This window comes from Eubacterium sp. CAG:161, assembly GCF_000432355.1.
Lineage (GTDB): Bacteria > Bacillota > Clostridia > Lachnospirales > Lachnospiraceae > Eubacterium_G > Eubacterium_G segne.
Map to the genome: position 1 here is coordinate 25,272 of NZ_HF991871.1, position 57,671 is coordinate 82,942.

Below are 57,671 nucleotides of genomic sequence, written 5' to 3' on the forward strand. Positions count from 1 at the left end.
CCTTAGTTCAGACGAAATAAGGGAATACAGAGGAACTCTTAAAGAACCGGGAAAAAACAGCCCATACAGAGACAGAAGTGTTGAAGAGAACCTTGAGCTTTTTGAAAACATGAAAAATGGTGTATATAAAGATGGTGAAAAAGTTTTAAGAGCCAAAATTGACATGGCAAGTCCTAATATTAATATGAGAGATCCTATTATTTACAGAGTTGCACATATGACACATCATAATACAGGAGATAAGTGGTGCATTTATCCTATGTACGATTTTGCGCATCCTATTGAGGATGCCATAGAAGGAGTAACACATTCTATATGTACATTGGAATTTGAAGATCACAGACCTTTATATGACTGGGTTGTAAATGAACTTGAGTATCCTAACCCCCCAAGACAGATTGAATTTGCAAAACTTTATCTTACAAACGTGGTTACAGGAAAGAGATATATTAAGAAATTAGTTGAAGACGGAATTGTTGACGGTTGGGATGATCCGAGACTGGTTTCCATTGCAGCTCTTAGAAGAAGAGGTTTTACTCCTGAATCAATTAAGATGTTTGTTGAATTGTGCGGTATTTCAAAGAGCCAGAGCTCTGTGGATTACGCTATGCTTGAATATTGTATCAGAGAAGATCTTAAGGCTAAAAAACCACGTATTATGGCTGTTTTAGATCCTGTAAAGGTTATTATTGATAATTATCCTGAAGGACAGGTTGAATGGCTTGACGTGGATAACAACGTTGAATGTCCTGAACTTGGTAGCAGAAAAGTACCTTTTAGCAGGGAATTATATATTGAAAGAGAAGATTTTATGGAGGAACCTCCTAAGAAATATTTCAGATTATTCCCAGGCAATGAAGTAAGACTTATGAATGCCTACTTTGTTAAATGTGTGGACTATAAAAAAGACGAAAATGGAAATATAACTGAAATTCATTGCACATATGATCCTGAAACTAAAAGCGGAAGCGGTTTTACAGGAAGAAAGGTTAAAGGAACCATTCACTGGGTTTCTGCACCACATGCTGTGAAGGCAGAAGTAAGACTTTATGAGAATATTGTAGATGAAGAGAAAGGAAAGTTAAATGAGGATGGAACCCTTAACTTAAATCCTAATTCTCTTACAGTTCTTAAGGAATGTTACATTGAGCCAAACATTTCAGATGTTAAGCCAGAGGATAAATTCCAGTTTGTGAGACAGGGTTATTTCTGTGCAGACATTAAGGATTATACAAAAGAACATCCGGTATTTAACAGAATTGTTTCATTAAAGAGTTCTTTTAAACTTCCAAAATAATAAATACGGTAAACAAAAAGGTTGCATCAATTGTGATACAACCTTTTTGTTTACTATAAATTATTAATCATAATTCTTACAAATCCTTTAACTCATCTGTAAGAAATTCATCGTCATCGCCCTCATCATCAATAGTAACATCATCTTCAGTTTCAGCATTTTCTGCCTCATCTGTAGTAACATCCAAGTCCGGTGTATTGTCAGAAGAAGTATTTATATCTTCATCCTCAAAAATATCTTCATCTTCGTCTTCACCGTTAAATATTTTACCAACAGTTTCATTCACCTTATCCTTAGCATTAGATGCAACAGTTGAAACCTTATCCTTCATCATATTGATATTGTCTTCACCAACTTTTTCAACAATTATGTCTTTAGCATCATTAGCTTTTTCTTTGGCGAAATCCGTTGCATTGTTAATTTTATCCTTTATATTATCAATGTTTTCCTCGCCGATTTTATCAGTAACTGTATTTTTTAATTTATCAGCAGCATCAATAACCATGTCAGCAGTATCATCTGCTACCTTCTTAACTTTCTTTTTATTAATGGTTATTGTAACTTTTGTGTTTCCGTCGGAATCATCATTTTTGTTAAATTCAAAGGCTTTTGTATCATCGAAATCGTCGAAATCATCTGCCTTTGTTTCACGTGTGTCTTTGCGTTTCTTTACATAAAGTGCACTTCCTGCTGCGGCTCCAACAACTGCTGCGGTTCCGAATAGCTTTTTTAAAAATCCCATATATAAAATCCTCCGATACATTTATTTTTATGCAATAGCATAATTATTATCATTTATTATAATACTATTTTAGCCGAAATAAAAGCAGTAATACATTAAAAAACATTACTTGAATAAAAAAAACAAAAATGTTAGTCTATAAAAAGTGATTTTAAAAAGAATGATAAAGAGGATTAATATGAATAATAGAAAAATAGTTTTTTTCGATATTGACGGAACAATATATAGATTTGATACAGGGATGCCAAAGGATACTTATGAGGCAATTAAACTTTTAAAGGCCAAGGGACATATTCCGGTTATATGTACCGGACGAACAAGGTGTATGATTTATAAAGAACATATGGCTCCGGGATTTCGGGATATTGTAGCCGGTGCCGGAACATATGTGGAAATTGGTGGTAAGGAGCTATATTGCAATACCATTAATAATAATGAGGCAAGAAGAGTAATAGATGGCTTTGTAAGAAATGGCTTTGTTCCGGTGGCTGAAGGAAGAGACAACATTTATATTGGAAGGGATATCAGTGATTTAACTGAAACCACAAAGCATGTATATAATGTTTACAGAGAAAGTATGGGGGATTTTATATTAAGTACAGATGAAAGTGAAATAAATGTATCTAAGGTAAGTGCATTATTTACTAATCACAGTAATCCTGAGGGAATGATAAAGGAATTTGAAAATGATTACACCATTATATCTCATCAGCATAGTTTATTGGAGTTAGTTCCAAAGGGATATAATAAAGCTGTGGGAATTGAAAAATTAATTAAAGCATTAAACATTCCATGGGAAAACACATATGCTTTCGGTGACAGTTTAAATGACATTGACATGCTAAAATATGTTAAGTATGGCTGTGCCATGGGAAATAGTGATGATGCCATAAAGGAAGCTACAAAGTATCATACTTCTGACTTTGATAAGGGTGGAATATATGAGGCATTAAAAAAATTTGAATTAATATAAAGGATGTAATATGAGAATACTGAAGGATAAAAATAATATAATAATAAAGGAAATTAGTGATTTTGATTTACAGCAGACCTTAGAATGTGGACAATGCTTCAGATTTTATAAACAGGATGAACAGGATTATGTTGTAGTAGCCTATGGCAGGCTTTTACATATAATGGAAAAGGATAACAACCTTGTTTTTCTTAATAAAACAATTAAGGAAGTTGAAAATATATGGATACCATACTTTGATTTAAACAGAGATTATGAAAAAATTAAGGAGTTTCTTCTGAAAAGTGATGAAACCTTAGAGCCTGCGATAAAAGAAAAAAACGGCGTAAGGATTCTTAATCAGGAGTTTGTGGAAACATTAATATCCTTTATAATTTCCCAAAATAAGCAGATTCCCCATATAAAACATATTGTGAAAACAATCAGTGAGAATTTTGGTGACTATTTAGGGGAGGTAAATGGAGAAAAATACTATTCCTTTCCTAATATGAAACAGTTAAGCAATATTACCGAGGCAGATTTCAGGGAAATGAAAACAGGTTTTAGGGCACCTTATTTGTCAGACGCAGTTAAGAAGCTTTCTACAGGCATCATAAACGAAAAAGAAATTAGAATGTTAAAGGAGGAAGATGCCAGAAAGAAACTAATGGAAATAAAGGGAGTTGGTGAAAAAGTTGCTAACTGCGTAATGCTTTTTTCGTTGGGATACAGGCAGGCATTTCCTATTGATGTGTGGATAAAAAGAATTATGGAGACTTTATATTTTAACGGAAAAGATACCTCAAAGGAGATAATAGGAAAATGTGCTAAGGAATTATATGGAGAATATGGTGGCTACGCACAACAATATCTGTTTTGTTTTGGAAGAGATAATAAAGTTGGAAAAAACAAAAATGAATAGAATATTTATTTTGTTAATAAATTGTAAAAATATAACATTAGGTATTGCATTAATCAAAAAAAGTGTTACTATTATTGTTAGTTGATTAGCACTCATATATGTGGAGTGCTAACAAGAAATGTTATTATGGAGGTTAAAAAATGAAATTAATACCATTAGCAGATAGAGTAGTTTTAAAGCAGTCTACTCCGGAAGAAAAAACAAAATCAGGAATTATATTGACAAGTACATCTCAGGAGAAGCCACAGCAGGCAGAAGTTATTGCTGTAGGTCCCGGTGGAGTTGTAGACGGTAAAGAAGTTGTTATGAATGTTAAGCCTGGAGATATGGTTATCTTTTCAAAGTATGCAGGCAATGAAGTTAAATTAGATGATGAAGAATATATAATTGTAAAACAGTCAGATATTCTTGCAATCGTTGAATAATTTTGGAGGTAATTAATATGGCAAAGGAAATAAAATATGGCGCTGAAGCCAGAACTGCTCTTGAAGCAGGTGTAAACCAGTTAGCAAATACAGTAAAGGTTACATTAGGACCAAAAGGAAGAAACGTTGTTCTTGATAAATCTTTTGGCGCACCACTTATTACAAATGATGGCGTAACAATTGCAAAGGAAATAGAACTTGACGATTCATTTGAAAACATGGGAGCACAGCTTGTAAAGGAAGTTGCTACTAAAACAAACGATGTAGCAGGTGACGGTACAACAACAGCTACAGTTTTAGCTCAGGCAATGATTAATGCCGGAATGAAGAACTTAGCTGCCGGTGCTAATCCTATTATTTTAAGAAAAGGAATGAAGAAAGCAACAGATGTAGCAGTTGATGCTATTGCTGATATGAGCAGTGTTGTAACAGGAAAGGAACAGATTGCAAAGGTTGCAGCTATTTCTGCCGGTGATGAGGAAGTTGGTAACATGGTAGCAGATGCCATGGAAAAGGTTTCTAACGATGGCGTTATTACAATAGAAGAGTCAAAAACAATGAAAACTGAATTAGACCTTGTTGAAGGTATGCAGTTTGACAGAGGATATATTTCAGCATATATGGCTACAGATATGGATAAGATGGAAGCTACACTGGATGATCCATATATCCTTATTACAGATAAGAAAATCTCTAACATTCAGGAAATCCTTCCTGTCTTAGAGCAGATTGTTCAGTCAGGAGCTAAACTTCTTATTATTGCAGAAGATGTTGAAGGTGAAGCCCTTACAACACTTATTGTAAATAAGCTTCGTGGAACATTTAACGTAGTTGCAGTTAAGGCACCTGGATATGGTGACAGAAGAAAAGAAATGCTTAAGGATATAGCAATTCTTACCGGTGGTCAGGTTATTTCAGAAGAATTAGGTTTATCTCTTGCAGATACAAAGATTGAAGATTTAGGTAGAGCAAAATCTGTTAAGGTTGCAAAAGAAAATACCATAATCGTTGATGGCCTTGGTAATTCAGATGAAATTGCAGCAAGAGTTGCCCAGATTAAAACCCAGATAGAAGAAACCACATCAGAATTTGATAAAGAGAAACTGCAGGAAAGACTTGCTAAGCTAGCAGGTGGTGTTGCAGTTATCAGAGTTGGTGCTGCTACAGAACCTGAAATGCAGGAAAACAAACTTAGAATGGAAGATGCATTAAATGCTACAAGAGCTGCCGTAGAAGAAGGTATTATAGCAGGTGGTGGTTCAGCATACATTCACGCATCAAAGAAGGTTGCTGAGTTAGTTAATACATTAGAAGGTGATGAGAAGACAGGTGCTTCTATTATTCTTAAGGCATTAGAGGCTCCACTTTTCACTATTGCCCAGAATGCAGGACTTGAAGGCTCAGTTATTGTTAATAAGGTAAGAGAATCAGAACCTGGAACAGGATTTGATGCATTAAATGGCGAGTATGTTCAGATGGTAGACAGAGGAATTCTTGATCCGGCTAAGGTTACAAGAAGTGCTCTTCAGAATGCAACAAGTGTGGCAAGTACATTACTTACAACAGAATCAGTTGTTGCAAATATTAAAGAAGATACACCGGCTATGCCTGCCGGAAACCCTGGAATGGGAATGATGTAATTAATAATTGCTACTTATGTAGCAGATAAAAAAAGCCTATGGGATAACATGATATGTTTCCCGTAGGCCTTTTTTGATGTAAAAATGATAAAAATACACCATTTTTTACTTAGGTATTAATTTTTTAAAAAGTGCCTAAAATAGGACATAAAAACAATTTTATTATTGGAATGACAAAGCATATATGATACAATTTATTTATATTAAATTAAAGGAGCGAAAATATAATGAAAGGTATTAAAAGAAGTATTTTATCATTAATGCTGGTACTTGCGTTAGTAGTATCAGGTGTGTCGGTTATGCCTGTAAAGGCTTTAGAGCTTAATGCTAATCCGATTACAAATTTAAAATTTGTGGAAAACAGCAATGGTTCATGTACAATAACATGGGACAAACTAAGTGGAGGTTCTTATAATATTTATAAGGCAAAAAGCCGATATGCAAAGTACAGTAAAGTTGCCACTGTTTCAGATTCTGCATATACAGACACTGATTACAATGGCGAATATTATAAAGTATCATATGTTTCAGATAAGGAATATGAACTTTCAACCCCTATTTCATATGAAATACAGACTTTTGGTTTAAACACTAATATTTTTGAACCTACAGACAGTACATCAGAAATACAGTCATGCATTAATAATATTTATAAGAAAACAGAAGCAGGACAATTTATTTCAGACAGAAATGCATTAATGTTTGCACCGGGAAATTACAGTAAAGATATTAATGTGGAAGTTGGATTTTACACGCAGGTTGCAGGACTTGGCATTTCACCGGAAAACACTGTAATTGGTAATATAAACTGTAAGGCTGAATGGATGAAAGGTAAAAAATATGACGGTTCAGTAAATTATAATGCCCTTTGCAATTTCTGGCGTTCAGTAGAAAATCTTACTACAACAGCGAACAGCACCATGTGGGCTGTTTCTCAGGCTACTTCTATGAGAAGAATGAATATTAAAGGTAATCTTGATTTGCATCATCAGGGTGGTTATGCCAGTGGTGGTTTTCTTGCAGACACAAAAGTTGCAGGAAGAAAATACACATATAAAGACCAGAAAACAGGTAAGCAGATTGATACGGAAGCAGGAATATCAGCAGGTTCACAGCAACAGTGGATTTCTAGAAATACCGAAATGAACAGATGGGATGGAAGCGTTTGGAATTACGTTTTTGTAGGATGTAGCGTTGCATCATTATACGATAAAACAAACATCAGCAATGGCCCAAACGGTGAGTGGCCGTATTTATCTTACACCAAGGTTTCAGAAACTCCTGAGTGTCAGGAAAAGCCGTTTTTAATGAAAAATGATGATGGAAAATATGGTGTATATGTACCGGCAGTTAGAAAAAACTCTACAGGTGTTTCATGGGCAAATGAAAACGAAGGCGAATTCATAGACCTTGACCGTTTTTATGTTGCTAAGCCATCAGATAGTGCAACAAAAATTAACGACGAATTAAAAACAGGCAAAAACCTTATACTTACTCCCGGAATATATAATCTTTCCCAGGCAATTAATATAACTAATGAAAACACTATTGTTCTAGGATTGGGATATGCAACATTGGAACCTGTAAATGGAAATCAGTGTATGACTGTTTCAAATGTAGGAGGAGTAAAAATAGCCGGCGTATTATTTGATGCAGGAGTAAAGAAATCATCTGCACTTTTAACAGTTGGAACATCTGGAGATAAAACATCTCATAAGGATAACCCTATTTTGTTAAGTGATACCTTTTACAGAGTAGGTGGAGCAGATTCAAATCCGGGAAAGGTTACAACATGTGTTATAATTAACAGCAGCGACGTAATAGGCGACAATTTCTGGGTTTGGAGAGCAGATCATGGAGCAGGTGTAGGCTGGAATAAAAACACAGCTGATACCGGTGTAATAATAAATGGTGACAATGTTACAACTTACGGACTTATGGTAGAACACTTCCAAAAATATCAGACAATATGGAATGGTAACGGTGGTAAGTGTTATATGTATCAAAGTGAGTTGCCTTATGACATAACATCCCAGAATGTATGGAATGCAAAGGGCTCATATGGATATACTGATTATAAGGTTTCTTCAAATGTAAAAACTCATGAAGCCTATGGAATTGGCATTTATTCATGTTATCAGGCGGCTACATGTTTCTTGAAGTCTGCCGTGGAATGCCCTGATACACCGGGTGTTAAATTTACTAATGTATGTACATATAGTTTAAGTGGAAACGGTGGTATAGATTATGCCATAAATAAAAGCGGATATGGAGTATATACTTCAAGCGAAATGTGTAAGATTATGTCATATTCTAACGGCAAGGCCGTATGTGATAAGACAGGTACAAAAGCTAAAAAGAGTATATGGTCAACATCAATTAATGTAGCCACAAATTCTCTGACATACAGCGGAAAAGCCATAAAACGTAAGGTAACGGTTAAGTATAAAGGAATCACATTACGTAAAGGAACAGATTATACTGTTACATACAAAAACAATAAAGATATTGGAACATCAAAAATAATTATAAATGGTATCGGAAACTTTAGGGAAAGCGACTACGTTACATTTAAAATAGTTCCTGGAAAAACAAAAATTACAAAGAAAAAAGCAACAAAGAAGAAAGTAAATATTCAGTTTGCAAAGGTAAAAGGAGCTAAAGGATATCAGGTTGTATATTCTACAAATAAAAAGTTTAAAGGCAAAACTGTAAAAAACATTAAGAAAACAAAACTTACATTTAAGAGAAAGAATAACAGCACCTATTATGTTAAAGTAAGAGCTTTGAAAAAAGTTGGTAGAAAAACATATTATGGAAGTTACTGTAAAACAGTAAAAATTAAATAAGATTATTAAAGAGGCACATGATATTGATTATTGTGTGCTTCTTTTTATTTTACAGGAAATTGAAAGAGAAAGGGAGCATATATGTGTACAAAATAAAGTTTAAGGAGCAAGTTTTATGAAAAGATGTCCATGTTGTGGTTACTTAACTCTTGATGATACCGATGAAGTAATTACAGATATTTGTGATGTTTGCTTTTGGCAATATGATGAAGTGGTTCAAAATATGCCCGATGAAATTATTGGAGCAAATCAGGTGTCATTGAATACTGCTAAGAAGAATTACAAGCTATTTGGAGCTATTAAAGAACGTTTTATAAATATAGTTCGTCAACCATATGAGGATGAGGTATAAACTATAAAAATTATAAATTGAGCCTGACAAAAAAAGAACCAATGAATGGTTGTCAGCACTCAGGCTCCAATTGCCATCATCTACAACCAAATATGGCTCCGAAAATAAGATAACAAATGAATATCAAAATGTCAAACCAAAGCTTCAAAATCCATTTCGATTTTCTGGCATTCTTTTTTCATATGTGGTAAAATAGGCTGAAATGTTTTGAGGATATTAATATGTTGCTTAATGAATTAAAAGGAATAGGTCAGAAAACTGAAAATTTGTTTGAAAAAGTAGGTGTATCCAGTGTTGAAGACTTACTGGAGTATTATCCCAGATATTACGATGTTTATGAAGAACCTGTAATTGTCCGTAAATTAGATTGTGACAGGACTCAGGCGGTTAAAGCAACAGTTGTAAGGGATGTTGCAGTGAAAAAAGTCCGTAATTTGCAAATTGTTACAGCTTATCTTAGAGATAGTGAAGGCTACGGAATTAAAGCTATCTGGTTTAATTCACCATATTTAAGAAGTAAATTAAAAAATGGTGACGTGTATATTTTTAGGGGATTTGTAAGAGAATCTAAAGGTAGTTTTGAAATAGAGCAGCCAAAAATCTTTACAATAAAAGAATACACTTCAAAAATGGGAAAAATGCAGCCGGTTTATCCTCTTACTCACGGTCTGACAAATACTTTAGTTCAAAAATCTGTTACACAGGCACTTAATATTATTGACATAAATGAAAATCTTCCTGTGTCGGTTAAAGAGAAATATTCTTTAGAAGATAGAAGGGTGGCTATTAAAAATATTCATTTTCCAAAAAACATGAAAGAACTTTCTACAGCAAGAAAAAGACTGGTATTTGACGAATTTTTTGAATTTATTAATACTCTTAGAAATTTAAAAGATAACAATAAAAATGAAAAAAATGAATATATTTTAGAAGAACCTGATGAGGTTGAAAATTTAATAAAAAATCTTCCCTATAATCTTACATCTGCACAACTTCGCACATGGGAGGAAATAAAAAAAGATATCTCATCTCCTAAAGTTATGAACAGGTTAATTCAGGGAGATGTTGGATCCGGTAAAACGATAGTTGCTTTTTTAGCATTAATAACTGCTGCATTGAACGGATATCAGGGGGCACTTATGGCACCTACGGAAGTTCTTGCAAGACAGCATTTTGAACAGCTAAAAGAAACATTAGAAAAAAATAATATTGATTTGTGTCCTGTTATACTTGTAGGCTCCATGACGGTTAAAGAAAAAAGGATGGTTTATCAGGATATTGAAAGTGGCACGGCAGACGTTATAATAGGAACCCATGCTCTTATCCAAGATAAAGTTAAATATAAAAACCTAGCCCTTGTAGTTACTGATGAGCAGCATAGATTTGGAGTAAGACAACGTGAAGCAATTTCCGGGAAAGGAAGCAGACCTCATACAATAGTTATGAGTGCAACACCTATTCCAAGAACCCTTGCCATTATAATGTATGGCGACCTTGATATTTCAATAATTGATGAATTGCCTGCTGGAAGGCGACCTATAGCCAACTGTGTTGTCGGCAAAGATTACAGATATAACGCCTATAATTTTATTGAAAAGCAAGTTGCACAGGGACGTCAGGTTTACATTATATGTCCTACGGTAGAATACAGCGAAGCTGTAGAAGGTGAAAATGTTATTGAATATGCCGATAAGCTTAAGCAGATATTTCCACCGGCAATTAATGTATCTTTTTTGCATGGAAGAATGAAACCTGCTGAAAAAAATGATATAATGGAGAAGTTCTCAAAAAATGAAATACAGGTTTTAGTTTCAACCACTGTTGTGGAGGTTGGTGTTAATGTTCCTAATGCCACGGTTATGATGGTTGAAAATGCAGAACGTTTTGGATTAGCCCAGCTGCATCAGCTTAGGGGCCGTGTAGGAAGAGGAAAGTTTCAATCCTACTGTATTTTTATAAATGGCAGCGAAAAGAAGGAAGCAAAAGACCGCCTTGAAATATTAAATAAATCTAACGACGGATTTTTTATTGCAAATGAAGATTTGAAGTTAAGGGGGCCGGGTGATTTTTTCGGTGTCAGACAAAGTGGTGATTTTGAATTTAAAATCGGCGATATTATGAATGATGCTGATACTTTAAAAAAAGCTGCTGATGCAATTAATTTAATTGAATCCGGCGAATTGTATGTATCAGATGAGGAAATGGAAATGATGAATACATCAAAAATTTCATCAATTAATATATAAATTTGAGAGGAGTATAGTACATTAGTTATGGATATAGTAGTTTTATGTGGAGGAAACAGTACAGAAAGAGAAGTTTCAATAAGCTCAGGATATAATGTTTGTCAGGCACTTCGTGAAAAAAATCACAATGCTATTTTGATGGATGTTTTCTTTGGAATGGATAATTGTGATATTTTTGAAACCTCAAAAAACACATATGATGTTACAAAAGAAAAAGATTACATAAAAAGCCTTTCTACAAAAGTTAAAGAAACTGAAGGAAAAAGAAAAAGCTTCTTTGGAAATAATGTAATTGAAATATGTAAAAAAGCTGACATTGTATTTCTTGCCTTACATGGAAAAAACGGTGAAGACGGAAAATGTCAGGCAGCCTTTGATTTATATGGAATTAAATACACCGGTTCAGGACATTTAGCCAGTGCCATGGGAATGGATAAAGCAGTTACAAAACAGATTTTTATGTCAAAAGGTGTTCCAACAGCTAAAAGTGTCTGGGTGAAAAAAGGTGAAGATACAGACCTCAACCGCTTAAATATGTCACTTCCTCTTGTAGTTAAAGCATGCAACGGTGGCTCAAGTGTTGGTGTGGTTTTAGTAAAAGACGAAAAAGATTACCAAAATGCCGTGGAAGAATGTTTCAAATATGATAACGAAATATTAATTGAAGATTTTATAGAAGGACGGGAATTTTCCATTGGAGTTTTAAATGGAAAGGCATTACCTATTGTGGAAATTATACCAAGAGAAGGATGGTATGACTATGAAAACAAATATAAAGATGGTGCCACAACTCATGTTTGTCCTGCTAATTTAAGCGATGAACTTACAGAGAAAATGCAGCAGGTAGCTGTTGATGCCTGTGATGCAATTGGTTGTTCGCTATGTTCAAGAGCAGACGTTATGATGGATAAAGCCGGAAATATGTTTTGCTTAGAAGTAAATACATTACCGGGTATGACTTCCACAAGTCTTATTCCTGATGAGGCAAGGGCAATAGGTGTGGATTATCCGTCTCTTTGTAATAAAATAGTAGAATTGTCGTTAAACAAATATAAATAATGTTGATTGGAGCAAATAAATGAGTTTAAAAAATATGACACTGGAAAACATTGCTAAAGCCTGCAATGGAATATACATAGGAGATGAAAGTTTTAAACAAACTGAAATTACAGGTGTTGAAAAAGACAGCCGTTTAATAGAAGAAGGATATTTGTATCTTCCTTTTGTGGGGGCAAAGGTTGACGGACATGACTTTATTCCACAGGTATTTGAAAAAGGTGCATTATGCACTTTATCTGAAAAAAAATTGGATATCAACAAGCCATACATACTGGTTAAATCTGTTGCTGATGCCCTAAAGGCAATTGCTGAATTTTACAGAGAACAGCTTTCATGTAAAATCATAGGAATTACAGGTAGTGTAGGAAAAACCAGCACTAAAGAAATCATTGCTTCCGTTTTAAGTGAAAAATATCAGGTTTTAAAAACTGAGGGCAACTATAACAATGAAATCGGAATGCCACTTACCATGTTAAAAATACGTGATAATCATCAGATAGCCGTTATAGAAATGGGAATCAGTGACTTTGGTGAAATGCACCGTCTTGCTAATATTTCAAAGCCGGATGTATGCGTAATTACTAATATTGGAACATGCCATTTGGAAAATTTAGGAGACAGAGATGGTGTATTCAGAGCTAAAACAGAAATGTTTGAACACGCACAAAAAGATTGTTTTGTAGTTTTAAATGGTGATGATGACAAATTAATTAATGTAAAAGAAGTAAACGGACATGAACCAATGTTTTTCGGCATAAATACAAAGCAGAATGTGGGAATTGTTTCTCACACATCAAAAGGCGTTATGGGAACAGAAGTAGAAATCAGATACTTTGATAAAACCTTTACAACACTGATTCCAATTCCGGGATTTCACATGATTTATAATGCCTTAGCAGCTACCTGCATAGGTGTTCATTTTGGAATGAGTTTTTCAGAAATAGATTCCGGCATTAGAAAGCTTAAGGCAATAAACGGCCGAAATAACATCTTTAACGTAAACAATATAACAGTAATAGATGACTGTTACAATGCCAATCCCATGTCAATGAAAGCATCTCTTAATGTTTTATCAGAAGCAGATGGCAGAAAGGTAGCTATCTTAGGTAATATGTATGAGTTAGGAGACAATGAAGCAGAACTTCATAGACAGGTAGGAGAAGAAGCTGCCCGATTAAAAATAGATGAAGTTATATGTATTGGTGATTTGGCACAAAACATAGCTGATGCTGCAAAAAGCGGATGCAACATGGTTTATCATTTTAATAATAAACAGGACTTTGAGTCAAATATCAGTGAGTATATCAAACCCGGAGATACAGTTTTAATTAAAGCTTCAAACGGAATGAAATTTACTACAATAGTTAATCTTATAAAAGAGACTTTTTAAATTATTATATTTTGAAAAAAATGTCAGATTAACAACAACTTACCAGTTTATTAATCTCTTTTCTTCACATAATACTAGTGTAACAAAAATTCAATTGAAGGTTGGTTACAATTTTTAAATATCTGATTGTGAAAATGGAGGTAATTGAAATGAGTAATTCAAACAATGTAAATGTTCCAGAAGCAAAGAGTGCAATGAACAGATTTAAAATGGAATGTGCATCAGAAGTAGGTGTACAGCTTACAGACGGTTACAACGGAAACTTAACATCTGCACAGGCAGGTTCTGTTGGTGGACAGATGGTTAAGAAGATGATTGAAGCTCAGGAAAAACAGATGAGTGGTAAATAATCATTTTCTATCGTTTAAAAACAGCAGGGAGGTTCACTAAATGTGAACCTCCTTACTTAGTTATAACTATTTATTTTTCATGAATTTAATAATATCTAAAACATATGAATAAATGTTTTCATCCTTTAAAACTGAAGGTTTGATGACTCCTGTTTTAGATTTGTAATCCTCTCTTAAAACCTGTGGAAAACAATCATTATCTAAAGAATACACCGGTAAAAACTCCCCTGAAAATTTCTCGTAACATGTAGAAGCTGACGCCTGTTTTCTGTAGTTTTTATCCACAAAAGAAGCAATACTTTTATGAATTGCTTTATCCTCTAAAGGCAGATAAAAGTAATCCTTCGGATTGGAGAAAAAATACTTAAAGGTTCCATTTATGATTTTAACGGTTATATATCCTCTATCATCTATGGCAGAAAAATGAAGATAATCTTTGTTATATATCATTTTTAGTGGAATCCTGTTTTCAAATGAAATATTAATTCTTAATTCTTTTTCTATGTCCCCTTCAACATTTGTATATTCGTTAATGTAATATTCCTGAATATGAAATTTCCCATCAAACACATCTTTTACAGATAAAAGGGATATTAATTTTCCCATATTAATAACATCTTCACGATTATGTAGCAGAAGGGGGAAAATAAGCCTCTCATCTTTTGATTCTACATAATGCTTAAAGACCTCTACTAAATCCCCACCTGAAAAAGGATCAGTACGTTTTATGTTTAATGCTTTTTCAAAGGTTTTCTGCTTTTGGTTTTCCAGATTTAATATATGATTTAATTTCGACAGAGGTTTATAAATATCTATGCTGTTAAATCTGTCAAAATCAAAGTCTAAGTTGTATTTCTCACCTCTTTCTTTAACAAAAGGAATATCAAAAGCATTTCCATTAAAATGAATAATGGTGTTAAATCCCTTTAAAAATTTGTGGAACGCCATAAGAACATTTGCCTCATCATTAAAATTCTCAGCCAGCCACTGGGCATACATTAATTCATTATTAGAAAAATACATACAGCCTATTAAATAAACATTACAGTATTTTCTTGAAAATCCCGTTGTTTCAATATCAAAAAATATTGTTTTATCAGGATTTGCAATCGTTGAAACCGGGTAGTCAATTTTTATATTTGCTTTATCTCTTATTACTAGCATAAGTATATTTTAGCATATTTTTACGTTAGTTGACAATCTAATTACACAATGCTAAAATTACCCGTGATGTTAAAAAATATCATATGGACTTTATGTTCTGATGTAAAAATCAGCTAAGAGGGAAGCAGGTGGAAATCCTGCACGGTCCCGCCACTGTAAGCACGGAATTTTTATTCGCATATTTATGCGGCATGTTATTCATGTATGATTTTTAATCGCCACTGGGCAACCGGGAAGGTAAATAAAAGTGATGATGTGTAAGCCAGGAGACCTGCATAGAGTTTGGAGTTATATCACGGGGAATTGATAAAGGGCTTCTATTGCAAAAAGGCTTTATTTTGATGCCTTTATTTTGCATATATAAGATTTATCGCACCCCTAGAGCATACGCTTTAGGGCTTTTTTCGTGTTACTCTTACTATTTTACTAATTGAAGGAGAACGAAAATGAGACGAAACAACACAACCAAAAAGGTTATTTCAATTGCTCTTACCATGGCACTGGCATTTTCAAATGTAAGTATAACTTACACCAAAGCTGATGATACATCAAATGTAATTGAAATATCAGACGCCACTCAGTGGGCCAAAATCGGCAAGGATGCTGAATATCCATTAGATGGAAATTACATTCTTACTAGCGACATTGAAAATGTTACTGAAACAATAGGTCAAGGTGATAATACTTTACCTGATGCTTTTACGGGAACAATTGATGGTGACGGACATAGCGTAACATTAGATATTAACGCTCAGAAAACTTATCAGGGATTAATCGGTCAGACTAATGGTGCCACAATTAAAAACCTTGTAGTTAAGGGAAATGTTACATCAACTCTTGGATTTGATGCAGGTATTGTGGCTAAAGCAGTTAATACAACCATTACAAATTGTGGTAACGAAGCAACTATAAATGTTACAAACAAAAATGCGAAAAACATTGCCGGAATCACAGGATATTCTGAAAATACAACCATTACAAACAGTTATAATGTAGGTGACATTACCGGTGGAGCGAGAGTTGCAGGTATAACAGGTGAAATTAAAACATACACATCAATTGAAAACTGCTATAACACAGGAAGTGTTACTACAACAGCAACCAGAACAATATATTCAGGTGGATTAGTCGGTTATGGATATGGTACCACAAACAATGTATCAACAGTAAAAAACAGTTATACAACCGGTGCGGTTACGGAAAAAACTCAAAATGGTGCAGCTATAGGATATATTAATGCCTATGTTTCTTTTGAAAAATGCTATTATCTTGAAGGGATAAATTCAAATGTTTATGGCTTTAAAATTTCTGATGCAGATGAACCTGATGTTACAAAATTATCATCAGATGAATTAAAAGGTATTGCATCTGATTTAGGAGAAGCATTTGCAACAGACAGCAGCATAAATAATGGTTATCCTGTTTTAAAATGGCAGATTAAGGCTACAAACACTGATGTGGAAGATAAGGCAACCCTTGATGCACTTGTAAATGAACTTCCATCAGGAGTTATTTCTCCGAAATTTGATACAGACAAAAATATTAACACATATTTATCAAATCTCATTGAATCCAAAGAAGCTTACGCCAATAAAGGCATAAAAGTATCAATAAAGAATGTTGAAAACAGATTTTCTGATGGTGCAACATACATTGATGAAGATGGAACAATACATTATTTTTACATTAATTTATTTGATGCCGGATATGCATACAGATATATGGGACAGGCAGATGTTACATTTAATTTAACATTAAATAATGTTACAGTGGAATATGCACCAAGATGTGTTAATTTCTATTGGGATTTAGACAAGGTAAAAAAAGACCTTGAAGCAGTAAGGGATGAATACATTGATAATCAGATTTTAGACAAAAACGAAGATTTACAAAGTGTAACAGAAAACTTAATGCTTCCTGCTAATCCAAATGTCAGTCACAATGGCTCAGATAAAAATGTTAAATGGGTAAAAGTAAAGTATACATCCTCAGATAGCAGTGTAATTTCAATTAGTAACTCTGCTGAATGGGACAGTGACTTTACTAACATGTACTATACAGCAAAGGTAAATAGAAAATCAGAGGATCAAAATGTTGTTATAACAGCTGAATTTACATTTGGCAGATATAATTCAGGTGAAGATCAGGTTACTGAAACCATTAAACGTGAAATACCTGTTAAAGTTTTAGCATATAACGAAGTATTAGAGCAGACAAAGGCATTACAGGAAAAGGTTGACACATATAAAGATAATCTTTCAAATTTCACTACAGGTGGAGATATTGATTTAAGTAATGTGAAAGATGACATACAGTTAGTTATCCCTAAAAAGTTAGGTCTTGATGGTAAGTATTACGATTTCAAGGTTGAAAGCAGCGATACATCTGTAATGGAAATTTATGGCTATCGTACATACACATACAGACCACTTCCGGGAGAAGATAAAAAAACAATTACATTAACAGTAACAATTACCAACAAGGAAAATCCTGATATTTCTGCTTCAACTAAGTTTGACGTGACAGTTTTACCTTTAACAGAAGAAGAAATAACCAATGCTGTTAATTTTATGAATAGTGCAAAAGAAAACTTCTTTGAGTTTATAAAAAATGAAAACAGCGATGCAAATAATATTACAGGAGATTTGAAGGTATTTTACGGCATATATCAGGATGAAAATGGAAATGTTTATTCATCAAACTATGTTTCAAAGCCAGATAATAACGGAATTATTGCAAGAATTGTAAATCCGGAAGAAGAAATTCCTGACCATCAGAGATACTGGATATCATCAGACAAAAACATTATTAATGATGAGACTTTAAGGGTAACAATACCGGTTTATAATACTAAAGTTACAGTAGGTGCAGTAATTTCTCATGAAATATATGAAAATTATGCTAAAAGATATGCCGATGATCCTGTATACGGAAAAATCTTCGCACAACTTGCTAATCAGAAAGTTTTAGTAGAATTAAATGTTATAGGAGAAAAGGGTGAAGAGCCAACTACAGCAGAACCTACTACCGAAAAGCCTTCTGAAACAACTACAACATCAAAGGTTACACCAACATCTAAAGCAATTGATGGCAAATATAAGAAATTAGTTGTTAAAAAGTTTAAGGCAAAGAAAGCTAAAAAGAGTATTAAATTATCATGGCAGAAAAATAAGAAGGCAACCGGCTATCAGATTAAATACTGGACAAGCAAAAATTCAAAACATGCCAAGGTAAAACTCCTTAAAAAGAACACTATTGTTAAGTCAACAATAAAAGGAGTTAAGAAAGGCAAAAAATATATAATTATCATTCGTACATACAATGTTGTAAATGGTAAAAAGATATATGGAAAATGGTCAAAGCGAATTGTGAAAATTAAATAGTTAAAATACTTTTAGAGGGACTATCGCTAATGTGATATGTCCCTTTGTATTTTTACTTAACCCCAAATATGTTATGATTAAAATAATATTTATATTTCATCAATTATCCGTTATAGGAAAAAGCAGGAGGATTTAAGCTTTGAAAAATAAAATAAATAAAATACTTTGGTCTTTAGATTTTATTATATATATGTTATTTACATATATATATCGCTCAGACGGATTGGAATATCAACTGGCAAAGGAAGGAAGTAAATTACATAAGGTATACATACATGGTGAACCGGAATATAGTTATTTATATTACAATTCTGCAAGTCCCATGCTTTCAAAAATCGGTCTTATGGGTATGTTAGTAACAAGCCTGATATTTATTGGATATGGAACATACTTATCCACTATATACATAAAAAAGAAAGTAGTCCATTCGTATAATAAATTAACAAATATTGTTATAGTAATAGTTGTTTCATTCTTATACGCATTGTTATTACATATATTACAAAGAGTTATTTACATTAATTTCTGTATGCTGGTTGGAGAATAACCTTTGCTATATTTTAAAAGTAATATTTAAAAGTAATATTTTAAAGTCCTTTTTCATTGAATATAATGTGAAAAAGTATTATTATATTTATTATTGGTTTTTATTATTTTGGAACCATTTTAGATATTTAAATCATTATTTTAAGCATGGCAAAGAGAGGTAAAAAAATGTCTATTCTAACATTTAAGGGTGGAGTTCATCCATATGATGGAAAAGAATTGTCTAAAGATGTTGCCGTAAGAAAAATTCTCCCTGAAGGGGAACTTGTTTTTCCGGTATCACAACATATTGGTGCACCGGCGAAACCTGTTGTAGAAGTGGGAGAGAGAGTTCTTAAGGGACAGCTTATTGCCGGTGCAGATGGATTTGTATCAGCTAACATTCATTCATCTGTTTCAGGTACTGTTAAGAAAATCGAAAAACGATTAGTTCCTAACGGAAGCAAGGTTCTTTCTATCATTATCGAAAATGACAATTTATATGAAGAATATAATTATGGACCAAATAATGAACCCTGGTCAAAAGATACTATTAGAAAAGCCGTAAAAGACTGTGGCGTAGTCGGACTCGGAGGTGCGTGCTTTCCTACTCATGTAAAGCTTACTCCTAAGGATGACAAATCCATTGATTATGTAATTGTAAATGCAGCTGAGTGCGAGCCATACATAACTTCTGACTATAGAAGACTTGTAGAACAGCCGTCAGAGGTAATTGAGGGCTTGAAAATCGTACTTAAGCTTTTTGAAAATGCAAAAGGTGTTATTGCTGTGGAAAACAATAAACCTGATGTTATAGAAAATTTAAAGAAGCTTACTGAAAAAGAAGACAAAATCAGTGTAGCAGAATTAAAAACAAAATACCCTCAGGGTTCTGAGAGACATATTATATATGCTGTTACTAAAAGGAAAATTAATTCCTCAATGCTTCCTGCTGATGCAGGCTGTATAGTAGATAATGTTGATACAATATATAATATTTATCGTGCAGTTAAATTCAACAAACCTCTTACGGAACGTATTGTTACCGTTTCAGGAGACGGAATTAGCAGCCCATGCAACCTGGAGGTACCATTTGGAACCAGTCACGCACAGTTAGTTAAGGAAGCCGGAGGAATGGATGAAAACGTTGAAAAAATCATTTCCGGCGGGCCTATGATGGGACAGGCGATGTTTTCTTTAGAAGTTCCTGTTATTAAAGGTTCTTCAGCTCTGTTAGCATTCAAACAGGATGAAATTTCAAGAGCAACAATGACTAACTGTTTAAACTGTGGTAAATGCGCCATGGTTTGTCCGGAAGGTCTTATTTGTGCCAAGCTTGCCCATGCGGCAGATGCAAACGATATGGAAGCATTTGTAAAAATGCATGGCATGGAATGTATAGAATGTGGAACATGTAACTACAACTGTCCTGCCAATAGAAATATTACGCAGTCAGTTAGAACAATGAAAAGAAAAGTGCAGGCAGCACGTAGGAAAGGGTAAGTGTGACAAATAATGTATAACGTATCATCAAGCCCTCACGTAAAGGCTAAAATGACAACCAAAAGTATAATGAGAGATGTTATTATTGCCATGATTCCTACATCAGCTTTTGGCATATATAACTATACCAATCTTTTTGGAATCAAATATGGCATTCATTCAGCATTACTTATATTAATTACAGTTATTTCCTGTGTTGCGGCGGAATATATTTACACAACAATAACAGATCAGAAAATAACGATTTTTGATTTAAGTGCCGTAGTAACAGGTATGATACTGGCGCTTAATTTACCATGCACGTTTCCATATTGGAAAGCGGCATTAGGTGGAGCTTTTGCAATAATTATTGTAAAACAGCTTTTTGGTGGTTTAGGTCAAAACTTTATGAACCCGGCATTAGGTGCTAGATGTTTCCTTGTTTTATCCTTTGCCGGTGACATGACAGCATTTTATCCTAAGGATGTTAAGGGAATTGATGCTGCCACCAGTGCAACACCACTTACAGCATTAAAAAATGCAGGTGGAAGCTCTGCATCACTTATCGACATGTTTATCGGTAATCATGCAGGAACCATTGGTGAAACAAGTATTATTGCACTTTTAATTGGTGCAGCTTACTTAGTTATCAGAAAAATAATTGACGTAAGAATACCTCTTACATATATTGCTGTATTTGCTGTATGTATTATGTTATTTAATCAGTCATCTGACCCTGTATTTTTAGCCCAGCAGCTTTGCGGTGGCGGTTTAATATTTGGTGCCTTCTTTATGGCAACTGATTATGTTACATCACCTATTACAAAGGGTGGCAGGTATATTTATGGCATATGTCTTGGACTTTTAACTGCTATATTCAGAACTTTTGGAGCAAATGCAGAAGGTGTATCTTTTGCCATTATATTCTGTAACCTTCTTGTTCCTCTTATTGAAAAATATACAATACCTAGAGCTTTTGGTATTGTAAAACAGAAGGGAGGCAGATAATATGAACAAAATAATTAAAGATACATTAATATTATTTGTTATAACTTTAATTTCCGGTTTGGGACTTGGCTTTGTTTACAATGTTACATCAGATGCAAGGGCAAAGCAGGAAGAAAAGACCATGGTTGAGGCCTATGAAGCCGTAATGCCGGGACTTTCTAAATATGATACTGTGGATTTTGATTCAAAATTAAATGACACCATTTCTAAGGAAATCAAAAACACTGAAAAGGAAAATGGAATTTCCACAATTAAGGCTTATAATGCCACCATTGATAATGTTGTTAAAGCAACAGATGATAGCGGTAATGATTTAGGATATATTGTTACGGTTACGGATAATGAAGCTTATGGCAGTTCCCTTCAAATTACGGTAGGCATAAAAACAGACGGAACCGTTACTGGAATTTCGTTCCTTTCATTAAGTGAAACACCGGGACTTGGAATGAAAGCGAAAGAAGATTCATTTATGTCCCAGTTTAAAAACAAAAAAGTTGATTATTTCAAATATAATAAGGCAGGAACTTCTGCTGATAATGAAATTAATGCCATAAGCAGTGCAACAATAACCACAAATGCGGTAACACATGGTGTAAATGCTGCAATTGCCTGTGTGAAAAATATTACAGGAGGTGCTAATTAATGAACAGATGTGTTGAGCGTTTATATAACGGTATTATTAAGGAAAATCCTACTTTTGTTCTTATTCTTGGAATGTGTCCGACACTGGCTGTTACATCTTCCGTGATAAACGGAGCAGGAATGGGACTTAGTACAATGGCAGTTCTTGTTTTGTCAAACTTCGTGATTTCACTTCTTAGAAAAGTCATTCCTAACGGAGTGAGAGTACCGGCATTTATTGTTATTGTAGCTAGTTTTGTAACTATATTACAGTTTCTTCTTGAAGCATATCTTCCATCTCTTAACCAGTCTCTTGGGATTTACATACCACTGATTGTTGTTAACTGTATTATTTTAGGAAGAGCAGAAAGCTATGCTTCAAAAAATCCTCCTATACCGGCATTATTTGACGGCTTGGGAATGGGACTTGGATTTACAATAGCCTTGTCACTTCTTGGAGGCTTTAGAGAAATAATTGGTGCAGGAACTATTCTTGGAATTAATATTCCTAGATGGGACGGTATAGGTATTTTCGTTATGGCACCGGGAGCATTCTTTATTTTAGCTGCCCTTATTGCCATTCAGAACCAGATAAGAATCAGCCATGGAAAGAAGCCACGAAAACTCCAGTGTGAACAGGGGTGTGCAGGATGCACAGGCTGTGGCAGTGATTTTACCAATTGCACTAAAGATGAAAAGGAGGAGGCATAAATGGTTAATTGTATGTTAATTGCAGTGGGAGCTGCACTGGTAAATAACGTTGTATTAAGTCAGTTTTTAGGTTTGTGTCCATTCCTTGGGGTTTCTAAAAAAACTGATACTGCTGCGGGAATGGGAGCTGCAGTAATCTTTGTAATTATGATTGCATCAGCAGTTACCTATGGTGTTTATTACGCTATTCTTACACCCCTTAATCTTGAATACTTACAAACCATTGTATTTATTCTTGTAATTGCAGCTTTAGTTCAGTTAGTTGAAATGATATTAAAGAAATTTGTTAAGCCGTTATATGAGGCACTTGGAGTGTATTTACCTTTAATTACAACCAACTGTGCCGTACTTGGTGTAGCAATTTCAAATATAGATAACGGTTATAATTTTGGTGAAAGCATGGCATGTTCCTTTGGTACATCCTTTGGATTTTTAATCTCAATTGTAATTCTTGCAGGAATAAGAGAAAAATCAGAAAACAATAATATTCCAAAACCTTTTAGAGGTACACCTATTGTACTTATTTCAGCAGGACTTATGGCTATAGCATTTACCGGATTTACCGGTGTTGTATAAGGAGGCATATATGGAAATTTTAGCATTAAGTACAACAATGACAGGAATTTTATATGCCGTTGCCATTGTTGGTGGCGTAGGTTTGATTATTGGTATAGCACTGGGTATTGCCGGCAAATTCTTATCAGTAGAAGTAGATGAAAAAGAAGTTGCCATAAGAGAAGCATTACCCGGTAACAATTGCGGTGGTTGTGGATATGCCGGATGTGATGCCTTAGCATCAGCCATTGCCAAAGGAGAATGTGATCCGTCAGCCTGTCCTGTAGGTGGCGAAAGCACTGCAAAGATAATAGCAGACATAATGGGAGTTGAAGCTAACGTAGTTAAAAAAGTGGCTTATGTTGCCTGTTCCGGTGACTGTGAAAAAGCCAAAGATAAATATAACTATTATGGAAATATGTCATGTCAGGATGCTGCAAACATTCCCGGTGGAGGTGCAAAAGCCTGTAGTTATGGCTGTTTAGGACTTGGAAGCTGTGTAAAAGCCTGTGAATTTGATGCCATACACGTAGTAAACGGCAAGGCAATAGTTGATAGCGAAAAATGTAAGGCCTGTGGCAAATGTGTTGCAGCATGTCCTAAGAATTTAATTTCAATTATACCTGCTGATACTAAATACATGGTTAAATGTAGTTCCCACGATAAAGGAAGGGATGTAATGCAGGCTTGTAGTGCAGGTTGCATTGGCTGTGGACTATGCGCAAAGAACTGCCCTGTGCAGGCTATTGATTTTGGATATAATCTGGCAACAATTATGCAGGATAAATGTAAAAAATGTGGTGTATGTGCCGAAAAGTGTCCAAAGAAAGTTATTGAAAAACTATAATTAAAAATTGAATAAATTTTCTAAAAAATCTCACACTAGTAATGGTGTGAGGTTTTTTATGGAAAAATTTATTAATAAAAATATTGTTGAAAACATTAATACTTTTGATGAAATATTATATATTGATGAAAGCTTTGATATTTTAAAGCGTAATTTTATTGTTGGTGGAAAGAAAGCCGTAATGTATTATATAAACGGATTTTGCGACAATGATTTAATACAGAAAGTCCAGGAGTTTTTTACAGGTATTGAGCCTTCCGATTTAAATGTACCGGTGGAAGATTTCGCTGATAATAAAATTCCTTTTATACAAATAGACTTATATGACGATAAATATAATGTTCTTACATTGCTTCTTTCAGGAGTGGTATGCCTGTTAATTGACGGATATGATAAGGCAATGCTAATTGACGTAAGGAAATATCCTGCAAGAAATGTTCAGGAGCCTGAAAAATACAAGGTTCTTAGAGGTTCACGGGATGGCTTTGTGGAAACATTAGTATTAAACACAGCACTTATAAGAAGGAGAATCAGAAATCCTGAATATATGTGTGAAATACTTAGAGCCGGAAAAAGTTCCAGAACGGATATAGCCCTTTGTTATATGAAAGATAGGGTTGATAAAAAACTTCTAAAAAGAATAAAATCACAAATTGAAAATATTAAAACAGACGCGTTGCCTATGAATCAGGAAAGCCTTTCGGAATGTATTCATAAAGGTCATTGGTTTAATCCGTTTCCTAAATTCAGATATACTGAAAGACCGGATACTGTGGCTGCTGAAATATTAGAAGGACAAATATGTATTTTAGTGGATAATTCCCCTGCCGCAATGATTTTACCAACAACTATTTTTGATGTAATAGAAGAAGCAGATGATTATTATTTTCCGCCAATTACAGGGACTTATTTAAGACTTGCCCGTGCCTTCATTACAGTTATGTCATTAATTTTAACCCCTCTTTATTTGCTATATGCAAACAATCCGGGGCTGTTACCGGACTGGCTTGAATTTACCAAAATTACAGATGTACAATTTGTCCCCATTTTCTGGCAGCTTTTATTGTTAGAGCTTGCTATTGATGGTTTAAAATTAGCGGCAATAAATACTCCCAGCACATTAAATACCCCTTTAAGTTTAATTGCTGCCATAATAATCGGTGAGTTTGCAGTAAATACAGGATGGTTTAACCAGCAAACCATGCTGTACATGGCAGTGGTTGCCATTGCCAATTTCACCCATGAAAATTATGAGCTGGCATATTCCATTAAATTTTTAAGGATAATAATATTAATTCTTACCCAGTTATTTAATTTGTGGGGAATGATAATAGGATGTGTTTTCACATTACTAACTATTGCTTTGAACAGAACCATAGCCCAGACAAGTTATATATACCCTTTATTTCCCTTTGACTTTAAGAAATTTATGTTGCGTTTTTTCAGGGTGTCAATAAAAAAGAAAGAATGAGACCATCCCAGTCTCATTCTTTTTCTGATGAAGTAGTTGTTTCTATTATAACATCACCATCTTCTGTTTGTTCAAGTCCTTTTGACATATGTATTTTTCCGTCTTTAGTTACAAAAACTGCTTCAGTTTTTTGGGTTTTATTAATCAGATTCATTCCATCTTTAAGCCCCATAATAAAAGCTGTTGTACTTAATGCATCCCCGGCCTCAGATGAATTTGAAATTATAGTTACCGAAGCTAAATCATTATCCACAGGATACCCGGTAGAAGTATCTAGTATGTGATGATATATTTTGTCATCTTTTTTAAAATATCTCTCATAAATTCCTGACGTTACTACAGATTTATCTGATACATCAAGTTTAAGACAATATTCATCGTTATTTTTTATGTAATCTTCATTACCATTTACTGTTGGTGTTATGTCATTATTATAAAAAGGATTCTTAATCCCTATTACAAATGGTTCATCATCAGATTTTCCACCTATGGTAAGTATGTTACCACCTAAATCGATTATCCCTGATTTTACCCCTTCTGAAATCATATAGCTTTTAAGTTTGTCAGCAACAAATCCCTTAACAATACTTCCTAAATCAAGGTGGGTTTCACCATCTTTTAAAGTTACTTTTTCATCTTCACACTTTATGTTTTTATAGCCTACATGTTTAATGGCTTCTTTAATTTTTTTATCATCAGGAACTGTAGGATTATCCCCTGTTACATTCCACATATCTGAAAGTTCTCCAATTGTAACATCAAATGCTCCTTTTGATTTTTTACTGTACTTAATACTGTCCTTTATTACATCCGATACAACATGATTAACTTTGCAGCCCTTCGTTTTGCTTTGGTTAATTTTTGAAATATCACTGTCTTTTTTTGTTGTGCTAAACATTTTATCATAATGATTACACAACCCGAAACATTCATTTATAATATCCTGTGCTTCCGACTCCCCGGCGTATTCATAAATGGTAATTGTAATAGTAGTATCAAAACAAAAGTTAGTAAGAGAAAGGGGAAACTCTTCTTTTTTACTGCATCCTGATATTGATACTGATAACGAAGCAACAAGTGTAAATATTACAAACGATTTTAAATATTTCTTAAGTTTGTCCTTTTTCATAAATTTATCTCCGATTCATTATTCATTCATTCATTTAATATAGCATATTTATCTTAAAATTTCGATAATAAATAAGATAGATTTGTATAAAAAATTGATATATGCTATTATAATGTGGTCGTACAAATAACTGATTTTACGAAACAATTAGATTTATTGTTAATGAGGATATTTAAAATGATTTCTTATATAAAAGGTATAGTAGAGAATATTGAAAATGACAAAGTAATTATAGATAATAACGGAATTGGTTACGGAATCTTTATGCCCGGGCATGTACTTGACACTATAGGTATTGGAGAGGAATTAAAAATATATACTTATTTAAGTGTAAAGGAAGATGCCATGCAGCTGTATGGTTTTCTTTCAAAAGACGAACTTAATTTTTTTAAAATGCTTCTTGGAGTAAGTGGAGTAGGACCTAAGGGTGGACTTGCCATTATAACTGCATGTCCCGGTGATGCCCTAGCCATGTCCATTATATCAGGAGATGCCAAGGCTATTGCAAAAGCTCAGGGTATAGGAAACAAAACTGCTCAAAAGATTATTATTGAGCTTAAGGATAAAATTGATATGGATAGTGTAATCGGTGGAACAGACTATGAAGAAATTCCGGCAGCAAAGGGTGATTTTGATGATGCACTAGAAGCTCTTGTTTCTTTAGGATACTCCAAATCAGATGCATACAGTGCCATTAAAAAGGTGCCAAATGCTAAGAACATGGATGCGGAAGATTTACTGAAAAATGCACTTAAATATGTTTTTTAATGAGGATTAAATATGGATAAAAGAATTATTCAAACAGAAATGGTTTCGGAAGACGCAGTTATAGAAAAAGGTCTGAGGCCTCGGAAATTAGACCAGTATATTGGTCAGGAAAAAGCAAAAAATAACTTAAAAATTTTCATAGAAGCAGCAAAAACCAGAAACGAACCTTTAGACCATGTGTTACTTTATGGTCCTCCGGGACTGGGTAAGACCACCCTTTCCACTATTATTGCCAACGAAATGGGAGTAAATATTAAGGTAACCTCCGGCCCTGCCATTGAAAAGCCGGGAGAAATGGCTGCAATCCTTAATAACTTATCTGAAAATGATATTTTATTTATTGATGAAATCCACAGATTAAACAGACAGGTGGAAGAAGTTCTTTACCCGGCAATGGAAGATTATTCCATTGATATAATGATTGGGAAAGGACAGGCTGCCCGCTCCATAAGGCTTGATTTACCAAAATTTACATTGATCGGTGCCACAACAAGGGCAGGACTTCTTACTGCACCTTTAAGAGACAGATTTGGAGTTATTAATAAATTAGAATTTTATAATATATCAGAACTAAAAAAAATTATAATAAGATCCGCCGATATTTTAGGAGTGGAAATAGATGATAAAGGTGCCGAGGAAATGGCAAGGCGTTCTAGAGGAACTCCGAGACTTGCCAACCGCCTTTTAAAACGTGTCAGGGATTTTGCCCAGGTAAAATATGACGGCGTTATCACGGAAGATGTGGCAAACACCGCCCTTAATCTTTTAGAAGTGGACAAATTAGGTTTAGACAGAGGGGACAGAAGTATTTTAGATACCATTATTTCCAAATTTGCCGGAGGCCCTGTAGGTTTAGACACATTAGCGGCTGCCTTAGGGGAGGATTCAGGTACTCTAGAGGATGTTTACGAGCCTTACCTTATTCAAAATGGATTAATACAGCGTACACCAAGAGGTCGTATTGCAACCCCTACAGCCTATGAACATTTAGGTATTCCTTATGAGCAATAGGATTTATTACTTTTCCAAAAACCCATAACACCAAATACCTTTTGACCATAACAGTAATTTATGATATTATAATTGAAGTTTTAAGGTGCAGTATTTATATAGGTATTTTATACAGTTAGGAGAAAATTATGGCATCAAAGAATTATATAGATGTAATTATAGATGGAAAAATATACAATATCGGTGGTTTTGAAAGTGAAGCATATTTACAAAAGGTAGCTTCATACATAAACAATATGATTATGGAATTTAAGCAAAACGAAAACTACCGTATGCAGAAAATGGATATGCAGCGTATCTTACTTGAAATCAACATTGCCAATGATTACTTCAAGGCTAAAAAACAGGCTGATTTGTTAGAAAATGATTTGGAAATCAAAGAAAAAGAAGTTTATGATTTAAAGCACGAATTAATTGTCTCAGATTCAAGGGCAGAAGCTACTGAAAAAGAATTAAAAGAAGCTTTAGATAAAATCAAGGAACTTGAAAAAGAGATTGTAAGATTACAGACAGAATTAAAAAATTAATTAAAGGAATATAGCGATCAGGTTTAGCCTGGTCGTTTCTTGAAAGATGGTTTTGGAGAGTGACATGGATATTGAACTTTTAGCACCGGGTGGCTCCTATGAAAGTGTTATAGCTGCATTTAATGCAGGGGCGGATGCCGTATATACCGGTGGCGAAATGTTTGGTGCAAGAGCAAATGCTGATAATTTGACAACAGAGCAGCTAATTGATGCCATTAATTATGCACACATACATAATAGAAAGCTTTATTTAACTGTAAATACACTTTTGCGTGATGACGAAATTAACGAAAAACTCTATAATTATATTCTTCCATTATATGAAAATGGTTTAGATGCAGTGATTGTGCAGGATATGGGAGTTTTTAATTATATCAGAACACATTTTCCTGATTTACACATTCACGCCAGCACACAGATGACCATCTTTGGCAAACGCACGGCACAGGAATTAAAAGAACTTGGTGCCACAAGGGTTGTTCTTCCAAGGGAATTGTCCATTAAAGAAATAAAGGATATTCATGAAAATGTAAATATTGAAATAGAGTGTTTTGTTCACGGTGCCCTATGTTATTGTTATTCAGGACAGTGTTTTTTAAGCAGCTACATAGGTGGCAGAAGTGGAAACCGTGGAAGATGTGCCCAGCCGTGCCGAATGGAATATGATGTAATACAGAACAAAAAAGTATTAAATCCGGGGGATTCAAAGTATGTTTTAAGTCCAAAAGATATATGTACTTTGAATATTTTACCTGATATTATTGAGTCAGGTGTTCATTCCCTTAAGATAGAAGGAAGAATGAAGAAAACTGAATATATTGCCGGAGTTGTAAGTGTATATAGAAAATATATAGATTTATACCAAAAAAATAAATCCGATTATAAAGTCGATTCCCGGGATATAGATATATTATATAATTTGTTTAACAGAAACGGTTTCAATGAAAGTTATTATAAGGTTCATAACGGAAAGGAAATGATTTCATTAAAAAAGCCTACTTTTAGAAGTGGAAATGAAGCCTTAACATCCAATATTAAAAATAAATATATTGGCAAAAAGCTAAAGGAAACCTTTGATGTAAAAATAATCTGTAAGAATAATAAGCCTTTTACCATATGTGCAAATGTATATGGAAAGGAGATAACAGCCTATGGCTTAATTCCTGACAAGGCACAGAAACGCCCGATAGACAAGGATACAATATTAAAGCAGGTTTTAAAAACAGGTGATACCGATTTTAGTTTTAATCCTGTGTTTTTAGATTTAGATGATGGTTTATTTTTAACTGTGGGTGAAATAAAAAATGTCAGACGACAGCTTTTAGAGTTAATATATCAGGAGATTTTATCTTCTTATAAAAGAAATATCTATGGCAATTCAGATAAAGATAATGAATGGGTATCTGTTAGAAAAGATAATTACCATGGTGATATGTGTATTAATGTATCGGTAAGCACTTATGAGCAATTACAGGTTGCTGTTTCAAAAGAATTTATAAATAAAATTTATATTGAACTTCAGTTTTTCGATGAAAAAGGAATAAAAAGAGCATTTGATTTTATAAATGAAAAACATAGGCAGGTATACATTGCCATGCCTTATGTAAGTCGTTTAAAGGATATGGATATATTTTTGCAGGAATATAAGGATACATTAGACAACGAAACATGTATAGACGGTTTCCTTATAAGAAATTTAGAACAATATTATTTCTTACATGAAAATTATCCGGAAGCTGAATACATTTTTGACTATAACGTTTATTCCTATAACGGTTATGCCAAAAATTTTTATGTAAATAATTACAATGTTGTAACTACAGTACCGGCTGAGCTTAATTTAAGACAGTTGAAAGCACGAAAATGCAATAATGAGGAATTTATTGTTTATGGATATATGCCTGTAATGATTTCAGCAGGATGCTGCATAAAAACAACAGATAAATGCACACATAATAACACTGTATACACACTAAAAGATTCAAAAAAAAATGAATTTGTAACCAGATGTGTATGTAAATATTGTTATAATGTTATGTATAATTGTAAGCCTTTATCACTTTTTAAATATGAAAAAGACATAGAAGGTCTTAATTTAAAAAGTGTACGAATAAATCTCACCATTGAGAAACGGAAGGAAACAGATAATATATTGTCAATGGCAGAAGATGCCTTTATCAGAAAGATACCTGTTGTGGCAGATGACACTACCACAAGAGGACATTTTAACAGAGGAGTAATGTAGAAAAGAAAAATGGGTACTTTTATTGTTGTAGTAACTAAATATTTATTTATTTTGTTAATGCTATTTTACACATGGGAATGTTTCAGCGCCTTAAGATGCAAGAATCCCTACAAACTGGCAGGAATATTTCAACGTCAGAATGCAGTTATTTTTCTCACGTATCTGCTGGGAATATTTACAATTTATTCCCACTATGCCGGTTTAAAGGCTTCAGACCCTAGTGATAATATCGATATTGTTATTATTGTTTTAGGTGGGGCGCAGCTGTGTTATCTTATAGTAGTGTTGGGAATTTTCCCAATTATTTATCCAAACATAAATAAAGCAATTTTAAGTAACATGTGTATGCTTTTAACTGTTGGATTTATAATTTTAGCAAGACTTCGTTTTCAAAACAGTATAAAACAATTCATAATTGTTGCCATAGTATCATTAGCATCACTTATTGTGCCATATCTTATGAGCAAATATGAAATGTGGAAATCCCTTACGTGGATATATTGTTTTGTAGGCATTGCATTGTTGTTATCAGTTCTTGTATTGGGTAAAAAAGATAACGGTGCTAATCTTGCAATTAAATTTGGAAATAGTTTTTCTTTCCAACCGTCAGAATTTGTCAAAATAATATTTGTATTTTTTATAGCTGGAATGCTTGCCAAATCAACGAAATTCGGCCAGATAGTAATTTCAGCCATAATGGCAGGAATCCACGTAATTATATTAGTTGTATCAAAGGATTTAGGAAGTGCCTTAATATTCTTTATGATATATGTATTTATGGTATATGTGGGAACAAGAAATATCGGTTATATTTTTGTGGGCTTTACCGGTCTTTCCGTTGCATCAGTGGCGGCATATAAGATTTTTTACCATGTGCAGGAACGTGTTTTTGCATGGCAGAACCCGTGGTCTGATCCGGCTGACACCGGCTATCAGATAACCCAATCCTTATTTGCAATAGGTAACGGTGGCTTAACAGGAACAGGTTTATATCAGGGACGACCTACGGATGTTCCCGTTGTGGATCAGGATTTTGTTTTTTCAGCCATAGGTGAAGAGTTTGGAGCAATTTTTGCAGTACTTATTATTTTAGTATGTTTAAGTTGCTTTGTTGCATTTTTAAATACGGGAATGCAGCAGGTAAGTCTGTTTAACAAATTAGTATGTGTTGGACTTGGAATACAGTACGCAGTTCAGATAATTGTAACCGTTGGAGGTGCCATAAAAATGATTCCTTCAACAGGAGTAACTCTACCACTTATAAGTTATGGTGGCAGTTCAATACTTAGTACATTAATTGTCTTTGCCATAATTCAGGGACTTGCCATAGTAGGTACAACTACGGCAAAGAAACCGGTTAGAAGAAAAGTGCCAATGGAGGGAACAGGAAATGTTGCAACAAGAAACACGGCAAAAATCAGGAAATCGCCGCACAACACGCAGGAAATCAGAATCAACAGGCATTGAGCGAAAAAAAATGAATAAACAGGCTAAAATTACAACCTTTGTAATCTCCTTTATATTTTTATTTATGATAGGTTATTACCTTTACTTTGTTGTAGTAGACAGCCACGATATATTAAATAATCCATATAATCACAGAATTGACAGTCAGTCATCAACGGTTATAAGGGGAACTATTTACAGCAAAAACGGCAAGAAGCTTGCCTATACTGACACTAAAAATACTGAAAGTGATTTAACCGATGACACAAGAGAATACCCTTATGGAAATGTTTTCTCCCATGCCATAGGTATAACCACCCATGGTAAATATGGTCTTGAAAAGATGTGCAACTATGATTTGCTTTCATCCCAGACCAATGTAATTTCAAAAATTGTAGATGATTTTACCGATAACACTGAGAAAGGTTGTGACGTGCATACAACCTTAAGTGTTAATATTCAAAAGACAGCTTATAACAGTTTAAAGGGATATAAAGGTGCGGCTTTTGTAATGAATCCTACAACAGGAGAGATTTACTCAATGGTATCTCTTCCTTCATATGATCCTTCAACAATAAACGATATATGGGATCAGATTGCCAATGACCCAAATGATTCAAGACTTGTAAACCGTGCCACCCAGGGAAAGTATATTCCGGGCTCAATATTTAAGATTTTAACAACTCTTGAATATATGAGAGAAAATAAAAATTATAATGATTTTAGTTATAATTGTTATGGTCAGGCAAATTTTGGTGGATTTTCCATTAAATGTTTTAACGGTAATTCCCATGGAAGTGAAACATTAAAAGATGCCTTTGCTTATTCCTGCAACAGTGCCTTTTCAACTATTGGTAACAGTTTAAAGGTAAGTAAATTTAAGAAAACAGCAGAAGATTTAATGTTTAATCAGAAGCTTCCTTTGGACATGGATTACAACCAAAGTGTTTTTCCACTGGATAAGGATTCCACTGAATTTGATATTACCCAAACCAGTATTGGTCAGGGAAAAACTACCATATCACCGGCACATATGGCTATGATTGCATCAGCCATTGCCAATGACGGAGTTTTAATGAAGCCTTACATTGTTGACCATATTGAAAGCAGTAGTGGAAATGTTGTAAGTTACACAAAACAGGAAAAATACAAAACACTAATGACTAAAGCCGAGGCAAAACAGCTTCAGGAATATATGGCTGCTGTTTGTGAATACGGAACAGGGCGTATTATGGCAAATTCAGATTACAGTGCCTACGGAAAAACCGGAACTGCAGAAGTTGACAAAAAAGATAATGTCAACTCATGGTTTGTTGGGTATGCCAAAAAAGGAAAGAGAAAAATTGCCATTGCAGTTGTTATTGAAAATATGCCGGAGGGCAGCAATTCCGCCGTTAATTGTGTAAAGGAAATTTTTGACTCTTATTTTGATAAAAAATAATTCATGGTTGTCTTGAAATGCATTGGTTCATACTGTATACTTACACTAAGCGCACACTAACAGACAGGAGGAATCGCAATGGAAAAAGCGGTTAGTTGTGGCGGTGTGGTTATATATCGTAAGAAGATTTTACTGTTATATAAAAACTATCGAAACAGATACGAAGGATGGGTTTTACCAAAAGGTACCGTTGAAAAAGGTGAAAATCACCGGGAAACTGCCATCAGGGAAGTACGGGAAGAAACAGGTGTGACCGGAAAGATTATAGACTATATCGATAAAAGCGAATATTCTTTCAATACACCTTCAGGTACAGTCAATAAAGAAGTATACTGGTATTTAATGACAGCAGACAGTTATTATAGCAAACCACAACGTGAAGAGTTTTTCTATGATTCGGGATATTATAAATATATTGAAGCATATCACTTGCTAAAATTTCCGAATGAGAAAAATATATTAGAAAAAGCATATTTAATGAGTAAGTCATTAATTAAATAGTGTTTATGACTTAAAAAGGACAGGCTTATTCCTGTCTTTTTTGAAGCATGAATGTATTGTGTATTATGAATAAAATAAATTATCAGAAGGAATTAGAAAAAGAACTAAATATAATTACAAAGGCTGGCAAAGTACCACGTCTTTTACTTCATGTGTGCTGTGCTCCATGTAGCAGCTATGTATTAGAATATTTAACTCAATATTTTGATATTACTGCATTATTCTATAACCCTAACATTGACGGTGTGTCAGAATATAACCATAGAGCCCGGGAACTAAGAAGGTTTATTAGTGAAAAAAAATTTATAAACAAAGTGGATGTAAAAGTTTGTGACTACTGCCCGGAAGAATTTTTTAATAATGTAACGGGATTAGAGGATTGTTTAGAAGGTGGAGCCCGTTGTTTTAAGTGTTATAGACTTAGATTAGAAAAAACAGCTACTATAGCTTCTAATAAAAACTATGATTACTTTACAACTACATTATCCATCAGCCCCTTAAAAAATTCAGCTAAATTAAACGAAATCGGAAAAGAATTATCAGATAAATACAATATACCTTATTTGTTTTCTGATTTTAAAAAGAAAGAAGGATATAAACGTTCTATAGAACTGTCAAAGGAATATAACTTGTATAGACAGAATTATTGCGGATGCGTTTTTTCCAAACGTGAATCCCTAAGAAAGGAAGAATAATATGATTTGTCCAAATTGCGGAAGTGAATGTGATGAGAATCAGATGTTTTGTACAAAATGTGGTACAAAAATCAATTCTTTTGAAAATGATATAGTTACAACTCCCCCTGATAATACCTTTGAAAATATTTTAGGTGGAATTTCTTCAAAAGAGCCGGAAAGCACTAACTTAAATAAAAAAGACTATGCAAGAGAGCATGAAAGCACAAAATCAGAGTCTAAGTCTGCTCCGGCACAGGAGAAAATAAAGCAGCATAAAGAAAGCCGCGAGGTAAAAAAAGTCAATTCCAAGGCTGTTTACCAAAGTACAGGCAATGTTAGTAACAACATGAAAACAAAAAAATCAAAGAAAAGTTCCAAGGAAAAAATAGCAATAATTGCAGTTGTTGCCATTGTATTAGTTACGGCGTCAGTATTTGTTACTCTTGCCATTAAAGAATCTACTATGACTAAGAAATACAACAGATACTATTCCATTGGTAATAAATACTATACGGAAAAGAATTACAAGGATGCCAAAACTCAGTTTATAAATGCATCAAACAATGCCTTTACCAAGGAGCAGAAAATTAAAGCATATGAAATGGTATATACAATAGACGAGATAATTGGCGGCTATGATCAGGAAGAAATTAAATATTTAGAGCTTTTAATTGACACAGATGATACAAACATTAATTATTACGAGGATTTAATTGTTCTTTATCAAAATAACGACATGGAGAACAAAATTCAGCCCCTTATTAATTCTGCACCATCTAACCTTCAGGAAAAGTTAAAAAACTTTGATGGTACAATACCTGTTGTCGGCGTTGATGAAGGAACTTATGATAAGCCTCTTGAAATAAGCTTAGAAGCAGAAGAAGGCGTTAAAATATACTATACCATTGACGGAAGTAACCCTAAGGAAAGTTCAACTAAGAAGGAATATATTACACCGGTAAAATTAGAAGAGGAAGGCACATTTACCTTACGTGCATATTCCATTGACAAAAACGGTAAATCCAGTAAGGAAATGACTGCTAAATATATTTTGGATTTCAAAAAGGTAGATGCACCACAGGTTGAGCCACAAAGTGGAAATTATACATCTGAGCAAAAAATATCTGTTACCGTACCGGAGGGATGCAAGGTATATTACACAACAGACGGTACAATGCCTACTAAAGACTCTAAGGTTTACAAAAAAGAAATAAAAATTCCTAAGGGAAATAACGTTTACTATTTTGTAGCAATAGATGATGAGGGAGTAGTCAGTAACGTAGTTACAAGAGCATACAATTATCAGCCTACTAAGATTTCTTATGATGAGGCAGTTAATTCTCTTGCCAACAGTTTAGTATCTTCCGGCAAACTGGAAAATTCTGATGGAACCTTTAAAAACGGTGATGTGGCATATTTTAACTATGAAAAAACAATAGAAATTAATAAGCAGGATTATTACATTATTACATGTGATATTGAAACATCTAAAGGTGGACGAAAGTCCTCAGAAACATATGCTGTTTCCTGTGAAAACGGGACAAGCAGTAAGGCAGTAGGTAGTGGTGATTCCTATTCACTGTCATCTGATAACGGCGAAAATACAACAACAGAAGAATAAAAGCAAAACCGGGAAATGTAATACTACATTACATCTTCCGGTTTTATTTTTTTGCCATTAATTTCCGTTAAATAAAAAAATCACCGGATTATCCGATGACTATAATAATTATTATTAAATAAAAAGTGCGGATGGCGGGACTTGAACCCGCACGCTTTATGGGCGGCAGATTTTGAGTCTGCTGCGTCTGCCATTCCGCCACATCCGCATAGCAATAAAAAGTTTATCATTATAACCTGTTATTGTCAATAGAAATATTCAAAAACTTTTCTTGACAGATACCCTATAGGGGTATATAATTTAATTCATAGAAAATCAATGGGAGATTAATTATGGATAAAGAATGCTGTTGTGCAAAAACTAAAATAAGAGAAGATAAAGAATATAAGGATTTAATAAACCGTTTAAACCGAATTGAAGGTCAGGTGAGGGGCGTTAAGAAAATGATTGAAAATGATGCCTATTGTACTGATGTGTTAATTCAGGTTAGTGCCATTACAGCAGCCTTAAACAGTTTTAATAAAATTCTATTATCAAACCATATTTCCACCTGTGTGGCAGATAATATTAAGGCAGGAAATATGGAAGTGGTTGATGAATTAGTTACCACAATTCAAAAACTAATGAAATAAATGCGTATGGAGGTAGACAATGAACAAGTATAACATAACCGGCATGAGTTGTGCCGCATGCCAAAATCGTGTTGAAAAAGCAGTATCAAAGGTAGCAGGTGTTGATAGTGTCTCTGTCAGTCTTTTAACTAATTCCATGCAGGTTGAAGGAAATGTCAATGAAAAGGATATTTTTGATGCAGTAAAAAAAGCAGGTTACGGAATATCATCCGCCGGTGGAAAACGTTCAAAATCCGACTCAACATCTATTGAAGATACCCAGACACCATTAATCAAAAAAAGGCTGATTGCCTCTTTGGTATTACTTATTCCCCTTATGTATATATCAATGGGGCATATGATGTTTGGCTGGCCACTCCCGGCAGTTATTTCAGATAATCACGTGGCAATGGGACTTATACAGTTGCTTATTACTTTATTTATTCTGGTAATTAACCAGAAATTCTTTATTAACGGAATAAAAGGTGTAATAAATAAATCCCCTAACATGGATACTTTAGTTGCCCTTGGTGCCGGTGCATCCTTTATTTACAGTACATGCATACTATTTTTAATGACTGATGCAGTAATGAAAAATAACAATGATTTGGTTATGACTTATATGCATGATTTCTACTTTGAATCTGCTGCAATGATTGTTACCCTTATTACCGTTGGAAAAATGCTGGAATCCTATTCTAAGGGAAAAACCACCAACGCGCTTAAAGGTCTTATGGACTTAGCTCCTAAAACAGCTACAATTATAAAAACAGATGAAAATGGAAATGAATATGTGGAAACCGTATCCATTGAGCAGGTAGAAAAAGGATGTATATTTGTAGTAAGACCGGGTGAGAGTATTCCTGTTGACGGAATTGTAATTGAAGGTGAAAGTGCAGTAGACGAATCGGCAATTACCGGTGAAAGTATACCTGTTGATAAAACATCAGGTTCGGAAGTTACTTCTGCAACAATTAACCGTTCAGGCTTTTTAAAATGCCGTGCCAAAAGAGTAGGTGAAGATACGACTCTTTCCCAAATAATCAATATGGTTAGTGAAGCAGCTTCATCTAAGGCACCAATTGCCAAAATTGCAGATAAAGTATCAGGAATTTTTGTTCCTGTTGTTATTGCCATTGCCCTAGTAACTATTATTGTATGGCTTATTGCAGGAAAAAACATTGGATTTGCCTTAGCAAGGGGTATTTCAGTTCTTGTAATCAGTTGTCCCTGTGCTTTAGGACTTGCAACACCTGTGGCAATAATGGTTGGTAATGGAATTGGTGCTAAAAGCGGTATTTTATTTAAAAACGCCACAGCCCTTGAAAATACAGGCAAAACCAAAATAGTTGCTTTAGACAAAACAGGAACCATTACATCAGGAAAGCCTCAGATTACAGATGTTTTCACAACCAGCGATACATCAAAGGAAAATCTTTTAAATATTGCATTTTCCCTTGAAAGTAAAAGTGAACATCCACTGGCTAAAGCCGTAATAGCATACTGTGAAGAGAACAATTGTGAGAAATCTGACGTGACGGAATTTAGTGCAGTTATTGGTAACGGACTTTTAGGAAAAATACAGGACAAAATATATTACGCCGGAAATGCCAGGTATATTTCCGAAAAAATCAACGTTGACGAAAAATCCTTGTCCCTATCAAAGGAGCTGGCAACTCAGGGAAAAACACCTGTTTTTGTTTCTGATGAAAATATGCTTCTTGGAATTATTGCAATTGCCGACGTTATTAAAGATGAAAGTGCATATGCAGTAAAAGAATTAGAAGATATGGGTATTAATGTTGTAATGATTACCGGAGATAACGAAAACACTGCAAGGGCAATTGGCAAAATAGCTGGTGTAGATAATGTTATTGCCGGTGTTTTACCTCAGGGAAAAGAACGTGTAATTAGTGATTTATCCCAAAAAGGAAATACTCTCATGGTAGGAGACGGAATAAACGATGCCCCTGCCCTCACTAAGGCAGACATAGGCGTAGCTATTGGAGCCGGTACGGACATTGCCATTGATGCCGCAGATATCGTTCTTATGAAAAGTAATTTAAAGGATGTACCTGCTGCAATTAATTTAAGTAAAAAGGTTTTGCAAAACATTCATGAAAACCTTTTCTGGGCATTTATATACAACATAATTGGTATTCCCCTTGCGGCAGGTGTATGGTACCCGATGTTTGGCATAACCCTAAATCCTATGTTTGGTGCAGCTGCCATGAGTTTATCAAGCTTTTGTGTAGTTACCAATGCTTTAAGGCTTAATCTTAAAGATATTTATAAAATCAAAAAAACAAATAAATCAAAAATTAATTTAACGGAGGAAATTAAAATGGATAATTCATTAAAAAAAGAAATGGAAATTGAAGGAATGATGTGTGGTCACTGTGAAGCAACAGTTAAAAATGCTTTAGAAGCAGTAGATGGCGTGGAGGCTGCAGAAGTAAGCCATGAAAAGAACCGTGCCGTTGTAACTCTTAATAAAGAAGTAAGTGATGATATTTTGACAAAAGCAGTAGAGGATAAGGACTATAAAGTAAAATCCGTTAAATAAAAAATGCTTCTAAACAAAATGCCTGTTTACATTTATCGTGTATTTGGTAAAATAATAGCAGTATAATTACGTGAAAAAACAGGTGAATTTATATGGATTGTACAAGATTTCAGGAATTGATAAATGATTTTATTTTCGATAAAATTGATTATTCTGACGATTTAAAAGAATTTTTAGAACATGCAAAAACATGTAAAAGTTGTAACGAAGAGCTTTCTCTTTACTATACCATCCACAGAGGTTTAGGTGATATACCCGCACCGGAGGGCAGTGAGGAAGGTGCGGATACCGAAGAAGAGTTAGACAATATAAAAAGCTTTTATGATGAATACTTTCAACGTCAGAAAACAATGAAAAAAGCCGGAAAAATATCCATAATCATTTTTCTTTTTATGATTTGTTGTACAATTCTTTTTGTTTATTTAAACGAAAATGGCTATATTTAAATTTGGAGGCATAATGAGTAAATTAGTATTAGTTGACGGACACAGCATATTAAACAGGGCATTCTACGGAGTACCTCTTTTTACCAATTCAGAAGGATTACACACCAATGCAGTATTTGGTTTCTTAAATATATTATTTAAATTAATTGATGATGAAAAGCCGGATTATCTGGCTATAGCTTTTGATGTACACCAGCTTACATTCCGACATGAAATGTTTAAGGATTATAAAGGCACAAGAAAGCCTATGCTTCCTGAACTTAGAGAACAGGTACCGGTTATTAAGGAATTACTGCACAAAATGAATATAACAACCATAGAGTTGCCGGGATTTGAAGCTGATGATGTTATTGGAACCATGTCCAAAATAGGGGAAGATGCAGGAATGGATGTATGTGTATTTTCAGGAGACAGGGATTTGCTTCAGCTAGCCTCTGACAAAGTTATGATATGCATCCCTAAAACAAAAAAGGGACAGACTACCGTTGAAAAATATAAAACAGAAGAAGTAAAAGAGCTTTATAAGGTTACTCCTGTTGAATTTATTGATGTTAAGGCATTAATGGGAGATTCTTCCGATAATATACCGGGGGTTCCGGGAATTGGCGAAAAGGGTGCCACAACCATTATTGAACAGTTTGGTTCTATTGAAAATGCCTATGAACACGCAGAAGAAATCAGTAACAAGCGTAATAAAACTGCGTTATTAGAGCATTACGACATGGCACAAATGAGTAAGGTTCTTGCCACAATTAACAGGAAATCACCTGTTGAAACTAAGATTGAGGATTGTGTATTTAAAGATATATACACTGCCGATGCATTAGATATGATAAAACACCTGGAATTTAAAAGCATGATTCCGAGATTTTCAGGAGTTACCTTAGAAAACAAATATGAGGATTCCTTTGTTAAAATTTCCCAGCCTGATAAAGCTGAAGAATTATTTAATAACCTTAAAGCAGCAGATAAAATAGGACTTTATATTTATGGAAACAATGACATTACAGGTATTTCCATATGTAAAGAAGATGATGCAGTTTACTTTTTACCTGTTTTTGGATTTATTACTAAAGAATATCTTATATTCCATATCAGGGATATTGTAAATTCCAATTGCATAATTTCTGTTGCCAATATAAAAGAAAATAACGATATATTTAATAAAACTATTTTAGAAAATGACAAAAATTCTAATCTTTTTGATGTGGAAATAGCGGCATACCTTATTAATCCTTTATCTAACACATATCTTTACGACGATATTGCAAGGGATTATTTAGGAATTACATTACCGTCTATGGAAGAAATTTTTCCTAAAGTAAAAAAAGGTGAGGTATCACCTTATGAAATAGAAGAAAACGTTATTAATTATTGCTGCTACAATGCCCTTGTAAATTATAAGGCTTATGATGTTTTAAAGTCAAAGCTAATTGAAACAGATATGTGGGATGTATATAGCAATATTGAAATTCCATTAACTTATGCCTTATATTCTATGGAAAAATGTGGAATTATGATTAAACCGGAAGAACTAAAGGAATATGGCAACAGATTAAACGGAGACATTAAAATTCTTGAAAAGGAAATATATGACGAAGCAGGTCATGATTTTAATATTAATTCCCCTAAACAGTTAGGAGAAATTCTTTTTGGAGAAATGGGTCTTCCCGGTGGTAAGAAAACCAAAACAGGATATTCTACCTCAGCATCAGTTCTTGAGAAATTAGAGCCGGAGTATCCTTTTGTAAGAAAGATTCTTGAATACAGACAGCTTACAAAGCTTAAATCCACATATGCTGATGGTTTGGCAGTGTATATTGGAGACGACAGCCGTATTCACGGTAAATTTAATCAAACCATAACAGCCACAGGAAGAATCAGCTCCACTGAGCCTAATCTTCAAAACATTCCTGTAAGAATGGCTTTAGGACGGGAAATAAGAAAAGTCTTTGTTCCAAAGGATGATTGTGTATTTTTAGATGCAGATTATTCTCAGATTGAACTTAGAATCCTTGCCCATATGTCTGATGATGAAAATTTAATTGAAGCCTACAGAGAATCAAAGGACATACACGCGGCAACGGCATCTTTAGTATTTCATGTGCCTTTAGATGAAGTTACAAAGACCCAGCGTAGCAATGCCAAAGCAGTTAATTTTGGTATTGTATACGGAATCAGTTCCTTTGGCTTAAGTCAGGATTTGTCAATCAGCAAAAAAGAGGCTGAAAAATATATTGATGACTACTTTAAAAGTTATCCGGGAATTAAGAACTATCTGGATAATTCAGTTAAGGAAGCAAAGGAAAAAGGATATTCAACTACCATGTTCGGAAGAAGAAGACCTATTCCTGAATTAAAAGCCGGAAATTTCATGCAGAGACAATTTGGCGAACGTGTGGCAATGAATTCACCTATTCAGGGAACTGCTGCTGATATTATGAAAATTGCCATGATTAACGTGGAAAGAGAATTAAGGAAGAACAACCTTAAATCAAGAATTGTTTTACAGGTTCATGATGAACTTCTAGTGGAAACATACAAAGATGAAATTTCCACGGTACAGGATATTTTGGTTAAAAACATGGAAGGTGCGGCAAATTTACATGTTCCTTTGGATGTTGATGTTAAAGAAGGCAACAATTGGGACGAGGCACATTAAATACAGAAAGAAGAAACATATGATTATTGGAATAATTGGAGGTGTAGGAAGTGGTAAATCCACTGTTCTTGACTACCTTGAAGAAAAATATAATGCCAACATTATCAAGTCAGATTTAGTGGCAAAAGACATTATGACACCGGGTCATAAGGTATACCATAAAGTTTTAAGTACCTTTCCTGAAGTAAATGATAATGGTAATATTGACAGGACAAAATTGGCTGAAATAGTATTTAATGACAAGGATAAATTAGACCTGTTAAACAACATAACCCATCCGGGAACAATTGATGAAATTAACCGTTTAATAGATATATCAAAATCTGATGTTACGGTAGTTGAGTCAGCCATCCTTATAGGCTCAGGCATTGAAAAACGATGTCATGAGCTTTGGTTTGTTTACTGTGAAAGGGAAGAACGGATAAGAAGACTTATTAGTTCAAGAGGATATTCAAGACAAAAGGCAATTGATATAATAAACAGTCAGCCGGATGATGATGAGTACAATTTCTATGCCGATGAATATATTGATAATTCCTCAACTCCTTCATCCACAATGGAGCAAATTGATTTAATTATGAATAGGGAAATTTGTTAATTTTTTTGTTGACTAATTTTCTTATAAGAGTTAAGATATGTAGCGTGCTACATATCTTTTTTTAGAGTAGGAATATAAATGACTAAAATTCATTTTTAGGATGTGTCCTACCAATTGCCAACACCCACGGTAGAGGCACTACCATATTCATATTATTTAAGGAGGAAATATGGATGAACATTTTGGACCAATCATAAAAAGGATTGATCAGTTATTTAAAATCAGAATGAATCAGAATTTACAGCAGCTAGATATAACTGCAACACAAATGCACGTTTTATTGCATCTGCATTGTAACAGTGGCAATAAAATAACCCAGAAGGATTTAGCAAATCATTTTGAAGTCAAACATTCAACAATGGCAGGAATCCTTAGTCGTCTTAGTGAAAAAAAACTTATTGAAATAACAGTGGATGAAGAAAACAAAAAATTTAAAAATATCACTCTCACAAACAAAGCAATGGAAAAAATTGAATTAATGACATCACAAAGGGATGAAACAGAATCCATTTTGTTAAAAGGCTTTTCATCAGATGAAACTACAAGACTTCGTGCATATCTTGAAAGATTATATAGTAATTTAGTAAGTGGCACAGATATATCTGAACAGGATATTTGCTGCCTGAAAAAAGAATTTGAAAGGAGAAACCATGATTAGAACACTGGGAAAACATATTAAAGGTTATATTACGGCATCAATATTGACACCTCTGTGTATGTTAGCGGAAGTTGTAGTGGAAAATTTCATTCCATTGCTAATGTCTGTTATTATTGATTCCATAGGAACCGGAGATTTAAAGAAAATTTACATTACATCAGCCATAATGCTTTTACTTGCCATTGCAGGTCTCATTACCGGTTTTGGTGGCGGAGTATTCGGTGCTAAGGCTTCAACAGGCTTTGCCAAAAACTTAAGAAAAGCAATGTTTGCAAATATTCAGACATTTAGTTTTTCAAACATTGATAAATTCAGCACCGCAGGTCTTGTTACAAGACTTACAACGGATGTAACCAATATTCAAAATGCTTATCAGATGATACTTAGAATGGCAGTAAGAGCACCTTTTAGCCTTATTGTTGCCATGATTATGGCATTTTCCGTATCACCTAAAATGGCAAGTGTTTATCTTGTAGCAGTTATTATTTTAGGTATTATCCTTGCATTTATTACCGGTGGAGCATTTAAGTATTTCAGTCAGGTATTTAAAAAATACGATGAATTAAATGAAAGTGTACAGGAAAACGTAACTGCCATGCGTGTCGTAAAGGCATATGTAAGGGAAGATTACGAGAGAAAGAAATTCAGCAAGGCAAGCTATAACGTATATAAAATGTTTATAAAGGCTGAGGGAATTGTTTCCCTTAATGCCCCTATTATGATGACTACAGTTTATTCATGTATATTGATAATCAGCTGGCTTAGTGCCCAGGCAATTGTGGCAGGTGGAAATCTTCCTCCAAATCTTACCACAGGAAACTTAACATCTCTTCTTGCATACTGCATGAATATACTTATGAGTCTTATGATGCTTTCAATGGTATTTGTTATGATTACCATGAGTTTATCCAGTGGTAAACGTATTGCAGAAGTTTTAAATGAAAAGGCAGAAATTGTTAATCCGACAAATCCTGATTACGATGTACCTGACGGAAGCATTACATTTAAAAATGTTAATTTCAGATACAATCAAACCAGTGAAAAGCCTATTCTTGAAAATATTAATGTTCATATTAATTCCGGTGAAACAATAGGAATTATGGGAGGAACAGGTAGTGCCAAATCAAGCTTTGTTAATCTTATTAGCAGACTGTATGATATAGAGCCACCTGCAGATGAAAACACCGAAAGTTATCTTTTAGTAGGTGGAAAAGATGTAAAAAGCTATGACCTTGATACCTTGAGACAGGAAGTTAGTGTTGTATTACAAAAGAACGTTCTCTTTTCAGGAAGTATTTTGGATAATTTAAGATGGGGTGATCCTAATGCCACTGAAGAGGAATGTATAAGAGCCTGCAAATTAGCATGTGCAGATGAATTTATTGAAAAAATGCCTGACAAATATAACACCCACATTGAACAGGGTGGAGCTAATGTATCAGGTGGTCAGAAACAACGACTTTGTATTGCCCGCGCATTACTTAAAAAGCCTAAAATTCTTATTTTAGATGACAGCACCAGTGCAGTTGATACTTTAACAGACAGCAGGATAAGAAAGGCATTTAAAGAAGAAATACCTGATACAACTAAAATTATTATTGCCCAGAGAATATCAAGTATTATGGATGCAGACAGAATTATTGTTTTAGATGACGGAAAGATAAATGGTATCGGAACCCATAATGAACTTCTTGAAAATAATGAGATTTACAGAGAGGTTTATATGCAGCAGTCTAACGACAATGGTGATTTTGACAAGAAAGGAGGGGAAGCATAATGGCTCAGGCAAAAGTTGTAAAAGGACCCGGAAGAAGAAATATGGGACCAAGACAAAAAATTGATTATCCTTTCAAAATATTGGGACAGATAATTAAATTTGTTGGAAAGTATTATGGAGTACACCTTGTTATAGTTTTACTTTGTATTATAGGAAGTGTTTTCGCCAATGTTCAGGGAACATGGTTTATGAAGGCTTTAGTTGATGACTACATTCTTCCTATGGTTAAAACCGGAAGTACGGATTTCGCACCTTTAGTGGGAGCTATGACCAAAGTTGCCGGCTTTTATGTTATAGGTATTCTTGCATCACTTATACAGGCGGAACTTATGGTTTTTGTAACCCAGGGTACCCTTAAACACTTAAGGGATGCCATGTTTGACCACATGCAGGGACTTCCAATTAAATATTTTGACACTCACTCCCATGGAGATATTATGTCCATGTATACTAATGACATTGATACATTAAGACAGTTTATAAGTCAGTCTTTCCCTCAAATGTTAAACAGTGCCATTACTATTGTAAGTGTTATTGCATGTATGTTTGCATTAAGTATTCCTCTTACAATTGTTACATTAATTATGATTGCTTTAATATCTTTTGTATCAAAGAAATTAACCGGTCTTTCAGGACGTTATTTTCTTTCCCAGCAAAAGGATATTGGTGCAGTAAACGGCTATATAGAGGAAATGATGGAAGGACAGAAAGTTGTTAAGGTTTTCTGCCATGAGAATCAGGCCATTGATGAATTTAACGAATTAAACGAAAAGTTATATCATTCAGCAAATAATGCCAATAAATTTGCCAATGTTATGGGGCCTTGTAATGCACAGCTTTCCAATGTAAGTTATGTATTATGTGCCTGTATAGGTGCAGTTCTTGCCATTAACGGAATAGCAGGATTTACCATGACTCCCGGAAAACTCATTACCTTTTTAACATATAATAAGCAGTTTGCCCAGCCAATTAATCAGATAACAATGCAGATGAACAGCATTGTTATGGCATTAGCAGGAGCTGACAGAATCTTTAAACTGTTAGCCGAAAAGCCTGAAACTGACGAAGGTTATGTTACATTGGTACGTTCAAAATATGAAAAAGGTGAAATTGTAGAATGTAGCGAAAGAACAGGAACCTGGGCATGGAAGCATTATCATAAAGAAGACGGCACCACAACTTATGTTCCTATGAAAGGTGAAATTGTTTTTGACGGTGTTGATTTTGGCTACAATGATGACAAAATTGTTCTTCATGATGTAAAGCTTTATGCTAATCCGGGACAGAAGCTTGCCTTTGTTGGTTCTACCGGTGCCGGCAAAACAACCATAACTAATTTAATTAACAGATTTTATGATATTCAGGATGGTAAAATCAGATATGACGGAATTAACATAAACAAAATTAAAAAGGCAGATTTAAGACGCTCTCTTGGAATTGTACTTCAGGATACTCATTTATTCTCTGCCACAGTTATGGAAAATATCCGTTATGGTAATCTAGATGCTACAGATGAAGAAGTAATTGCGGCAGCAAAGCTTGCCAATGCTGACAGCTTCATTAGAAGACTTCCTGATGGATATAACACAATGCTAATAGGAGATGGTGGTAATTTATCTCAGGGACAGCGTCAGTTGTTAGCCATAGCCAGAGCAGCAGTTGCTAATCCACCGGCATTAATTCTTGACGAGGCTACGTCCTCCATAGATACAAGAACAGAACGTATAGTTCAGGAAGGAATGGATGCATTAATGAAAGGAAGAACTACCTTTGTTATTGCCCATAGATTATCAACCATCAAAAACAGCGACTGTATTATGGTTCTTGAAAACGGAAGAATTATTGAGAGAGGAAACCATGATGAATTAATGGCACAAAAGGGAACCTATTATCGTCTCCAAACAGGAAGCAGTCAAAGTTAAAAGTTTTATTTTAATACTTTGCGGCATATATTAGTAAAAAATATATGCCGCTTATTTTATGAAGAAAACTTATTGTATCTTTTTAATTTTAGTTTTATCTGTTTTAAATAATTATATATTTTCAGAGATTTTTTCCGCTTACTATGATATTACCGTAAATATTGTAGAATCTGAAAAATTCAGAAATAATAACATTTCAGAAAAAGCTATTACAAATGCTGCTGAAATCGCATCTAATGAGAAATGCACCTTGTCAGATATTCTTACACCCCTTTACGTTTTTAATAACTGCTCCATAAGTAATTTTAGCGAAACCTACAAAGATATTAAAAATATGAAAAAGCAATTTGTCTTTTCACATCCTTACGAATATAAGGAATGCAGTAAAGCCTTAGCTGCAATATATAATGACATTAAGTTTTTTCCTGTTTTAAAAAGCAATTCTTCTGACTACTGGGTTTCATATGATAATTCCTATGGTGCGGACAGAAATTATAATGGCAAATACAAACATGAAGGTATTGATATTATGGCTGAAAATAATGTTAGCGGATACTACCCGGTAATTAGCGTTACTGATGGAGTTGTGGAAAACATGGGTTGGCTTGAAAAGGGAGGATACCGGGTTGGCATAAGAAGTAATTCCTCCGGTTATTTTTATTATGCCCATTTAAGCAGCTACGCAGGGATAAAAAAGGGAGATAAAATTAAAGCCGGAACATTGCTGGGATATATGGGAGATACCGGTTACGGAAAAGTAGAAGGAACTTCCGGGAATTTTGCCGTTCATCTTCATTTTGGAATATATATTGCCACCAAAAATTATTCAGAGCTTAGTGTTAATCCCTATACGGTTTTAAAATACCTTGAGGCTAAAACCCTTGCTGCCGATTATTAACTCTTGTAATAACAACTTTAAAAGTGTAAAATATATAAGAATATTGACTAGAAAGAAGGTACAAAATTATGAATAAAATAAGTACAAACAAAGCTCCGGCAGCTATCGGACCATACTCACAGGCAGTTAAATCAGGAAATCTTTTATTTACATCAGGACAGATTGCCCTTGACCCTGCAACAGGTGAAATCGTAGGTGCAACCATTACCGAGCAGACAGAACAGGTAATGAAGAATTTAGGAGCAATTCTTGAAGAAGCAGGTGTTACATACGAAAATGCCGTAAAAACAGTTTGTTTTTTAGCTGATATGAATGACTTTGCTACATTTAATGAAATCTACGGAAAATATTTTACAGGAAAACCTGCAAGAAGCTGTGTGGCAGTTAAAACCCTTCCAAAGAATGTATTGTGTGAAGTAGAAGTAATTGCAGAAATTTAAAAATTAGGAGTACAATATGACAAAGGATTATATGTTTAACAATAACTTAGAAATATCGTCTTTTAACGGAGAAGGCTACCTTCCCCTTATTGATTTTGAAAGCTGGCGTGTTGCTGAGCTTAGATATTGTGAAGAATTAGAAGTGGATAAACTAAAGGATATGCAAAAGCATAATGAATCTGACGAAGTGTTTATCTTACTAAATGGAGATTTTACGTTGTTTTTAGGTGGACAAGGTTCTGAAATCGGTAAAATAGAAGCCATAAAACTTGAGCCCTTAAAGCTTTACAATGTAAAAAAAGGTACATTTCACACCCACACCCCTGAAAAAAACTGTACTGTTCTTATTGTTGAAAATAGGAATACCTGCGATGATAATTCGCCAAAGGTCAAACTTACCAAAGAACAGAAAAAAGTTATTGAAACTCTTTACAGGGATTTAAATTAATTTTGCGAGGTTTTTAATGAGATTAGACAAATACCTTACAAATCAGGGAATCGGTTCAAGAAGTCAGGTTAAGGAATTGATAAAATCAAAAAAAGTATTTGTGAATAATGTTTTGGAAAATAAACCTGAAAGACATATTGACGAAAATAATGATATAGTTTCCCTTGACGGAGTAAATTTAGAATATAACAAATTTTACTATTATATGTTAAACAAACCTCCGGGAGTCCTTACGGCAGTAAAGGATAATAATTACAAAACCGTTATGGATATTATGGATGTAACTCCTAAAGAAGGACTTTTCCCGGTTGGTCGTTTAGATAAGGATACCGAAGGGTTGTTACTAATTACTAATGACGGTGAATTATCCCACAATCTGTTATCTCCCAAAAAACATGTAAATAAAACATATTACGTGGAATTAAACGGTGAATTAATAGACAGCGATATAGATTTGTTTGCTAAAGGACTGGATATTGGTGAAAAAAATATTACTAAACCTGCTAAGTTAGAGATTCTTTCTGGTAGAAACAGGGCATATATAACCATAACTGAAGGAAAATATCATCAGGTTAAGCGAATGTTTCAGGCAATTGGTCTTACAGTTACATTCCTAAAAAGAATTTCCATGGGTTCTCTTATATTGGATAAAAACTTAAAGTCCGGAGGATACAGGAAACTAACTGAAGAAGAAATTAGCAACTTAAAATCAAACTAAAACAATAGGTAAGAATGTATGCAGGAAATTATTATTGGCAAAAATGAAGTCGGACAGCGATTTGATAAGTTTCTTTTTAAATTTTTCAAAGAAGCACCGGGAAGTTTCATTTATAAAATGCTTCGTAAAAAAAATATAGTTTTAAATAACAAAAAAGCTAATGGTAAAGAGAAATTAAATATTAACGACAGTGTGAAAATCTATATGACAGATGACACCATTGATAAGTTTACAGGGAAAGGAAACAGCAGTGCTTTAACTCTTCCCCATTTTTCATTAGATATTGTATATGAAGATGAAAATGTTATCATTGTAAATAAGCCATCAGGAATTTTAAGCCAAAAAGCCCAAAAAGACGACATTTCAATTAATGAATATATTATTTCGTACCTTATTGAAACTAAAAGTCTGTCGGCTACCCAACTAAAGACCTTTAAACCAGGAGTCTGTAACCGTCTTGACCGTAATACCAGCGGATTAATTATAGCCGGAAAATCTTTAATCGGGCTACAGACAATGTCTGAAATTATAAAAAAACGTTCCATGGACAAGTTTTATTTAACACTGGTTTCAGGTTACCTTGATAAAACCACAACTATAAAGGGTTATTTAAAAAAAGACAAAAAAACTAACAAGGTTACTATTTCAAACAAAGAAACACCTGATGGAAAGTATATTGAAACAAAGTATGAGCCTATTGGTTTTGGAGAAAACCTTACATTATTAAAAGTAAAACTTGTAACAGGACGCGCCCACCAGATACGTGCCCATTTATCTTCAATTGGTCACGGAATCATTGGTGATTACAAATATGGAAATAAAAAAATTAATGATATATACAAAGAAAAATATGGATTAAAGGATCAGCTTCTACATTCATGGATAATGAATTTTCCCGAAATCAAAGGAGCTTTATGTGATTTATCCCAGCAAACGATAAAGGCAGCTGTTCCTGAAATTTTCAAAAAAATAATTGATGAAAATATTCAAACACCAACGGAGGTTTAAATGGGAACATGGTCGTCAAGAGGGCTTCGTGGCTCAACCCTTGAAGATATGATAAATATGACAAATGAACACTACAGGCAGCAGAAGCTTGCATTAATTCAGAAAATTCCCACACCCATTACTCCTGTTGAAATTGACCAAAGCACAAGGCATATTACATTGGCGTATTTTGAGAAGCAAAGTACCGTTGATTACATAGGAGCCGTACAGGGAATACCTGTTTGTTTTGATGCAAAGGAATGTGCCGTTAAAACCTTTCCTATAATGAACATTCATGAACATCAGGTTAAATTCATGGAAGATTTTGAAAAACAGGGTGGAATTTCCTTTATTCTGTTATTTTTTAGTAGTTTAAATGAAACTTACTATATACCCTTTAAAGATATCAAATTTTTCTATGAAAGAAGCTTAAACGGTGGCAGGAAAAGTTTTACATATGATGAAATAGATAAAAATTACAAAATTAATTCCACATCAGGAGCTGTTGTTCATTATCTTGAAGGAATAAAAAGAGATTTACAAAACAGATAATCCAAATATTGACAAGAAATGTAAATTAGTGTAATATAATTTCATTCTGGTAATAAGGTAGTGAATTACTACTTTAATTCGTTAAAGCGATTGACTAAATATTTTAGGAGGTACTATGGAAAAGGTATTATTACATACACCGGTGGGAGTCAGGGACATTTACAGTAAGGAATGTGCCATAAAAATGACAGTTGAAAACAAAATAAACAATTTATTTAATTTATATGGATTTCATAATATTCAAACACCAACCTTTGAATTTTTTGATATATTTAGTAAGGAGAGAGGATCTGTTGCCTCTAAAAATATGTACAAGTTTTTTGACAGGGAAGGAAACACTCTTGTATTAAGACCTGACGTTACTCCTTCCATTGCAAGACTTGCAGCAAAGTATTATATGGATGTTAATGTTCCAATTAAATTGTGCTACAATGCCAACACATACATTAACAATTCCGAACTTCAGGGAAAGTTAAAAGAAATTACACAGCTTGGCTGTGAGCTGATAAATGATGATTCCGTAGAGGCGGATGCAGAAATGATTGCCTTAGTTGTGGAATCCTTAAAAGCCGCTGGATTAGAGGAGTTTTTAGTTGAAATCGGTCATGTGGATTTCTATAACGGAATACTTCAGGACTGTGGTTTGGATGCAGAAACGGAAAATGAAATTAATAACTACATTCAAAACAAAAATGATTTTGGTGTTGAAGAAATTTTAAACCGTGAGGGTGTAACAGGTGAAGCAAAGGAAGCAATGCTTAAATTACCGGAGCTGTTTGGTTCTGTGGAAGTATTAGATAANNNTGGTTCTGTGGAAGTATTAGATAAGGCACAGCAGCTCACTTCAAATAAAACTGCTTTAGATGCCATTAAGCGTCTTAAATCCCTTTATTCTATTTTAGAAGATTATGGGGTATCAAAATATATAAGCTTTGATTTAGGTACATCCAGCAATTACGGATACTATACCGGAATTATTTTTAAAGGATATACCTATGGAACCGGCGACAAAATCGTTGCGGGAGGCCGATATGACAAATTACTGTCACAGTTTGGAAAAAATGCAGCTTCCATTGGTTTTGCCATTTATATGGACCAGATAATGGTAGCCTTAAATGCCAAATCATATACCGGAAAAACCGATTATGAATATCAGGTTATTATATATGAACCGGCATTTAGAAAATCTGCACTATCTTTAGCAGAGGTTTTAAGAAATAACGGCATAAAAACAGAGCTTATTCCAAAAAAGCCGGATATTGCCATTGAGGAATACGTTAATTTCAAGAAAGAGGACGGTGCATCAAAGATTACATATGTTTCTAATGATGGTGCCGTGGAATTGTAGGTGACAACATGAGATATTTAACATTTGCATTAGCTAAAGGACGTCTGGCAAAAACAGCCATGAAAATGTTTGAAGATATTGGGATTGAATGTGAGGAGATGAAAGATGAAAAAACACGAAAGCTTATTTTTGTAAATGAAGATTTAAAGCTTCGCTTTTTCCTTGCCAAGGCAAGTGATGTTCCAACTTATGTGGAATACGGTGCTGCCGATATTGGAATTGTAGGAAAAGACACAATTTTAGAAGAAGACAGAAAATTATATGAAGTACTTGATTTAGGATTTGGAAAGTGCCGCATGTGTGTATGTGGTCCTAAATCTGCCAGGGAGCTTTTAAAAGACCACGAAATGATACGTGTGGCTTCAAAGTATCCCAAAATTGCAAAGGATTATTTCTATAACAAAAAATATCAGACTGTTGAAATAATTAAATTAAACGGTTCTGTTGAGTTAGCTCCTATTGTAGGTTTATCAGAGGTTATTGTTGATATTGTGGAAACAGGAACTACCTTAAAAGAAAACGGTCTTGAAGTATTAGAAGAAGTTTGTCCATTATCAGCCAGAATGGTAGTAAATCAGGTAAGCATGAAAATGGAAGACGAACGAATCAGAAAAATTATTTCAGATTTAAAGCAAAATATAAATCTTTAGGAGGCAACCATGAGAATAGTTAAATTAGATGACACATCAAAAAAGAATATTTTAAACGACCTTTTAAAAAGGAGCCCAAATAATTATGATAAATATGCCGACAGTGTAAATGAAATCCTTCAAAATGTTAAGGAAAACGGTAACAAGGCATTATTTGATTACACATTAAAATTTGACAAAGCTGACATTTCAGCAGAAAACATTAAAGTTACTAAGGAAGAAATTGAAGAAGCTTATAATTCTTTGGAAAACCCTGAATTAGTGGATATTATTAAAAAATCCCTAAAAAATATTAAAGACTATCATGAAAAACAAAAGCAGTACAGCTGGTTTGATTCCAAAACAGATGGTTCAATTTTAGGTCAGAAGGTTACTGCCTTAGCCCGTGTTGGTGTTTATGTACCGGGAGGTAAGGCTGCTTATCCGTCATCTGTACTTATGAACGTTATTCCGGCAAAGGTTGCAGGGGTAGATGAAATAGTTATGGTTACACCTCCGGGAAAGGATGGAAAAGTTAATCCTAATACATTAGTTGCAGCTAACGAAGCAGGAGTAGATGTAATATATAAAGTAGGCGGTGCTCAGGCAATTGCAGCTCTTGCTTACGGAACCGAATCCATCAAGAAAGTAGACAAGATTGTAGGACCGGGAAATATTTACGTAGCCCTTGCCAAAAAAGCTGTTTTTGGTTATGTAAGCATTGATTCTGTTGCAGGTCCAAGTGAAATAATGGTTATAGCTGATGAAAGTGCCAATCCACGATATGTGGCTGCTGATCTTTTATCTCAGGCAGAACATGACGAACTTGCTTCAGCTATTTTAGTAACTACCAGCACTGAACTTGCTAATGAAGTTTCAAAGTGGGTTGACTTCTTTGTTTCAAAATTAAAAAGAAATGAAATTTTAACTAAATCATTAGAAAATTACGGATATATACTTGTTGCAGATAATATGGAAGATGTGATAGATATCGCTAATGAAATTGCATCTGAGCATTTAGAGATTTTAACAACAAATCCATTTGACACAATGACAAGAGTTAGAAATGCAGGAGCTATTTTCCTTGGAGAATACAGTTCCGAACCTCTTGGAGACTATTTTGCAGGTCCAAACCACGTACTTCCAACTAATGGTACGGCAAAATTCTTCTCACCACTTAGTGTTGATGATTTCATAAAAAAATCAAGCATAATCAGTTTTTCAAGAGAAGCCCTTATGCCTCTTAGTGATGATATTCAAAAATTTGCCAAGGCTGAAGGACTTACAGCTCATGCTAACTCCATAAGAGTAAGATTTGAGGAAGATGACAACAACTGTCAGTAAAAGGGAGGATATTATGACAAGAACAGGCGATTGTGTAAGAAATACCAGCGAAACCCAGATAGAAGTATCCATAAATCTTGATGGTACTGGAAAATCTGAAGTCAACACAGGCATTGGTTTCTTTGACCATATGCTTATTAGCTTTGCAAAACACGGATTATTTGATTTAACTGTTAAAGTTACAGGAGATTTATATGTGGATTGTCACCATACAATAGAAGATACCGGCATTGCCCTTGGTATAGCCATTAGAAAGGCATTAGGAGACAAAAAATCCATAAGAAGATACGGACATACCATTCTTCCAATGGATGAGTCCCTTGTATTGTGTGCCCTTGATTTGTCAGGAAGACCTTATCTTGTTTTTAATGTAGATTTTACAACTGACAGGGTAGGATATTTTGACACTGAAATGGTTAAGGAATTTTTCCACGCAATTACCTATGCCGTAGGAATGAATCTTCATATAAAAATGCTTGAAAGTGGTAATAACCACCATATGATTGAAGGTATTTTTAAGGCTTTCGCTAAAGCCCTTGATCAGGCAACATTAACCGATAGCAGAATAAATGATGTTTTATCCACGAAAGGAACACTATAATGAACCAAATAAAATTAATACCAACAATATATTTATATAAAGGAAAAGCCGTAGATGAAGGCGGTGCAACGCTGTTAGGCGACGGAGATGCCGTAAGAATTGCCTTATGCTTTGACAGTAACGGAGCTGACGAAATTCTTATTTATGATATTTCCTCTACCGACAGGGAACATGAAGCCAATATCAGTACCATAATTAACATTGCAGACAATGTTGACATTCCAATGCTTGTAGGCGGAAATGTAAAAAGATTAGAAGATGTAAAGAAATATATATATACAGGAGCTAAAAAAGCAATATTATCATTAAAAAATAATCAGGAGCTTATTAAAGAGGCCTCTGAGCGCTTTGGCAGTGAAAATATATCAATTTTGCTAGATACTGATATTGAAAAATTATCATGCAACAAAGGACTTTATTCTTTAGTGATTTCAGACAAAGTAATAGCTACAGATGACGAAGTATTACTTACTAATTGTAATGATGTATATAATCTTACACCTGATAATTCACTCTATGGTGTTTCTTCAGATATCTTTAATGAAAACTTTGACTTTATGGAATTAAAGCACAAGCTAAAGGAGAGTGGATTAGCTGTAAACACTTTTGAAACTGACATGAAGTTTTCTGATTTTAAAACCAACAGTGACGGAATGATTCCTGTTATTGTTCAGGATTACAAAACCAGTCAGGTTCTTATGTTAGCATACATGAACGAAGAAGCCTTTAATTTAACCATAAAAACCGGTCGTATGACATATTTTAGCAGAAGCCGTAATGAACTGTGGGTTAAAGGTGAAACCTCCGGACATTATCAGTTTGTAAAAGAATTATCCATGGATTGTGATTTAGATACAATGCTTGCTAAAGTAAGACAAATAGGTGTTCCGTGCCACACAGGGGCAGATACCTGCTTCTTTAACAATCTTGTAAAAAAAGAATATGACAACACAAATCCCATAAAAGTTTTTGAGGATGTGTATAACGTAATTCTTGACAGAAAGAAAAATCCAAAGGAAGGCTCCTATACCAACTATCTTTTTGATAAAGGAATAGATAAAATTCTTAAAAAAGTAGGAGAAGAGGCCACTGAAATAGTAATAGCCGCC

General features: G+C 34.1%; 51 protein-coding genes, 1 tRNA gene and 1 riboswitch (1 of these 53 only partly in view). Of the genes, 48 read left to right on the forward strand and 4 right to left on the reverse strand.

Annotation, left to right across the window (positions count from 1 at the left end):
• Positions 1-1,297, forward strand: a 1,297-nt coding sequence (gene glnS / locus Q5O30_RS06685) for a glutamine--tRNA ligase (protein WP_302674630.1), incomplete at its 5' end; no start/stop codon positions are given.
• A 76-nt stretch (positions 1,298-1,373) separates the two neighbouring features.
• Here glnS and Q5O30_RS06690 read toward each other — a convergent pair.
• The gene (locus tag Q5O30_RS06690) at positions 1,374-2,039 is read right to left on the reverse strand and encodes a hypothetical protein (RefSeq protein ID WP_021952978.1); all 666 of its coding nucleotides are present in this window, start codon (positions 2,037-2,039) and stop codon (positions 1,374-1,376) included.
• A 178-nt stretch (positions 2,040-2,217) separates the two neighbouring features.
• Here Q5O30_RS06690 and Q5O30_RS06695 point away from each other — a divergent pair, with 178 nt between their 5' ends.
• The 10 genes from Q5O30_RS06695 to Q5O30_RS06740 all read left to right on the forward strand — a co-directional run bounded on the left by Q5O30_RS06695 (position 2,218) and on the right by Q5O30_RS06740 (position 14,224).
• Positions 2,218-3,012 (forward strand): Cof-type HAD-IIB family hydrolase, encoded by a 795-nt coding sequence (locus Q5O30_RS06695; RefSeq protein ID WP_021952979.1) that lies wholly within the window; start codon positions 2,218-2,220, stop codon positions 3,010-3,012.
• Between the two features lie 10 nt (positions 3,013-3,022).
• The gene (locus Q5O30_RS06700; RefSeq protein WP_021952980.1) at positions 3,023-3,913 is read left to right on the forward strand and encodes a DNA-3-methyladenine glycosylase; all 891 of its coding nucleotides are present in this window, start codon (positions 3,023-3,025) and stop codon (positions 3,911-3,913) included.
• 140 nt (positions 3,914-4,053) lie between these two features.
• Positions 4,054-4,338 carry a co-chaperone GroES gene (groES, locus tag Q5O30_RS06705; protein WP_021952981.1) on the forward strand — a complete coding sequence of 95 codons (285 nt, stop codon included), beginning with the start codon at positions 4,054-4,056 and terminating at the stop codon, positions 4,336-4,338.
• Positions 4,339-4,355: 17 nt separating this feature from the next.
• A complete protein-coding gene (gene groL, locus Q5O30_RS06710; RefSeq protein WP_021952982.1) occupies positions 4,356-5,978 on the forward strand; it encodes a chaperonin GroEL in 1,623 nt (540 codons plus the stop codon).
• Between the two features lie 227 nt (positions 5,979-6,205).
• Entirely contained in the window at positions 6,206-8,827 is a 2,622-nt protein-coding gene (locus Q5O30_RS06715) for a hypothetical protein (RefSeq protein ID WP_021952983.1), read from the forward strand.
• Positions 8,828-8,942: 115 nt separating this feature from the next.
• Positions 8,943-9,179, forward strand: a complete 237-nt coding sequence (locus Q5O30_RS06720) for a CPCC family cysteine-rich protein (RefSeq protein ID WP_021952984.1) — start codon at positions 8,943-8,945, stop codon at positions 9,177-9,179.
• A 221-nt stretch (positions 9,180-9,400) separates the two neighbouring features.
• Positions 9,401-11,425 (forward strand): ATP-dependent DNA helicase RecG, encoded by a 2,025-nt coding sequence (recG, locus tag Q5O30_RS06725; RefSeq protein ID WP_021952985.1) that lies wholly within the window; start codon positions 9,401-9,403, stop codon positions 11,423-11,425.
• Between the two features lie 27 nt (positions 11,426-11,452).
• Complete coding sequence (locus tag Q5O30_RS06730) at positions 11,453-12,484, forward strand: D-alanine--D-alanine ligase (RefSeq protein ID WP_021952986.1); 1,032 nt, start codon at positions 11,453-11,455, stop codon at positions 12,482-12,484.
• Positions 12,485-12,503: 19 nt separating this feature from the next.
• Positions 12,504-13,874: a UDP-N-acetylmuramoyl-tripeptide--D-alanyl-D-alanine ligase gene (gene murF, locus Q5O30_RS06735; RefSeq protein ID WP_021952987.1), complete on the forward strand. Its 1,371-nt coding sequence runs from the start codon at positions 12,504-12,506 to the stop codon at positions 13,872-13,874.
• A gap of 149 nt (positions 13,875-14,023) precedes the next feature.
• Positions 14,024-14,224 (forward strand): alpha/beta-type small acid-soluble spore protein, encoded by a 201-nt coding sequence (locus Q5O30_RS06740; protein WP_021952988.1) that lies wholly within the window; start codon positions 14,024-14,026, stop codon positions 14,222-14,224.
• Positions 14,225-14,290: 66 nt separating this feature from the next.
• Here the strand turns inward: Q5O30_RS06740 and Q5O30_RS06745 are convergent, their stop codons facing one another.
• Entirely contained in the window at positions 14,291-15,388 is a 1,098-nt protein-coding gene (locus Q5O30_RS06745; RefSeq protein ID WP_021952989.1) for a ribonuclease H-like domain-containing protein, read from the reverse strand.
• 75 nt (positions 15,389-15,463) lie between these two features.
• Positions 15,464-15,682, forward strand: a riboswitch (cobalamin riboswitch).
• A gap of 152 nt (positions 15,683-15,834) precedes the next feature.
• Here Q5O30_RS06745 and Q5O30_RS06750 point away from each other — a divergent pair.
• The 9 genes from Q5O30_RS06750 (at position 15,835) to Q5O30_RS06790 (ending at position 25,991) form a co-directional block, all read left to right on the forward strand.
• The gene (locus Q5O30_RS06750; RefSeq protein ID WP_021952990.1) at positions 15,835-18,771 is read left to right on the forward strand and encodes a pyrrolo-quinoline quinone; all 2,937 of its coding nucleotides are present in this window, start codon (positions 15,835-15,837) and stop codon (positions 18,769-18,771) included.
• Positions 18,772-18,910: 139 nt separating this feature from the next.
• On the forward strand, positions 18,911-19,318 hold the full coding sequence (locus Q5O30_RS06755) for a hypothetical protein (protein ID WP_021952991.1): 408 nt from the start codon (positions 18,911-18,913) through the stop codon (positions 19,316-19,318).
• Between the two features lie 167 nt (positions 19,319-19,485).
• Positions 19,486-20,799: an electron transport complex subunit RsxC gene (gene rsxC / locus Q5O30_RS06760; protein WP_021952992.1), complete on the forward strand. Its 1,314-nt coding sequence runs from the start codon at positions 19,486-19,488 to the stop codon at positions 20,797-20,799.
• A gap of 12 nt (positions 20,800-20,811) precedes the next feature.
• Positions 20,812-21,786, forward strand: coding sequence for an RnfABCDGE type electron transport complex subunit D (locus Q5O30_RS06765; protein ID WP_021952993.1), 975 nt, complete (start codon positions 20,812-20,814; stop codon positions 21,784-21,786).
• A 1-nt stretch (position 21,787) separates the two neighbouring features.
• Positions 21,788-22,429 (forward strand): FMN-binding protein, encoded by a 642-nt coding sequence (locus tag Q5O30_RS06770; protein WP_021952994.1) that lies wholly within the window; start codon positions 21,788-21,790, stop codon positions 22,427-22,429.
• Positions 22,429-23,118: an electron transport complex subunit RsxE gene (gene rsxE, locus Q5O30_RS06775; protein WP_021952995.1), complete on the forward strand. Its 690-nt coding sequence runs from the start codon at positions 22,429-22,431 to the stop codon at positions 23,116-23,118. Before Q5O30_RS06770 ends, rsxE begins: the two co-directional genes overlap by 1 nt.
• Positions 23,119-23,694 (forward strand): electron transport complex protein RnfA, encoded by a 576-nt coding sequence (locus Q5O30_RS06780; protein ID WP_021952996.1) that lies wholly within the window; start codon positions 23,119-23,121, stop codon positions 23,692-23,694.
• Between the two features lie 10 nt (positions 23,695-23,704).
• Positions 23,705-24,520: an RnfABCDGE type electron transport complex subunit B gene (locus Q5O30_RS06785; RefSeq protein ID WP_021952997.1), complete on the forward strand. Its 816-nt coding sequence runs from the start codon at positions 23,705-23,707 to the stop codon at positions 24,518-24,520.
• Positions 24,521-24,578: 58 nt separating this feature from the next.
• Complete coding sequence (locus Q5O30_RS06790; protein ID WP_021952998.1) at positions 24,579-25,991, forward strand: spore germination protein; 1,413 nt, start codon at positions 24,579-24,581, stop codon at positions 25,989-25,991.
• Positions 25,992-26,004: 13 nt separating this feature from the next.
• On the opposite strand, the gene Q5O30_RS06795 is transcribed toward Q5O30_RS06790, so the two are convergent.
• Positions 26,005-27,120: an FAD:protein FMN transferase gene (locus tag Q5O30_RS06795; protein WP_021952999.1), complete on the reverse strand. Its 1,116-nt coding sequence runs from the start codon at positions 27,118-27,120 to the stop codon at positions 26,005-26,007.
• 177 nt (positions 27,121-27,297) lie between these two features.
• Here Q5O30_RS06795 and ruvA point away from each other — a divergent pair, with 177 nt between their 5' ends.
• From ruvA to Q5O30_RS06840, 9 genes are all read left to right on the forward strand, one after another.
• Positions 27,298-27,888, forward strand: a complete 591-nt coding sequence (gene ruvA, locus Q5O30_RS06800) for a Holliday junction branch migration protein RuvA (protein WP_021953000.1) — start codon at positions 27,298-27,300, stop codon at positions 27,886-27,888.
• Between the two features lie 12 nt (positions 27,889-27,900).
• Positions 27,901-28,899 carry a Holliday junction branch migration DNA helicase RuvB gene (ruvB, locus tag Q5O30_RS06805; protein WP_021953001.1) on the forward strand — a complete coding sequence of 333 codons (999 nt, stop codon included), beginning with the start codon at positions 27,901-27,903 and terminating at the stop codon, positions 28,897-28,899.
• Between the two features lie 128 nt (positions 28,900-29,027).
• Positions 29,028-29,426, forward strand: coding sequence for a cell division protein ZapA (gene zapA / locus Q5O30_RS06810; protein ID WP_021953002.1), 399 nt, complete (start codon positions 29,028-29,030; stop codon positions 29,424-29,426).
• 64 nt (positions 29,427-29,490) lie between these two features.
• Positions 29,491-31,671, forward strand: coding sequence for a U32 family peptidase (locus Q5O30_RS06815; RefSeq protein ID WP_021953003.1), 2,181 nt, complete (start codon positions 29,491-29,493; stop codon positions 31,669-31,671).
• 9 nt (positions 31,672-31,680) lie between these two features.
• Complete coding sequence (locus Q5O30_RS06820; RefSeq protein ID WP_021953004.1) at positions 31,681-33,138, forward strand: FtsW/RodA/SpoVE family cell cycle protein; 1,458 nt, start codon at positions 31,681-31,683, stop codon at positions 33,136-33,138.
• Between the two features lie 10 nt (positions 33,139-33,148).
• Positions 33,149-34,558, forward strand: coding sequence for a penicillin-binding protein 2 (locus Q5O30_RS06825; protein ID WP_021953005.1), 1,410 nt, complete (start codon positions 33,149-33,151; stop codon positions 34,556-34,558).
• Positions 34,559-34,636: 78 nt separating this feature from the next.
• Positions 34,637-35,059: an NUDIX hydrolase gene (locus Q5O30_RS06830; RefSeq protein WP_021953006.1), complete on the forward strand. Its 423-nt coding sequence runs from the start codon at positions 34,637-34,639 to the stop codon at positions 35,057-35,059.
• Positions 35,060-35,124: 65 nt separating this feature from the next.
• Positions 35,125-35,754: an epoxyqueuosine reductase QueH gene (locus tag Q5O30_RS06835; RefSeq protein WP_186840411.1), complete on the forward strand. Its 630-nt coding sequence runs from the start codon at positions 35,125-35,127 to the stop codon at positions 35,752-35,754.
• Position 35,755: 1 nt separating this feature from the next.
• Positions 35,756-37,357, forward strand: a complete 1,602-nt coding sequence (locus Q5O30_RS06840; RefSeq protein WP_021953008.1) for a chitobiase/beta-hexosaminidase C-terminal domain-containing protein — start codon at positions 35,756-35,758, stop codon at positions 37,355-37,357.
• Positions 37,358-37,483: 126 nt separating this feature from the next.
• On the opposite strand, the gene Q5O30_RS06845 is transcribed toward Q5O30_RS06840, so the two are convergent.
• Positions 37,484-37,565 (reverse strand) — tRNA-Leu (locus Q5O30_RS06845).
• Between the two features lie 124 nt (positions 37,566-37,689).
• Between Q5O30_RS06845 and Q5O30_RS06850 the strand changes: the two genes are divergently transcribed.
• The 19 genes from Q5O30_RS06850 to hisIE form a co-directional block, all read left to right on the forward strand.
• A complete protein-coding gene (locus Q5O30_RS06850; protein ID WP_021953009.1) occupies positions 37,690-37,989 on the forward strand; it encodes a metal-sensing transcriptional repressor in 300 nt (99 codons plus the stop codon).
• A gap of 19 nt (positions 37,990-38,008) precedes the next feature.
• Positions 38,009-40,534 (forward strand): heavy metal translocating P-type ATPase, encoded by a 2,526-nt coding sequence (locus Q5O30_RS06855; RefSeq protein WP_021953010.1) that lies wholly within the window; start codon positions 38,009-38,011, stop codon positions 40,532-40,534.
• Positions 40,535-40,626: 92 nt separating this feature from the next.
• Positions 40,627-40,980, forward strand: coding sequence for a zf-HC2 domain-containing protein (locus Q5O30_RS06860; protein WP_021953011.1), 354 nt, complete (start codon positions 40,627-40,629; stop codon positions 40,978-40,980).
• Positions 40,981-40,993: 13 nt separating this feature from the next.
• The gene (gene polA, locus Q5O30_RS06865) at positions 40,994-43,642 is read left to right on the forward strand and encodes a DNA polymerase I (protein ID WP_021953012.1); all 2,649 of its coding nucleotides are present in this window, start codon (positions 40,994-40,996) and stop codon (positions 43,640-43,642) included.
• Positions 43,643-43,661: 19 nt separating this feature from the next.
• Positions 43,662-44,240, forward strand: coding sequence for a dephospho-CoA kinase (gene coaE, locus Q5O30_RS06870; RefSeq protein WP_302674631.1), 579 nt, complete (start codon positions 43,662-43,664; stop codon positions 44,238-44,240).
• 169 nt (positions 44,241-44,409) lie between these two features.
• On the forward strand, positions 44,410-44,898 hold the full coding sequence (locus tag Q5O30_RS06875) for a MarR family winged helix-turn-helix transcriptional regulator (RefSeq protein ID WP_021953014.1): 489 nt from the start codon (positions 44,410-44,412) through the stop codon (positions 44,896-44,898).
• Positions 44,891-46,675 carry an ABC transporter ATP-binding protein gene (locus Q5O30_RS06880; RefSeq protein WP_021953015.1) on the forward strand — a complete coding sequence of 595 codons (1,785 nt, stop codon included), beginning with the start codon at positions 44,891-44,893 and terminating at the stop codon, positions 46,673-46,675. Before Q5O30_RS06875 ends, Q5O30_RS06880 begins: the two co-directional genes overlap by 8 nt.
• A complete protein-coding gene (locus tag Q5O30_RS06885; protein ID WP_021953016.1) occupies positions 46,675-48,597 on the forward strand; it encodes an ABC transporter ATP-binding protein in 1,923 nt (640 codons plus the stop codon). Before Q5O30_RS06880 ends, Q5O30_RS06885 begins: the two co-directional genes overlap by 1 nt.
• A gap of 58 nt (positions 48,598-48,655) precedes the next feature.
• The gene (locus Q5O30_RS06890; protein ID WP_021953017.1) at positions 48,656-49,495 is read left to right on the forward strand and encodes a M23 family metallopeptidase; all 840 of its coding nucleotides are present in this window, start codon (positions 48,656-48,658) and stop codon (positions 49,493-49,495) included.
• Positions 49,496-49,563: 68 nt separating this feature from the next.
• Entirely contained in the window at positions 49,564-49,935 is a 372-nt protein-coding gene (locus Q5O30_RS06895) for a RidA family protein (protein ID WP_021953018.1), read from the forward strand.
• A 16-nt stretch (positions 49,936-49,951) separates the two neighbouring features.
• A complete protein-coding gene (locus Q5O30_RS06900) occupies positions 49,952-50,383 on the forward strand; it encodes a hypothetical protein (protein ID WP_021953019.1) in 432 nt (143 codons plus the stop codon).
• 16 nt (positions 50,384-50,399) lie between these two features.
• On the forward strand, positions 50,400-51,101 hold the full coding sequence (locus Q5O30_RS06905) for a pseudouridine synthase (protein WP_021953020.1): 702 nt from the start codon (positions 50,400-50,402) through the stop codon (positions 51,099-51,101).
• 18 nt (positions 51,102-51,119) lie between these two features.
• Positions 51,120-52,109 carry an RluA family pseudouridine synthase gene (locus Q5O30_RS06910; protein WP_021953021.1) on the forward strand — a complete coding sequence of 330 codons (990 nt, stop codon included), beginning with the start codon at positions 51,120-51,122 and terminating at the stop codon, positions 52,107-52,109.
• The gene (locus tag Q5O30_RS06915; RefSeq protein WP_021953022.1) at positions 52,110-52,640 is read left to right on the forward strand and encodes a Holliday junction resolvase RecU; all 531 of its coding nucleotides are present in this window, start codon (positions 52,110-52,112) and stop codon (positions 52,638-52,640) included. It begins immediately after the preceding gene.
• Positions 52,641-52,755: 115 nt separating this feature from the next.
• Positions 52,756-53,988, forward strand: coding sequence for an ATP phosphoribosyltransferase regulatory subunit (gene hisZ / locus Q5O30_RS06920; protein WP_021953023.1), 1,233 nt, complete (start codon positions 52,756-52,758; stop codon positions 53,986-53,988).
• Between the two features lie 8 nt (positions 53,989-53,996).
• Positions 53,997-54,638, forward strand: a complete 642-nt coding sequence (hisG, locus tag Q5O30_RS06925; RefSeq protein ID WP_021953024.1) for an ATP phosphoribosyltransferase — start codon at positions 53,997-53,999, stop codon at positions 54,636-54,638.
• Positions 54,639-54,647: 9 nt separating this feature from the next.
• Positions 54,648-55,961, forward strand: coding sequence for a histidinol dehydrogenase (gene hisD / locus Q5O30_RS06930; protein ID WP_021953025.1), 1,314 nt, complete (start codon positions 54,648-54,650; stop codon positions 55,959-55,961).
• Between the two features lie 13 nt (positions 55,962-55,974).
• Complete coding sequence (hisB, locus tag Q5O30_RS06935; RefSeq protein ID WP_021953026.1) at positions 55,975-56,562, forward strand: imidazoleglycerol-phosphate dehydratase HisB; 588 nt, start codon at positions 55,975-55,977, stop codon at positions 56,560-56,562.
• Positions 56,562-57,671 carry the 5' portion of a bifunctional phosphoribosyl-AMP cyclohydrolase/phosphoribosyl-ATP diphosphatase HisIE gene (gene hisIE, locus Q5O30_RS06940; RefSeq protein WP_021953027.1) on the forward strand. It continues 123 nt past the right edge of the window, so 1,110 of the gene's 1,233 nt are visible here — the first part of the coding sequence; its start codon is at positions 56,562-56,564; its stop codon lies off the right edge, out of view. The genes hisB and hisIE overlap by 1 nt, the downstream gene beginning before the upstream one ends.

What these genes read in the sequence shown, in the direction of transcription:
- groL (WP_021952982.1), top strand. Translation starts at nt 4,356, where the DNA reads ATGGCAAAGGAAATAAAATATGGCGCTGAAGCCAGAACTGCTCTTGAA.
- Q5O30_RS06850 (WP_021953009.1), top strand. Translation starts at nt 37,690, where the DNA reads ATGGATAAAGAATGCTGTTGTGCAAAAACTAAAATAAGAGAAGATAAA.
- coaE (WP_302674631.1), top strand. Translation starts at nt 43,662, where the DNA reads ATGATTATTGGAATAATTGGAGGTGTAGGAAGTGGTAAATCCACTGTT.
- rsxC (WP_021952992.1), top strand. Translation starts at nt 19,486, where the DNA reads ATGTCTATTCTAACATTTAAGGGTGGAGTTCATCCATATGATGGAAAA.
- Q5O30_RS06790 (WP_021952998.1), top strand. Translation starts at nt 24,579, where the DNA reads ATGGAAAAATTTATTAATAAAAATATTGTTGAAAACATTAATACTTTT.
- groES (WP_021952981.1), top strand. Translation starts at nt 4,054, where the DNA reads ATGAAATTAATACCATTAGCAGATAGAGTAGTTTTAAAGCAGTCTACT.
- ruvB (WP_021953001.1), top strand. Translation starts at nt 27,901, where the DNA reads ATGGATAAAAGAATTATTCAAACAGAAATGGTTTCGGAAGACGCAGTT.
- Q5O30_RS06690 (WP_021952978.1), bottom strand. Translation starts at nt 2,039, where the DNA reads ATGGGATTTTTAAAAAAGCTATTCGGAACCGCAGCAGTTGTTGGAGCC.
- Q5O30_RS06900 (WP_021953019.1), top strand. Translation starts at nt 49,952, where the DNA reads ATGACAAAGGATTATATGTTTAACAATAACTTAGAAATATCGTCTTTT.
- Q5O30_RS06860 (WP_021953011.1), top strand. Translation starts at nt 40,627, where the DNA reads ATGGATTGTACAAGATTTCAGGAATTGATAAATGATTTTATTTTCGAT.
- Q5O30_RS06840 (WP_021953008.1), top strand. Translation starts at nt 35,756, where the DNA reads ATGATTTGTCCAAATTGCGGAAGTGAATGTGATGAGAATCAGATGTTT.
- polA (WP_021953012.1), top strand. Translation starts at nt 40,994, where the DNA reads ATGAGTAAATTAGTATTAGTTGACGGACACAGCATATTAAACAGGGCA.
- Q5O30_RS06780 (WP_021952996.1), top strand. Translation starts at nt 23,119, where the DNA reads ATGGTTAATTGTATGTTAATTGCAGTGGGAGCTGCACTGGTAAATAAC.
- Q5O30_RS06820 (WP_021953004.1), top strand. Translation starts at nt 31,681, where the DNA reads ATGGGTACTTTTATTGTTGTAGTAACTAAATATTTATTTATTTTGTTA.
- Q5O30_RS06770 (WP_021952994.1), top strand. Translation starts at nt 21,788, where the DNA reads ATGAACAAAATAATTAAAGATACATTAATATTATTTGTTATAACTTTA.
- Q5O30_RS06890 (WP_021953017.1), top strand. Translation starts at nt 48,656, where the DNA reads ATGAAGAAAACTTATTGTATCTTTTTAATTTTAGTTTTATCTGTTTTA.
- hisD (WP_021953025.1), top strand. Translation starts at nt 54,648, where the DNA reads ATGAGAATAGTTAAATTAGATGACACATCAAAAAAGAATATTTTAAAC.
- hisG (WP_021953024.1), top strand. Translation starts at nt 53,997, where the DNA reads ATGAGATATTTAACATTTGCATTAGCTAAAGGACGTCTGGCAAAAACA.
- ruvA (WP_021953000.1), top strand. Translation starts at nt 27,298, where the DNA reads ATGATTTCTTATATAAAAGGTATAGTAGAGAATATTGAAAATGACAAA.
- murF (WP_021952987.1), top strand. Translation starts at nt 12,504, where the DNA reads ATGAGTTTAAAAAATATGACACTGGAAAACATTGCTAAAGCCTGCAAT.
- Q5O30_RS06785 (WP_021952997.1), top strand. Translation starts at nt 23,705, where the DNA reads ATGGAAATTTTAGCATTAAGTACAACAATGACAGGAATTTTATATGCC.
- Q5O30_RS06740 (WP_021952988.1), top strand. Translation starts at nt 14,024, where the DNA reads ATGAGTAATTCAAACAATGTAAATGTTCCAGAAGCAAAGAGTGCAATG.
- Q5O30_RS06895 (WP_021953018.1), top strand. Translation starts at nt 49,564, where the DNA reads ATGAATAAAATAAGTACAAACAAAGCTCCGGCAGCTATCGGACCATAC.
- Q5O30_RS06905 (WP_021953020.1), top strand. Translation starts at nt 50,400, where the DNA reads ATGAGATTAGACAAATACCTTACAAATCAGGGAATCGGTTCAAGAAGT.
- Q5O30_RS06815 (WP_021953003.1), top strand. Translation starts at nt 29,491, where the DNA reads ATGGATATTGAACTTTTAGCACCGGGTGGCTCCTATGAAAGTGTTATA.
- Q5O30_RS06730 (WP_021952986.1), top strand. Translation starts at nt 11,453, where the DNA reads ATGGATATAGTAGTTTTATGTGGAGGAAACAGTACAGAAAGAGAAGTT.
- Q5O30_RS06915 (WP_021953022.1), top strand. Translation starts at nt 52,110, where the DNA reads ATGGGAACATGGTCGTCAAGAGGGCTTCGTGGCTCAACCCTTGAAGAT.
- zapA (WP_021953002.1), top strand. Translation starts at nt 29,028, where the DNA reads ATGGCATCAAAGAATTATATAGATGTAATTATAGATGGAAAAATATAC.
- Q5O30_RS06700 (WP_021952980.1), top strand. Translation starts at nt 3,023, where the DNA reads ATGAGAATACTGAAGGATAAAAATAATATAATAATAAAGGAAATTAGT.
- Q5O30_RS06825 (WP_021953005.1), top strand. Translation starts at nt 33,149, where the DNA reads ATGAATAAACAGGCTAAAATTACAACCTTTGTAATCTCCTTTATATTT.
- rsxE (WP_021952995.1), top strand. Translation starts at nt 22,429, where the DNA reads ATGAACAGATGTGTTGAGCGTTTATATAACGGTATTATTAAGGAAAAT.
- Q5O30_RS06910 (WP_021953021.1), top strand. Translation starts at nt 51,120, where the DNA reads ATGCAGGAAATTATTATTGGCAAAAATGAAGTCGGACAGCGATTTGAT.
- Q5O30_RS06795 (WP_021952999.1), bottom strand. Translation starts at nt 27,120, where the DNA reads ATGAAAAAGGACAAACTTAAGAAATATTTAAAATCGTTTGTAATATTT.
- Q5O30_RS06745 (WP_021952989.1), bottom strand. Translation starts at nt 15,388, where the DNA reads ATGCTAGTAATAAGAGATAAAGCAAATATAAAAATTGACTACCCGGTT.
- Q5O30_RS06885 (WP_021953016.1), top strand. Translation starts at nt 46,675, where the DNA reads ATGGCTCAGGCAAAAGTTGTAAAAGGACCCGGAAGAAGAAATATGGGA.
- Q5O30_RS06715 (WP_021952983.1), top strand. Translation starts at nt 6,206, where the DNA reads ATGAAAGGTATTAAAAGAAGTATTTTATCATTAATGCTGGTACTTGCG.
- recG (WP_021952985.1), top strand. Translation starts at nt 9,401, where the DNA reads ATGTTGCTTAATGAATTAAAAGGAATAGGTCAGAAAACTGAAAATTTG.
- Q5O30_RS06720 (WP_021952984.1), top strand. Translation starts at nt 8,943, where the DNA reads ATGAAAAGATGTCCATGTTGTGGTTACTTAACTCTTGATGATACCGAT.
- Q5O30_RS06750 (WP_021952990.1), top strand. Translation starts at nt 15,835, where the DNA reads ATGAGACGAAACAACACAACCAAAAAGGTTATTTCAATTGCTCTTACC.
- Q5O30_RS06765 (WP_021952993.1), top strand. Translation starts at nt 20,812, where the DNA reads ATGTATAACGTATCATCAAGCCCTCACGTAAAGGCTAAAATGACAACC.
- Q5O30_RS06835 (WP_186840411.1), top strand. Translation starts at nt 35,125, where the DNA reads ATGAATAAAATAAATTATCAGAAGGAATTAGAAAAAGAACTAAATATA.
- Q5O30_RS06855 (WP_021953010.1), top strand. Translation starts at nt 38,009, where the DNA reads ATGAACAAGTATAACATAACCGGCATGAGTTGTGCCGCATGCCAAAAT.
- Q5O30_RS06875 (WP_021953014.1), top strand. Translation starts at nt 44,410, where the DNA reads ATGGATGAACATTTTGGACCAATCATAAAAAGGATTGATCAGTTATTT.
- Q5O30_RS06830 (WP_021953006.1), top strand. Translation starts at nt 34,637, where the DNA reads ATGGAAAAAGCGGTTAGTTGTGGCGGTGTGGTTATATATCGTAAGAAG.
- Q5O30_RS06880 (WP_021953015.1), top strand. Translation starts at nt 44,891, where the DNA reads ATGATTAGAACACTGGGAAAACATATTAAAGGTTATATTACGGCATCA.
- hisB (WP_021953026.1), top strand. Translation starts at nt 55,975, where the DNA reads ATGACAAGAACAGGCGATTGTGTAAGAAATACCAGCGAAACCCAGATA.
- Q5O30_RS06695 (WP_021952979.1), top strand. Translation starts at nt 2,218, where the DNA reads ATGAATAATAGAAAAATAGTTTTTTTCGATATTGACGGAACAATATAT.